This is a genomic window from Leptospira bouyouniensis, from assembly GCF_004769525.1.
Taxonomy (GTDB): domain Bacteria; phylum Spirochaetota; class Leptospiria; order Leptospirales; family Leptospiraceae; genus Leptospira_A; species Leptospira_A bouyouniensis.
The window spans coordinates 344,366-402,036 of the sequence record NZ_RQFT01000003.1; the positions used below are offsets into that span (position 1 = coordinate 344,366).

A 57,671-nucleotide genomic window follows, 5' to 3' on the forward strand; every position below is an offset into this window, starting at 1 on the left:
GGTATCGAATCCTTTTTTTCCCACAAATCCATTCTACACAATAATAATAGACCGGTCAACATAAAAATATGCAGCTAAATAGATTTAGGGAATTTGAAAAAGATTGAGACCAAAGGTAACTTGGGAATAAAACAGCGAAAAACGGAAGGAAAACAAATATGCAATGTTGAGGAAAAGAATTCAGAAGGCTTTTCGATTCTATTTTTCCTTCCGAATAAATCTCATTGTTTTTTTACGAGTTCGCCGATACAGTAAGTAGTACGGATTTCTGGACGAAGTATGATCAATAAGAAGCCATCGCTCACAGGTAGACAAAAGGCCGCCATCTTTTTGGTTGCGGTTGGAAACGAAGTGGCCTCCGAAATTTTTAAACACCTTCGTGAAGACGAGATCGAACAAATCACGTTCGAAATTGCTCGTTTAGATAAAATCACACCAGAAGACAAAGAGAAGGTGCTTGTAGAGTTCAATGAACTCATGATGGCGCAGGAATTTATCACGAATGGTGGTATTGACTTTGCTCGTGGGTTACTTGAAAAAGCTCTTGGTAACCAAAAAGCCATCGATATCATCAACCGACTCACTTCGTCCTTACAGGTAAGACCGTTTGACTTTATTCGAAGGACTGACCCGGCCCACCTCCTCAACTTTATCCAGGGGGAACACCCGCAAACCATCGCCCTCATTTTATCATATTTGGATCCTCAAAAAGCTTCCAATATCTTATCAAACTTACCACACCAGATCCAAGCGGAAGTGGCTAAGCGGATTGCGACAATGGACCGAGTGTCACCAGACGTACTCCGCGAGGTAGAACGGGTGTTAGAACGTAAACTTTCGACACTTGCATCGGAAGATTATACTTCTGCTGGGGGTATTGATTCGGTGGTTGAAATTTTGAACTTAGTAGACCGGGGAACTGAGAAAACCATTATTGAAGCCCTGGAAGAAGAAGATCCAGAACTTGCCGAAGAAATCAAAAAACGGATGTTCGTATTCGAAGATATCGTATTACTCGATGACCGTGCCATCCAAAAGGTTATGCGTGAAGTGGATAACACTGATTTGGCGAAGGCGCTAAAATCTGTGGATTCTGAAGTACAAGATAAAATTTTCAAAAACATGTCGAAACGTGCGGCAAACCTACTCCGAGAAGATATGGACTTTATGGGTCCGGTTCGTTTGAAAGATGTGGAAGATGCTCAGCAAAAGATTGTAAATATCATCCGTAAACTGGAAGAAGCGGGCGAGATCGTTGTGGCTCGTGCGGGAGAAGACGAACTTGTTGTATAATCCACAAGTGGTTTTTAATTGCAGCGGTTACTAAACTTGCCCCATTTTGGCGGAAATTCGACAAGAGCATCTTTTGTGCTGATTTCACCTCGTTCTAATTTTTGATTGAGTGTGATCAGTTTGTGCAAATTTCCCATTGAAAAAGAAAGTTCTGTCACATCAAAATCATCCAAACGCACTTTGGCATTGCGGCAAAACAATTTGAGTTCTGATAAAATGAGTGTGACTCGTGCGTTAGCATAACGTGCGACAATTTCTTCAAATTCCTCTTCATTAAAAAATTCTCGTTCCAAATCATAATCAAATTCATTCCGAATGAGATCAATAAGAGAGAGCCCAAGTTCTTTTGCTACCAAAACGACATAATCAAATTTAGAACGGAGCCAGTCTTCAGATTCTAATAACTCTATCGCGGAACGAGGAATATTCAATTTTTCTGATAATTGAATGCGTGTGAGGTTCCTTCGTTCCCTATAATTTCTAAAATAATTTACTTTTTCCATGTGTTCCTAAAAAAAATTTTAAATTACCGTTATTTACGTTCTGAAAAGGCTTCAAAAACGTTAAGAACGGTTTGGATGCATAAGATTCGCATGGATTTGATTGACTTAGATTAGGAAATTTTCTTTAGGCTGAAATTACGCTAAATTTCCTTTCTGGAGCCACCACCGATGTTACCGTAGGTGGTGTGCTCGTTTTTTCCATTCTTTTCCTTTTTAAGACTGGCAAAAGAATCCAAAAAGAAACGAAATGTAGTAACCTTCTTCACTCACCTCTTTTCTTTTTTTTTGTAAAATCGAAACTTTTTTCTTACTTGATGCAATAAATTCATTCGATGGAATTTTGCCAAAGCAGGTAATGTTTAATGAAATTGAATCGTTCTATTTATAAAATCTACATCTTTGTAGGTATCATAAGTTTGTTGGGTGTGAATTGTGCGAGTGTCGAAACTCCAAATCGTTTGCGTAAGGACATCGACTTACAAGGACATCGTGGTGCACGTGGATTAAAACCAGAAAATACTTGGCCAGCATTTGAAGAAGCAATCAAATACAAAATGGTTACTCTAGAACTTGATACAGTTTTAACAAAAGACAAACGTGTAGTCATTCATCACGATTCTGATACAAATCCGATCATTTGCCAAAACGCAGATGGATCTCAAATCCAAAAAAAATCATTATATGATATGACACTTTCCGAATTGCAGGCGTTAGACTGTGGTTCCAAAAAGAATCCAAATTTTCCAAAACAAATTCCAGTTCCCGGAACCAAACTTTTATCACTAGAAGAATTTTTTGAATTGGTTTTGAAACATGAAAAAAAAACCAAAGAAGTGTATGAATTCAATATCGAAACTAAATTTCCTGATGATGGTTCGGCTTCTGATGCTCTTGTCAAAGAACACACAGATAAACTAATCCAAATTATTGAAAAATACAAAGTAGTGGATCGATCAACCATTCAATCATTTGATCTAAGAACACTCTCAGTTTCGAAACTAAAGAATCCTAAAATTAAAACCAGTGCTCTTTTTGTACCTACTTATTTCCAAGGTTTTCTGATGACAATCGGATTCGGAAATGGATACAGAGAAACAATTCTTAGCTTAGCAAAAGAAAAACAAGCAGATATCATTTCTCCTTATTTCTTATATGTCACTCCGAAGTTTGTCAAAAATTCACATGACAAAGGGATGATGGTCATTCCGTGGACTGTGAATACTGAAAAGGAAATGAATCGTTTGGTTTCCTGTGGAGTGGATGGAATCATTTCTGATTATCCAGATATGTTAGACAAAGTGGTTCCTAGAAAAAACTAAATCCCCCAAACCACTGTACATAAAGTAGAATAGAGAGAGAGGTAATTCGTTGCCTCTTTTTCGATTCGAAAAATTTCTTGGATTCCTGCATTCTCAGCAGCAGAATGAATACTTCCATCTCCAGTGACATAAAAGAAACCATAACGTTTGAGACAAGCCTTGCCTTGCTTTAAGGTTTGTTTGGGAAGGGGTCTTTCGGATAAGGCAAGTGTATATGATGCATAAATTAGACCTGTAGGTCCAATACCTTGTGGTTGGCCAATGTTAGCACAGGAAATAAAAGATCCAATCGTTAATCCAAACAGAACGTTTGAAATATGTTTTAATAATTTCTGTTTCATTCGTTCCCTGAGATTTCGACACAAAGGTTCGCGTAGATTCCAAGAACCGCGAATGTGGTCCAATTGGTTTCTGTTACTGTATGGATTTTGGATCTAGATTTTAAAAATTCGAAAGATGCATTTCCAAATGATACCAGACCAAAGATAGAATGAACACAAGAAGTGACTCGCCTTTTGGAAGGTTCACCTGTTCCAAATACACCAATTTTAGTTTTGGTGAATAATAATCCTCTTGGACCAAAACCTGGTGATGCACAACTAACAAAAAATAGGTGAAATAGTAAAAACACCAAAACCAATTGAAAGATTTTTTGAACCAAAGGTTGATCCTTTATTGTAAAATAAGATCTTTATGTTTATTTTTCATTTGGATGCATCTTTTCTCAGAATCAATTTGTTTCATCAAAGTTTTTTTCACAGAAGCAGGTAATTTGGGATGGTTGTTCGTGAATTTTTTGAGGATTAACAAAGTAACATCTGTACAAAAATCAGGTGCTAAACTTTTAGCGAAAGCATCTAAATAGTTTTCATCATCTGTATGTTGGAATTTATCCAGTGCATCAAAATATGTATCTAAAAATTGGAGTTGGATGTCTTTTTGGTATTCTGGAAATAAAGAATAAGATACAACTCTTAACGTTGAAGATGAGTATTCACTTGTCTTTGGGTTGAGTAAAATTTGGATCCATTTGTTTTTTACTTTCGCATTTGGTTCCGCTGCTTCTGCAGCCAGGCTCGAATTCACACCTCGGCTGGAAGGATCTAATTTTTTTTCACGATCAATGATTGCCTGGATTTTATTTCGTTCTTTTTCCAATGAACTGAGTTTAATGATCATATTCCAACGTAGGTCTTGGTCGATTTTTAATCCTGGAAAAATGAGTTTGTTGTCTAAGACATCATACAATCGTTTTTGACTGGATACTGAATATGTAGTATCAATCAAAGATAAGAACAAATACTTTTGTTCATCACTTCCAACTTTTGCCTTTGTAAGTTCTGATAATAGAAAAGTTTGTAGAGAATCTAATTGGGAAATCCTTTTGGTTTCAGGAAACCAAAAACGACTTGAAGCATAGGATGCACCATTGTCGGAAGCAAGTTTAGAAAGTAACCAACGTTTTATTTTTGTATCAGATTCAACTTGGTAGAGTCGAGTAGCACTGTCTTTGAATTCATCAAATGTAATATTTGCTAATGTTACTTGTCTAAAATAGTCAGTCCATAGTATGAGTTTTCGCATTGGGTCAGTGTCATACTCCAATACAAATTCTAAATTCTCTTTGTTAGTATTTGTCCAGTTCCAAATGGCAAAATCATGATCTTCTGCATTCATAAAAACGTAATCGGGACAGGATTTTAAATTTAAGATAGCTTCACTTGATCGACCTGAATAAACGACTGGGAACTGTTCGTATGATATTTGTTTATTTGTTCGATCAAAAAAGTAGAGACCAAGGATAGTTTTATGGTCACGTAGTTTGTTTTCTGGACCAGGAGCCGATTGGATGATTTTTCCATACAGATGGTTTTCCGCACAAACGGTTGTAAGTTCGATTTGGTTGGTACCTTTGGTTTCCAACCAATCTTTCGACCATTTTTTCATTGAGAACCCACTGACAAATTCAAGTTCTTTTAAAAAATCTGCAAGTGTTGAATTTGAGTACGAGTATTTACGTAAATAATTCTGTACTCCTTTTTGGAAACTGTCTTCGCCTATAAAAAACACTAATTGTTTTAAAACAGATGCACCTTTTCCATAAGTAATTCCATCAAATTGAGTGAAGGCTTCTTCAGTATCATTTACTTTTGCTTCGACAGGATGGTTTGTGCTGAAACTGTCTTCCTCATAAGCCCATTGTTTCATTTTTTCAAAAAAACTAATCCAGGTTTCTTGGAATTCGGAATTTTTGGCTTGGGCTAAACTTGCCATATACGTTGCAAAACTTTCGTTTAACCAAAGTCCATTCCACCATTTCATTGTGACTAAGTTGCCAAACCACATATGTGCCATTTCGTGTAAAATTACATCCGAAAGGTTTTCCCGTTGAGAACGAGTCATGGTCGAGCGAGATACAAATCTTTCAGAAAATGTAACAGCTGCTACGTTTTCCATTGCACCAAAGTTAAATTCAGGTACAATGATTTGGTCGTATTTTTCGAAAGGATAAGGAATTCCAAAATAGGAATTAAAAAAAGCAAATCCTTCCTTTGTAAACGTAAACCAATCTTTTGGTTCTACATACTTAGCTAAAGACTTACGAACAAATAATCGTAAGGGAATGGATTCGTATTTGTCTTCCCAAACTTGGTAAGGACCTGCATGTAAGGAAAATACATAAGTAGATATTTTTTTTGATTCAGGGAACTTGTATAAAACTTCATCTGGATTTTCTGTTTTACTTTGTGAAGTAGGAAGGGTAGTAGAGATGACTTTCCAATTTTTTGGTGCGGAGACTTGGAGATGGAAAGTCGCTTTTAAGTCAGGTTGATCGAAACAAGGAAACATTTTGTTTGCGTGAAATGCTTCAAATTGAGAATAGATATAGGTTTCTTTATCATCAGGATCAACAAATTTATGTAGGCCATTTCCTGTTTTGGCAAAAGGAGTTTCGAATATAACTGATACTTTGTTGTTTCCAATCATCAATCGATTTGACGGTAATTGAATTTGTCCGTTTTTGTATTCGAATTGAGAAAGAGCTTCATCATTGAAGACGATGGACTTAATTTCTCCTTGGAAATAATCCAATCGTAAATCACGAATTTTTTTGCCAACAAATTGGATATCAACTTTTCCCGTAAAACTATCCTTAGATGTCAATCGAATGTCTAAATTATATTTTATATTTTCAATGGTTTCGTATCGGTATTCGGCTTCTTGTAATGTTAGGTGGTAATTTGGAGTAGTAAAACGACAGTGTTGGAATAAAAATAAAATTCCAAAAGTAAGGATTGTAAATGTTTGTTTCATAGTATCTCCCTGATTACGGTTGAAAATTGCGGTATAAAATGGCCCAGTCCATGGAACTTCGATTTTTCCATTCTGGTTCTGGAAAGTATTTTCCACCAATCGAATTTAAGATGAGTTCCATATATTCTTCCCCTGGATCAAAATCCTTTGCATTGAGAAAGATCGATCCACCCCATTTTTTTTTGGCTTGGGTATGGCTAAATACTCCCCTTAGGTCCTCCAACTTTTCATTGGACAATGGGATTTTGTATTTGGTTGTGAGTTCTAAAACAAGGTCTTTTACTTTCTGAATTTGTTCTGGTTGCTTTAATAATTCTTCTGTGTCTTTGGCAACTATTTCGATTTGGATACAGTTATCATTTGTTCCGGTGGCTGCTGATGCTCTATCTTCAATCACATCCACCAATTGGTAGGCTTTACCATTGGTATCAACCATGATGGAAGCTGTGAGGTTTCTTGCTTCTAATGTACGAAGAGATCTAAAATAATCAGGTATAGCAGTATAATGTAATACCACACAACTTGGTTGGATTTTTCCACGGAAAGTATACTTCACACGATACTCTTCGGGGGTAAGGCCTTTGTCAGTTTTTTCTAAATGATTGAAAATCAGTTTTTCCGCTTTGGTGATACCACGGCCGTTTGTAGGATGGAAATTATCTTTTAGTAAGTCTTTGTTTTCTTTTTTTAAAACCCAACCTGTAACAAACCGGTCCTTCCATTCATCTTCTTCATAAAATTTTCCACCGATGTGTGAAAGGATTTGATTGAGTGCCAACTCACTTCCACAAGGAGAGAAGTCAACGAAACCACCAAACCTACGTTTTGCTTGGTTGTGAGTGAAAATTCCTTTTTTCGAAATGATGTCGTAATTGGTTTTAGGAATGTACAATTCCTCTGCCAAGTAGAGGATGGTTTTTTCTAAAACTTCTTTTTGTTTGTAGTTGTTATAAAGAGTTTCTTGTGTGCCTTCATACACAATGTGAATGGATTCTGTATCAATGCCAGGAGCTGCAGTCCATTCTTTTGTTAAAAAATTCGGATCTCCATAGATAACTCCAGTAGCATCTACATAAAAATGAAAGAGAAATTGGTTTTGGGAAGATAATCGAAAGAAATCTGCGAACTTATGTTTGCCACTGTTATGAAGGATGATGGCTGAGATTGAAGTTTGTTCTCTTGGTTTAGACAGTTTTTGCCATTGGTCAAGTTTCAACCCATCTACATCAGAAAATGGAATCAAATTGGGAATTTGGATGGTTGCAAAGTTTGGTGTCTTTCGAAAAAAACTACTACATCCTGTCGAAATAAGGAAAATGAGTGATATTTTTACAAGATTCTGACACAATGGGTTCAAATCTAACTGAAGGAAATGAGATTTGGAACCGCATACACCTTTCCTACTTTCACGAAATCGTTTCTTAAAATTTTCTCTCAAATGTTTTGCCTTAACTGCTGTATCCATACAGGGAGTGAATTGTGGTCCAGGAGTAAACACTCCCACACTTAGGGGAATTTCTCCAGAACAATACCATAGTTTTCGCAGTTTGCAAGAAGTCTTCTTACATGACAATCCCATTCCCAATTTTGATTTGGGGATTGCTTTAGATAATTATGTATATGGACATCCTTATCCCATTGAAACTGAAAGCATCATACAGTTGTTAGCTAGTGTTCCTTCTTCGATTTTAGCAGCGATGGCACTTGATTTCTCATTCACACCAATTGTCAAACTCCCTCCTGAAGAACGTATCAAACGATTACTTGAATGGAAACATTCCTCACTTGGAATCAAACGTGGTGTCTATGCGATCTTAAGACAAATATCATTTTTTCTTCTCAGTTCTGACAAAGAATACCAAAAATTTGTCGGTTATACCCAATAAGGCGGACATCATGGGAATTCCTATTTTTAACGATAAAATCATCACTCCAAAAAAACACGCAGAAACAATTAACACCTACCAAATCCAAAATGGAAAATGGGAACTCACAGCAGACGTTGTGATTATAGGATCTGGTGCAGGTGGCGCGGTAGCAGCAAGAGAACTATCTAAAAACGGATGGAAAGTAGTCCTTATCGAAGAAGGAAGTTATTTTACACCAGCCCAATTCAATTCAGATGAATTTTTATCACAAGCAAGACTTTACCGTGATGCTGGGTTTATCGTCACCGAAGAACAAACGTTATCGATATTACAAGGTAAGTCAATCGGTGGTTCCACCACAGTCAATTGGCAAACATCATTGTATCCACCAGACTACGTAACCAACGAATGGAGTGAACGATTTGGATGGCAAGGGTATTCAAGAGAAGAAATGGATGTTTACGTATCGGAAGTTCATGAAAGATTAGGTGTACACGAAGTTCCAGATAACTTAATCAATGCAAATAATAATGTATTACGTGTTGGTGGAAAAAAGTTAGGTCTCACACCACTAGTTTTACGTAATAATAACAGAGGTTGTATTGGCCTTGGTCGTTGTGGTCTTGGATGTCCGATCAACGCAAAACAATCAACTTTCTTAACGTGGATTCCTGATGCCATAGAAGCTGGAGCCACTGTTGTTTCCAATATGCGCGCAGTGAAAATCCGTGATGGCAAAATCAAAACTGTCGTGGCAGAGTTTACCCCTGATGCATACGAAAAAGCTCCATCTGTCATAATAGAAACCATGGAAATCAAAGCTCCAGTTGTGATTGTGAGCGCTGGTGCCATTGAGGGTCCTGCCCTTTTACAAAGGAGTGGGATCGGAAATGGTTGGGTCGGCAGGAATTTAAAAGTTCATCCTACATCGACGATCTTTGGTAAATTTGATACTGAAATCAAAATGTTCCAAGGCCCACCTCAATCCATAGTGATCAAAGATGGTCATAACCAAAATGGAACTGGTTACGGGTATTGGTTAGAGGCAGCTCCTTACAGACCAACTCTAGCTTCTTCTTTGGTTCCCTTTTACGGCAAACAACAGTTTGATGTGATGAAAGATTACACCAATTACAATGCTGGTATTGTTCTTGTTCGTGATGGAGCAGATGGCGAAGCCAATGCCAGTGTGAAGTACAGTCTTGGTAGAAGAAAAGTGTACTTTGAACTCACTCCCACTGACGGTATGAATATGTTAAAAGGATTAAAAGCTTTAGCGGAAGTCACAGTGGCAGCAGGGGCGAAAGAACTCATCTTTCCGTTCACCAGGTTCACAGAGCCTTATAAAGTTACAGGGAACGATAACTTTGATTGGATCTTAAAAGAAAGTACAAGACCAGGCGATTTGACTGTTGGTTCTGCACACCCACATGGTTCCATCCAGTCGGCAAATGATCCTGAAAAGGGTGCAGTTGATTTAAATTTGGAAATTTATGGTCATAAAAACATATTTGTCATGGATGCCTCAGTTTACCCTACAGGACTTTCGGTGAACCCACAAATAACGACGATGAGTATCGTTCTCAGAGCATCGCGTAATTTGGCTTCGCAAAAAGAAGAAAGAACGAAGATCTAACTTTTTTCCAAAAATCCCTTTCATTCCCATGGGTTCCAACTAGTTTGGAATCCGTGCGGAAATATCTTTCCTTAGTATTCAGTTTTGTCATCTTTCAAACTACAGTCTTCGCCATTGACAGCGATGCAATGAAGGAAGGTAAAAAGGCTTTTTCTAAAAAATCATATGGCGAAGCCATAAAAAAATTTACCAAACATGCCGACTCACACCCGCAAGACGGTGAAGCTTATATGTATTTAGGATATATCTATGAGTATAAAAAAGATTATCCAAAATCCATTCAAAACTTTAGAAGAGCCGCCGATTTGGACTTGGACAAAGACCAAAGAAAAACCGTATTATTGAAATTAGCTTTATTTTTTAATTACCACCAAGACTGGAATTTATCTGCTACATATTCTTCCCGTTATTTAAAGTATGATCCGAAAAACGAAGAAGTACAAAAGATTTATAATCGAGCAGTCGGTAACAAAGGGAATCCTTCTTCCACAACTCACACATATACACAACCTACAAAAGTAGAACCAAAACAAGAATCAAAACAAACTGATCACAAAAAAGATCCAATTAAAAAAATAGATGAGCCTGTAGAAGACAAAGAAACCACAAAACCAAGTGAATCTTACGAACAGATATTGGCAAACCAACCCAATTTGGAAGATGTTCGTTGGGATTATGTTCTCGCACTTTTTGATGAGAAAAAATACGATAAAGCAGAAGCCAACTTAAACTTACTTATCGAAAAAAATCCAACACGTTCGAGATATCATTATAAATTGGGAATCATTAAGCTCAGATTAGATGATCCTAAATCTGCTATCGAGTCGTTTGAGAGAGCCAAAAAAAATCCGTTTTCAAAAGATACAAACGTGTTTTTGTATTACGTATATTTAAATGAAGGGATTGCTTACCAAAAATTAGCTGAAATTGACAAGGCTGAATTATCCTTCCAAGAAGCGTTCAAACAAGTCCCTAAGGACACACCACTTCTTGCACTCGCAAGGTTATACGAACAAAAATCGGATTGGGAAAAATGTATACAATCTTCAGATAAAGCGCTTACATTCAATCCAAACCAAGTTGAATCCCATATGTTTCGATTTGTATGTTTGTTTGAAGCCGGAAACAAAACAAAAAAATTTGAAACTAGTTTTGCTAAGTATTCTGAATTCATTAAAACCAAATTCCCTGACCTCATACAAACTCCCGAAAAGTTTCAGATTGGATTTCTGAAATTAGCCCGTAAATATACAGAAAACAATGCCTTTGATACAGCTGACTTGTACTTTACCGTTTTGGAAAAAGACCAAACCATTTCTAATGGTCGTGAGTATTTGTTCTATCGAGGTAGAAATTACTTTTATGGTGGAAAAATTGATTTAGCAATACCTTATTTGCAAAAAACAAGTGGGTCTTCTGCCGCCCATTATTTACTTGCTCGTTGTTATGCGAAAAAAAATGACATAGCCAAAACCAAAGAAGAGTTCCAATTGGCAGCGGAATTAAAGCCAGAATATTGGACATCTGCCAATTTAGAGAAGGACTTTAAAGAAGTTTGGAAAGACCAATCTTTCCGTGAATTTATCAATTCGAATGCGGCAAAAGTTCCTGGATCGAATCAATCAAATCAATCACAAAATCTAAAACCTTCTACACAAACCAATGATACAAACCAAAGTCCAAAATCTAAGTGAAAGGTGAGATCAGTTAGGTTACAAAAAGTATGTGTAAAAATTCATTCTAAGACAACCTATTTTCTAACTAAGTTTATACGATTAATCTTCTTTTGAATCTTTTGTCGAATGTGGACTTTTGAATAGGTCTGCCCTGAGTTTTTTAAATGTATCTACTGAGATTTGGCCAGGGGCTTTCGGCTCACCGAGTGTCATGTATGTAAAAGAAGAGTTGAATTTGTCACCAAATACGCGTGATATGATGCCTAGTTCTCCCATACAAATTCCTATCATCGTTTGTGTCTTAGAGAGTAATTTGATATCGTTCAAAAAGTCTGCAGTTTCTTCGATGTTTTCAGGTGTAATGGCAAATTTATAAATAGGATTTTTCTTTTTTACTGGTTTTGATTTGGCAATGAATTGATTCATTTCATTGGCTAAAATTGACTTTTTGAATGAATGATAAGAGTAGATGATGCGATAGTTTAAGGTCTCATAATTTCGAAAGATTGTATCTTCACGATTCAATTCGATATCCAAATAATTTGCATTGTCATTAAAATCTTTGATGATACCTTCTACATCTTCTGGGAAAAGTTTTACATAAGAACGAACGCTACTATCTTCAGCCCTTCGGTAAGTAAAAAGAACGGGTAAACCAAGTGCTTTGATCTTTTTTTTCATCTCTTTTTGGATATAATTTCTAGAAAATAAATCCAGACGGACTTCAATGACATCCACATCTTTGACATCTTTTTTTTGTAGGTGGCGAAGATCGTCTTCGCCGACAGAAGCAACAATTTTATAAGAATCTGGCATCGTGTTTATAATCCTTTTTGTAATAAATCGTGAAGTGAAATCATCCCAACAAAAGTTCCCTTTTCATCAACTACTGGAGCCACAGAAATTGGTCTTTCTCTTCCTTCCATTTTAATGAGAACATCATAAGCTTTTTCATTTGGTTGGAAACTATTGGGATTTGGATTCATCATTTCTTTTGCAGTCACATTCGGAGATAATGTGTGTTTGGTGAGATATTTTCGGATGTCGTAGTCTGTGATGAGACCAACAAGTTTAAAATTTCCATCCACAACACCTGTCGCACCAATTCCTTTTTCCGTGATTTCTTTTAAGATCACCTCAAGGTTAGCATCGATGGAAATGGAGGCATTTCGGTCTCCTTTTCTCATCACATCAGATAAATATAACGAAAGTCTCTTGCCTAATCGACCAGCAGGGTGGTACAAAGCGAAGTCATCGGCTTTAAATTCTTTTAATTCCATAAGAGCGACAGCAATGGCATCACCTAAAACAAGAGCAATGGTTGTACTGGAAGTAGGTGCAAGGTCTAAGGGACATGCTTCTTTTAATACAGGTGTGATAATAACCACATCCGATAGTTCCGCTAACTTTGATTTGGGGTTTGCTGTGATGCCAACAATCTTAGCTCCAATTTTTCGAAGAGTAGGTAGAATGTAATTGAGTTCTTCCGATTCACCACTTTTTCCTATGGCAAGGACAACATCGTCAGGGCCAACAATTCCAGAATCTCCGTGGGATGCATCTGTTGGGTGTAAAAAATAAGCAGATGTCCCGGTAGAAGAGAGAGTGTGGGAAATCTTTTTTGCTATATCACCTGATTTACCAACACCTGTGACAATTACCTTTCCATTTGATTTTAATATCAAATCGATACAATCCTTAATAGAAGGATCCAATTGCTCTCGGAAGTGAACAAGTGATGATATTTCATCATCTAAAGCTTGTTTGACGATTGATAACGTATCTTTTTTGATCATGTGATTAATTCCTCCCATGCCAAGTGATCGATGTTAATTTCATATGAGAAAATTGTCTCTACACCTGGAATTCGTAGTACAACAAGCGTTTTGTTTTTTACTTTTAGGATTTCCATTGTTTTGCCTCTAAATGAGCCTTCTATGATGCGAACCAATTTGCCTTTTTGTAATAATAATTCTGGGTTCATTTTTAATGATTCCGCATACTCTTGGAGCCCTTTTTCCAAGACATCCAAATCGTTTTGCTCCACAATTGCTGGTTGGCCTTTATGATAAACAAATTGTAGTGAACCAGGCAATTGTAGGACTTTATTTTTATCCTGCCAAAACACAATCTTCACAAAAATATATGAAGGCAAAATTGGAACATGGACCCATTTAAATCGATCTGTCCATTTTTTCCTTTCTTTTCGAATTGGTAAGTAGTTTTCAATATTGTACTTACGAAGGTGTTCACTTAGTTTTTTTTCTGCCCGAGGTTTGGTATAAACGATATACCAAGCACTTTCTTCGGAATGTGGATTAGTCTCGGACATCTAAACGGAACCTAATGGGTAAAACAAATTCTTTGCCTTTGGTGTATTGGAACTTCCATTCGGAAAGTTGTCGTCGCACCTGTTGATCAAAAACCGCATACCTACATGCCGTGACCACTGCAATTTTTTCCAAACTGCCATCTTCTTTCACGGAAAGTTGATACACACAATGATCTTCCAATTTTTGTTCCAATGCTAAACTGGGGTAACTGAGACAATTTTGGAATTCCGATATTTCATCTTCTGTGGTTTTGGTTCCATCGTTTGGAGAATGATTTGTTGGATTAGATTCCTTACTTTCTCCTATCCCGGTAGAAAATTGGAGTTGGAAAGTGGAAAAACTTCCACCTTCCTTGAGTTTGATGTGAGTCGAATCTATGTCACTTCGGTTGCCCAAAGCCAAATAAGATAAAATGATGAGGAGATGCACCCCAATGCTAAGGATGATCGCCTTATATTTGGGTCCTTCAAAGAGTAAATGCATTCCAAGTTCATGAAAAACTTTATTGGAGAGAATGCAATCTCCATTTTCATTGTCCGTATATGCCATCAAGTTGGGGAAAAATTTTTCGAGTATCGACCTATGGAGAGTCTCACGGAACATCCGTTGGAGTTGTAGTGGATGGAGTACCTGCTGGGCTTCCATTTCCTGAAGAAGAAATCCAAAAAGATCTAACACGCCGAAGACCTGGCCAAAATGATCTGACAACTCCGAGAGATGAAAAGGATCGAATGGTGGTTGAGTCTGGGGTGTTTGAAGGGAAAACCACAGGTAGTCCCATCCTCATGAAGGTGAACAACCAAAATACGATTGGCAGTGATTATGATGAGATGGCTCATGTATTCCGACCTTCTCATGCCGATTATACATATTCAGAAAAATATGGCCACAGAGCCCACGTAGGTGGTGGACGTTCGTCTGTTCGTGAAACCATTGGCAGAGTTGCAGCAGCTGGACTTGCCCGAGTGATTTTAGAAAACGAATTAGGAATTTCAACTGTAGGATTTGTAGACTCGATTGGACCAATTGACTCGAATATCACAGAAGATGAATACCCAATCTCTCGAGACATCGTGGACCAATTTCCTACACGTTGTCCAAAACCATCCACCAATGAGGAAATGGAAACACTCATCCGTAAACTTCGAGATGAAGGAGATTCCGTTGGTGGAGTTGTAAAAGTTGTGGTACGCAATCTTCCACCAGGACTAGGTGATCCCGTATACGACAAGTTAGACGCTGATTTAGCAAAAGCCATTTTATCGATTTCAGCTTGCAAAGGTTTTGAAGTTGGATCTGGATTCTCAGGTACTCGCCAAACTGGCAGTAAACACAACGATGAATTTTACATTGAAGAAGGAACTGGCAAAGTAAAAACGCGGACCAATCGTTCGGGAGGGATCCAAGGAGGAATTTCCAATGGGATGGATCTTGTGATCCGTGCTGCTTTTAAGCCAACCTCTACCATCAAAAAAGAACAAAAAACAGTTAACGACCAGAATAAAGAAACCATACTCAAAGCCAAAGGCCGTCACGATCCTTGTGTATTACCTAGAGCAGTTCCTATTGTGGAAGCAGTCGTGAACTTAGTGTTAGTTGATGCATACCTATACCAAAGAGCCCTTCAACCTAAATGGTTCATGAAGTATGCAAATTTAAACGCAATACCAAACCAATAGAGGAACTTGAAACGAATGAATACTCCCAAAGTTTATAAAGTTTTACTTTTAGAAGATGATGAGAGTAGCGCCAAACTTTTATTACATACATTAGAGAGATATAACTTTGATGTGACTCATGTTGTGGATGGGATGTCAGGACTTACCAAAGTTCGAAACAACAGTTATGATTTGGTGATTAGTGATGTGAATATGCCTTATTTGGATGGGATTAGTTTTCTCGAAAAAGGGAAGGACATGATAAAAATGACCCCTGTCATCATGTTAACAGCGGTCGGAGAAAAAGACCAAGTGAAACGTGCAGCCTTAAGCCATGTCACTGCCTATTTATTAAAGCCGATTGCGAACCAAGCGCTACTTGAAAAAATCGCTCAGGTTCTACAGCTAAGACCCGAAAACATCATCGATAAAAAGGCATTCCCTTTGCAGGTAAATGTCACTGAACTTTCCATTTCCCAGATGAAACTCGACATCAAAGGATGCCCGGGGAAAAAATCGACCGAAGAAATATACGACCGCTTTATGTTGACTCTGGCAGGTCGAGCTTCCTTTACCAATTTGAGAATCAATCTCGATAACACATTTTTTTATGAAGGACGAGCGTTACAAATTTTAGATGATTTGATCGCCAAAATTCTAAAACAGACCAATATCCGAGCCAGTTCCCTATTTGTAGATTCCGAATTTTTCTCCAATCATGTTGTGGACTTACAACCCTATACGTATCTATCCGAGGTAAATATAATTTCCAAATGAAGGTTTGACAAAATCAAAAGACCTAAGTCTAATCAAACCTAGGGGGTCTGTTCTTTGGTTAAGATAAAGATAGACGGAGTCGAATACGAAGTCGACGAAAAGAAAAACCTCATTGATGCAACAAAAGAAGTAGGAGTCGAAATTCCTTACTTCTGTTACCACCCAGCTCTGAGCATTGTCGGTATGTGCCGTATGTGCCTTATTGAGATTGAAGGGGTGCCGCGTTTACAAGCCGCATGTAATACTCCTGTAAAAGAGGGAATGGGTATCATTACAAAATCCGATCGTGTGAAAGAAGCACGAGCTGGTACAATGGAATTCCTTCTCGCCAATCATCCGTTAGACTGTCCCGTTTGTGATAAAGCTGGGGAATGTCGTTTGCAAGACAACGCCTTTGGATCAGGTACAGGTCATTCGCGTTTTGAATTCGAAAAACGAAATATCCCACAAGAAGAAATTGGAACCAATCTTATCATCAACCACAATCGATGTATTGTTTGTTATCGATGTGTTCGCTTTGAAGAAGAAAAAGTGGGAGAATCAAACCTTGGTCTTTTTGAAAGAGGAAATCATTCCATCATTGGCCTTGCAAAATCAGAACCGATAGCTCACAACTACCAAGGAGCACTTGCAGACATTTGTCCAGTAGGTGCTTTACTCAATAACAAAACACTTTTTAAATCACGTGTTTGGTGGTACAAATCACACAAATCCGTTTGTCACGGTTGTTCTACAGGTTGTAATGTAACAACGAATGTGCGAGATAACAAAATGTATCGTTACATGGTGCGTGAAAACTTTGAACAAGGAATGTTTTTTCTTTGTGACAAAGGTCGATTTGATATTGATTGGATGAATGAAAATCGTTTGTTTAGTTATTTGGAAAATGGTAAAAATTCCACATCACAAGTTGTGGTTTCCAAAATCGTTGATCGATTGAAAGAAGCCAAATCAATCGCAGTTCTCGGTGGTGCTCACGAATCCAACGAAACCTTGGAAGCACTCAAACAAAATTTGCAAACGCTCTCACGTGAGTTAGGTGGGAAATCTATCCAATGGGAAACACGTGTGACGGATGCACAAAATAAAGAAACCGAACAAGTAGACTTTTTACTTACAAAAGACAATCACCCGAATACAATGGGTGCTATTGACTTAGGGCTTACCACACCATCTGGGATTTCAGGGATTGTTTCTGCGGTAAAACAAGGATCAATTGATTTGGTGATCCTTTTAAAAGAAGCTATTCCTGATGGCATAGATCCAAACAAAGTCATCTGTTTCGATACAAATTTGACGGTTGCTGCGAAGAGCGCAAGTTTGGCGGCTCCTATTCAAATTTTTTGTGAAACAGAAGGAAGTTTTACCAATAAAAACGGCCTCAAACAAAACTTTGAAAAATCAATGAATCCGATCCAAGGGTTGTTAACTTCTGCCGGAGTAGTCGAACTCATTCTAAGCACGATGGCAAAAAAAATGGAGGCATCCGTTGGGAACCGTTAATGTCGTCAACGTAGCCAAAAAACACCAGTTTTCTTGGTATGAAAAATTTTACTTTTGGTCAATCGGCAAAGGCCTTTGGATCACTCTCAAACATTTTGTGAAGGTTGCGTTCTTTAACAAACAAGTCACAATTGAATATCCAGACAAAAAACGTAAGTATTCCACACGGTTTCGTGGGATGCACTCAATGAAACGTGATGAACAAGGCCGTGAAAGGTGTACAGCATGTTTTTGTTGTATGTGGATTTGCCCTGCGAACGCAATTCACATCGAAGCAGCAGAAGTTCCATCAGAACGCCAACACCTTCACCCTGAAGATAAGTTTGCTAAAAAATTTGAAATCAATTTGCTACGTTGCATCTTTTGTGGGTTATGCGAAGAAGCTTGTCCAAAAGGAGCCATTTATTTGGATGGAACTGGTGAGATGGCAGCTGACAACCGGGAAGATTTGTTTTTAACCAAAGAAAGGATGATGGAAAAAACAGGTGGTCCCATCCTCGGGCAAAGGAATTAAAATTCTTAGCTCCAAACAAATCAATAACCCGGCTTTGTATTTTCGAAATACATCCGGGTTTTTTATTTAAGTATTTCATTCTAGTATTGTGTTCTCTAAATTTTTCCCTTACCTAGCGAAACGAGTTCGTATCCATTTAACTTCAAATGAATTGAATCGCTCTTTTTCCTTCATACAGGACCGATGGAACTCCAAAAGTTTTTTTCAGATTAGTAGGAACTTAATCCTTCTGATCTTTGGTTCTGTTATGAATTTGTTGTTTCGAAGTGAAGGAAGTAAACGGATAAATGTTTTGTTTGCTTTAAAGTTTCCGTTCTCTTGGAGAGTTTTGATCTTTATATTTTTCTTTATGTCATACTTTGGAATGAGTATTGGGTTTGTATCTACTTTGGAAGCAGAAACAACCATCATTGAAAATGAAGAGGATGAAAAACGTGTTTTAGAAAACCATGCGTTTGAAAAATTACGTTTCGGTCTTGCCAATCACATCCATTATTATAAAGTCAAAAAAACAAAAAATACCGTCGTAGAACAGAGGTCAGGTCGTAAACGTTTGTATGATCATAATTTGATTTTACGATCGATTTTTCGGAATCGCATTTTACACCACAAGTATGGATCCATCGGACGCCTGCTAGATGGTGCTAGTTTTATTGATTTTGGAAGCGCAATCCTTTATGAAGAAGGTGCCGTCACTGTCAGAGATTTGTATGAAGACCAGTTCCTCACTCGATACATCAAAAAAATTGTCGCAACCGATATCAATGATCCTGAATACGATCACACTCGTTATATCGAAATTCATTTCACAGAACGAGATCCCTTTCCTTTTGCCTTTAATGAAATTCCTTACCGATTGGATGACCCTTCATACATTCGTATTTTAACAAAACTTTATACACCAAGTGAATTTTCGCCTGTGATCTTTCGGAGCACCAATTCTGGACCTGATTTATTTTACACTGTCGAAGAAATGAAGGAACATTTTCGATCAGTTTTGGATGCAAATCCTCATAGAACCATTTTGTATTTTTTCAATCGTTACATTTTCTTCCGAACACCTTGCGAATCCAAATTCCAACTGATAGGAACCATCGACGAGAAGGTAGGGGTGAACCATAGTTTTAGCGCCTGGCGGTATGTGGACTGGAACAAAAGGGAATTTTCGGAAGCAATTGAACCTAATTTTCGGTACATTCGAATTGCGGATGAACGGAATGAGAGCAAAGCAGATAAGTTTGATGCGATGATTTCGGGGTATTCTTGCCAATTCCAAGCGAAATTGAAGTACTACCGTCACAAATTCACAAAAACTATGACGAAATGATGATTTTTTTACTTTTCTTGTGAGGCGAACTCTGTACGTTTTTCCTAGAACACCCAGAGAGAGGTAAACCCATGGGGAATTCCTATATTATTGATGCTGTCCGAACTCCGAGAGGAAAGGGCAAAAAACGCGGGACACTTGCATCCGTCCACCCACAAGAATTAGCTGCTGCCACATTAAAAGCCATCCAAACCCGAACAGGAATCGATCCAAAAACGGTTGAAGAAGTTGTAATGGGTTGTGTTTCCCAAGTTGCTGACCAAGCTGCTTGTATCGCACGTTATGCGGTTATGGCGGCACATTGGCCAAAAGATGTTCCTGGTTATACAGTTAACCGTTTTTGCGGATCTGGATTACAAGCCCTTAACAACGTAGCAAACCATGTTGCTTCTGGAGCAATGGAAATTGGCGTTGGTGGTGGAGTTGAATCCATGAGCCGTGTGAAAATGGGTGATGATATGATCGGTCGTGATTTTAACGTTGGTAACGATAAAATTGCTGCCCATTACAATCTAGTTCCACAAGGGATCTCTGCTGACTTAATCGCAACAAAGTATGATATTTCTCGTGAAGAAGCAGATCGTTTTGCAGAATCTTCTCAACAAAAAGCACATGCTGCGATCCAAAACGGATATTTCAAAAAATCTGTGATCCCAATTACTTTGGATGATGGAACTGTTGTTACGGAAGAAGAAAATCCAAGGATTGAATCTGATTATGCTTTCCTTTCAAGTCTTGGTCCTGTATTCAAAACGATCGGAGAAAAAGAACTCGATGCAATTGCACTTCGTTCTTACCCAGAAGTGAAAAAAATCAATCATATCCATACACTTGGTAACTCATCTGGTATCGTGGATGGTGCTGCTGCGATTTTAGTAACCAATGATGATGGATTAAAAAAATACGGTTTAAAACCCCGTGCAAAAATCCTTGCAACAGTAGCAACTGGTGAAGACCCAACCATCATGTTAACTGGTCCTGTTTCTGCTTCACAAAAAGCATTGAAACAAGCAGGACTTAGTGTAAAAGACATTGACCTTTGGGAAATCAACGAAGCATTCGCCTCTGTTGTGTTATACGTAAAGAAAACACTCGGAATCGATGAATCCAAAATCAATGTGAACGGTGGAGCGATTGCTCTTGGACACCCACTCGGAGCAACAGGTGCAATCCTGACAGGAACTGTACTTGACGAGTTGGAAAGAAGAGACCTTCGTTACGGCCTCATCACTCTTTGTATTGGTGGTGGTATGGGAATTGCGACAATCATTGAAAGATTGAAGTAAGTTAAGACCAAAAATTCTTATAAAAGCGCGTTTAGATTCCCAGGGGGATGTAAACGCGCTTCGTTTATTATCCATCCTTAGAATTACATTTCTTAATTCCATCCATTGCCTGAAGCGATTTGACGTGTTGCGTTTAACACTCAAATGTCGACATGCATAAATTGAAGCCATGGACAGAGCTTTAATTCAATGCTGATTTAATAGTAATGCCTATAAATCGCACTCGATGGTGGGCTTATCGTTTACCTACAAACGGCGATTTTAACCCGGTTCGGTTTTTTTACGTATTGCATTTATTTCACAAAAAAATGAGTAATGTCCTATGAACGTAACAGAGACTTTGCCTGGCACTCACTGCAAACAATGTAACTTTAAGGTGGCAGAGGTAGTACAAAGTTGTCCTTCCTGCGGAAGTGAATCCGTAGAAATGATAGATTTAAAGCACAATGGAATCATTCATTCTTTTACTGTAGTTTATGTTGGTTTTGGGCATATGGCCGACCGTGCCCCTTATGTGTTAGCGATAGTCCAAACGGAAGAACATGTAAAACTCACTACTGTGATTGAAGATGTAACGGACTTTAGTACGGTAAAAATTGGTGATAAAGTTCGATTCAAAAACGTGGATCCAAAGATCGGCCCTGTATTTCACTATTAGAGTTTTGTATCCAGGTCGACTCTCCATGACTTATCTTAATTGATTATTTGGACTCGGAATTTTGCAGTGAAAAGTCATTAGATAAAGCACAAGTAAACACTTCTTCCTATGAAACCAAATTCAAAAGCCAAACAAAAATTTCCCATCCCTTCAGAACCTCTTACCTCTTATTACTTTAATTTAACGCCCGTAATGTTAGATAATGTTATGGAAATTCGCAATTGGATTTACGAAATCTCACAGTCGAATGATCAAATTGGTGAGATCGAAGAGTGTTTGAAGTGGGGCCAACCCAGTTTTCTAACACCGAAAACAAAATCGGGTTCCACCATACGAATTGGTAAGGTGAGTGATTCGGAATATGCGCTCTACTTTAATTGTAAAACTACCATTGCCCAGGAAATTGCAAATGAATTTCCGGAATTAAAATGTGATGGAAAAAGGGCTTTGTACTTTGCAATAGACCAAAAACTGTCCAAAACTAAAGTTATTGTTTGTTTGAAAAAAGCCTTGTTGTATCATAAAAGATAATTAATGGAGAATTTCTAAAAACTTATCAATAAGATTATTCTTAGTTACTGGCTTAGATAAAAAACCATTAAACCCAGCCTCTGAAATTTCATATTGTTCTTCTATAGTAACGTTCGCAGTGAAAGCAACAATGGGCGTAAAATGAAGTCGATTCGAATCTATTTTTCTGAAAATTTTAATCAAATCAAATCCATTCAAGTTGGGCATTTGGATATCCATAAGAACTATATCAAATACTTCAGCGTCAAATATTGATATTGCATCATATCCGCCGGAAGAAAGAACAATATTTGGAATCTGTTTTTCTAAGAATTTTTTTACAATCATTAGATTTTCTTGAACATCATCGATAATAAGGAGCTTCAATTCTTGAAATTGAATTTTAGGTTGGATCGATGCAGGACTGCCATTAAGAGTTGGATTTACCAATTCGAGAGGAATATTGAAAGTAAATTTTGATCCTACTCCTAATTGGCTTTCAACGGATATTTTTCCATTCATTAGTTCGACAAGTTTCTTAGATATTGCTAATCCTAAACCAGTACCTCTTTGAAATAATTGATTTGATTCATGAGCTTGGTAGAATCGAACAAACAGATTACTCATCTTTTCTTCAGTCATTCCAATTCCAGAATCAGTAACTTCAAAAACGAAAATATGGTTTGGTTCATAAGTTACTTTTAAAGAAATATTTCCTTCTAATGTAAATTTGAAAGAATTACTCAGTAGGTTAAAGAGTATTTGAGAAATTCGATTCGAATCTCCTTTTACGTTGAGTGGAACGTTATCTTCGATCTTTACTTCAAATTTCAAAGACGTACCTTTTGTTTTGAATTGAAAGATTTTATTTAAATCATTGATTAAGTCATCAATTCGAAATTCTATAGAATCAATCGATAGGTAACCTTGTTCCAATTTTGACAGATCTAAAACGTCGTTCAATACATTGAGCAATGTTTTATTAGCGATATTGAATATGGTCACATATTCTTTTTGATCTGGAGTTAGAGTTGATTCGTCTAAAAGCTGAGCCATACCTGATATTATATTCATAGGTGTTCGAATTTCGTGACTCATATTTGCTAAAAATTCATTTCGTGCTTTTACTGATTTTTCCATTCTAATAATAGCTAGATTAAGTTCTTCTGTTCTTTCGAGAACTTTTGATTCCAGCTTTTCATTGAATAATGTTAATTCATTCGTCAGTTTTTCGTTTATTTTATAGGATTCGGAATGACGGATGGCAAGAATGATACCTTGAGTGAAGATCATAAATATCAAACCGTATGAAGCAGTGAATGGAAGATGGATTTTCTCTTGAATGATCATCATGTCAATAATTATTGTAAATAAAGCGACAAACATACTTCCGAGCGAAATCCAAGAATGTTTTATTTTTTTATAAATCGCAAAAATATTCAATGCTATCGTGATAAAACTAAAAAGCAAAACAATATATTGAAAATGTAATACAGTCAGACTGATTCCTATCGTATCTGAAAATAGCGCATAGATAAAATAAATCGAAGAAACTATATAGCCGATTAGTATCAGATATTTTTTATAAAGATATTGTATTGGGATAGAGAAAAAATGAAGAGCTATGCTTGGTGCAAAATACATTGCAGTATATTCCAACAATAAAAAGAATTTATAATCTCCATCAGGATAAATTTCTCTTAAAATTTGTTCATTCTGGACGAATGCTCTTGAAAGCAAAATAAAGCAAAGAATAGAGAAGACCAAACTAGAACGGTCAGATTTTCTAATTAAAAAATAAAAAAAATAATAAAGACCAATAATAAACAATACACTAATAGAGAATAGGTCTGAATTTCGTCTTTGATTGGAAATGGAATCGATCGCACTTGGTAGTCCTAAATAGATTGGCCTACCGATTCCACCGACTCTATGTTCGAAATTCGATTCGTGAATTACTATGTTTAGAATGTCTGAATTTGGATAAATATATCCGATAGATGGTGCATGAACATTTTTTGATGTTTCTTTCGTGGTTCCGAATTTTCCTACGGATTGAGTTAAAATACCATTAACAAAAATATCATAAGCACCTGCGTGATAATCTGCTCGAAGTGATAGTATTCGATTGGTCCATTGACTTGGTAACTTTACTTGAAGAAAATATGTTCCAAATCCAGTACTTCCAATTTTTTTTTCTTTAATGACTTTTTGATTCCAGGATCCAGGGACTTGAATCATTTCAAAATCGACATTATTGTTTAATAGGTCTTTTTCATTTTTATATTCATTCCAAATGAAAGCCCACTCTCCCTTTAAAGTTACTAAATCATTTTTTTTTTCTAAATTTTGTATTTTCGATAAATCGATATATCCTTTTTTGGCAACTGTCAAATTGGAATGATCATTTGAAATCTTACACTGACATAAGAAGAAAAAAGAAACGAAAATTGTAAACAAAACAGCGATAGTTCGTTTTTGACTGAGCACTTCTCTTATTAATTTACCTACGAATAATTTTATGTCTAGTCGAAATATTTACATTCCTTGAAAGTTCAACAAATCAATGTTTGGTAATTGCTTAAAATTGAAGAAAGTTAATTAAAAACTTTAATTTCCAAAAATGACTGCTTCGTTCGGCATCAAAATTAAATCACCTGTATCCAGTTCCTTATTTAGTTCAAAGGAAGCACTTCGATTTTTGGAACTAAATAAAATTTGGTTGAGTGTCCATTTCCTTGGATACGAAACACTAACTGGTTTAGACGAAAAGTTCAAAAAGATATAGGTTTCTTCTTTACCTTCTCTCCTTCTGTAGTATAAGGCTTGTTTGTCGGCACTTAATAAGATTTTCAATTTTCCTTTTCGCAAGGATTTGCGATCTTTACGAATTTGGATTAGTTTTTTATAAGTATAAAAAAGAGAATCTGGATTTTGTTTTTGTGATTCCACATTGACTGTCTTTGCCTCAGCATACAGAGGTAGCCATGGAGTTCCATTGGTAAATCCCGTGGACTCTGACCCATCCCAAGGCATCGGGATTCTTTCTGGATCACGGCCGGGATGGAATGGCCAATATCGTTTTCCCACAGGGTCTTGAATTTTGTTAAACGGAACTTTTTGGCGTTTCATTCCGATTTCTTCACCATAATACAGAAAAGGTGTTCCTCTTAAAGTTAACATCATACAGGCGGCAAGCCTTGCACGATCTAAAGTATGTTCGCCTTTTTCGTAGCGAGTGATATGACGAGGGAAGTCATGGTTGGATAATGTATAATTGGGCCAGTTATCTTCCCCTAATGCTGATTCAAAATCTTTGACAATTTGGAAAAATCGTTCTGCTTTCCAAGATGAAAATAAAAACATAAAATTAAATGCAAGATGGAGTTCATCATTGCGGCCACAATACGTGGCAGGAAGCAAAACATTTCCAGGGAAATCCTGCATGATTTCACCAACAAACATTCGTTTTTCGGAATATGAGTCCAAAAGTTTTCGCATTCGTCGTAAGATACCATGCATTTCCGGTCGGTCACGGTCGTAAGTATGTACTTGTTTGTCGTAAGGCCTAGGACCTTTCATAAAATAAGAAGCATTGTTTCGAAAGAATTCATCTTTCACATATAAATTAACAACATCCAATCGAAACCCATCAACTCCCATATCAAGCCAATACTTCATCATACGAAAAATGGCGTCTTCCACATCCGGGTTACGCCAATTGAGATCAGGTTGTTCTTTTAAAAAAGAATGGAAATAATATTCACCAGTTCGTTTGTCATATTCCCATCCAGAACCCCCAAAAGCACCCAACCAATTGTTAGGTGGACCATTATTGCTTGGTTCTTTCCAAATGTACCAATCACGTTTAGGACTGTTAACGGATGATCTGGATTCAACGAACCATGGATGTAAGTGTGATGTATGGTTGACGACCAAATCCATAATAATACGGATTCCTCGTTTGTGTGCTTCCTTTAACAAACGTTTAAACGATTGAATGGTTCCGAATACTGGATCAATTTCTTCGTAATCCGAAATGTCATATCCAAAATCAAACATTGGAGACGGATAAACAGGAGATAACCAAATCGCATCAATGCCAAGAGAATCTTTGGAACCAGCTAAATAATCTAATCGTTCGGTAATTCCATCTAAATCACCAATTCCATCACCATTAGAATCTTGGAAACTACGTGGATAAATTTGATAGATGACTGCTTCTTTCCACCATGCCATATTAAAAACTAATCTCCATGATACCTTGGTTTTCTTTCACTCTTGCAACTGAAAGAATTTTTTCTTTGATTGCAAGAAGTAGGCCTGTATCTTCTATTTTTTTACCATTTTTAGTTTGGATGTGAAATGAGTCATATGCAAAATCAGCACTGGTTGAGATTCTAACAAAGATTACTTCCAATTCAAAATCGATTAATGTTTTTAAAATTCGATACACTAACCCGATAGAGTCGGGAACTCTCACTTCTAAAACAGAATACGTATCCGATAAGTCATTTGCAAACTTTACTAATTCTTCCACCATTCCATCTGGAATTTGAGGTAATGTTTTCCAGATATTGGTAGTGGAAGCTAAGTCTTCAATGTTTACAGCACCTTCGATACACTGGCCAAGAGTGGTTTCAATTTCGTTTATTTGTGGTTCGGCGATTTCCCCACTTCCAAATTCATCTGTGATTTGTGCCTGCAAAATTAGATGTTCGTTGTTTGTGCGAAAAAGTCTAAGTCCCACCAAACTGAGCCCAAGTGAGGAAATAATTCCTGATAAATACAATAACATCCGTTTGTCAGCATTCGCAAAAATTGATAAAGTTACAAAAGCAGGTTCTTTTTCCCAGATCAATCGAAAAGGTGAGCCTGACCGAATCCATTCATGTAATAGAATAAAATGTTTGTACACTCTTCGTGGAGTATTGTAATTCAAATAAGAACTTGGTCGAATTTGCATCCCAAAGTTTACGATTTGTTCCGTTTGTTCAGATGTGAGACCTTCTTTTTCAACTAAGTATGTTTCTAAAGTTGTTTCGATCCTTTCCTGAGTATCAGAAACATTGGTTTTGTTTTGTAAGTAAGTGAGTGTTGAAGTGAATAAGAAATGTAAAATTTCTTTTTTCCAATTGGTGAGGATGGATTGACCAACCGATTTTGTATCTATAATAGTCAGAACATATAATAAACGTAATGTGTTTTGGTTCGAAAATTGTTTTGCAAACGATGAAATGAGGTTTGGATCGTAGATATCTCGTTTGGAAGAAAGTTCAGACATGATGATATGTTCTGCGACTAAAAAACGTAAAAGTTCTGTATCTTCTTCTGATAAACGGAATCTTTCTGCAATGATGAGAGCAAGTTCTGCTCCGTATTGTGAATGGTCCCCTTCTTTTACTTTCCCTGCATCGTGAATGAGGATGGCAAGTGCCAGAATTTCAATCTTTTCACAGAGATTAAATACTTCTTGGACTTGAGGGTCTTCCCATAAATCAGCAATCAAAACATCTAATTCTCGTAAGATGAGCAATGTATGTTCGTCGACTGTGTATTGGTGGTGGTAACTAAACAATGGAAAGTTGGTACATGCGCCAAATTCAGGAATCAGTTTCCCTAACACATTACATTCATGCATTAAGGTAAGAGTATGGCCTATTCGTTTTTTATGGCGAAGCATTCCTAAAAAACAATCTAGTACAGACTTTTGATTTTTAAAATCATCATCCAAAAAATGAGAAGCAAAACGAATTTCGTTTAAATCGATTCGCGATGGTTCTTCTTCGTTCTTTTGGGACTCTGCAAAAAAATGGATGATGTCATCATAAAGTGTATCTGGATTGGAAAGTTCTTTGTGGATACGTTTTTTGTTGAGATTGGTTTTTTCATCTAAATAGGTTCCAATATAAAAGTAAACATCCTTTTGTGCTTTGTAAAATTGGCTCATAAATCGTTCTAAGGTTTTGATTTCGTTTTTTGGACCAAATCCTAAGAACTCGGCCACTTCCGCTTGTAATCCCAAATCCAATCTGTCATTTTTGCGTCCGCTTATGATGTGTAAGGCGGATCTTGTTAAGAGCAAAAAATCATAAGCTGACAAAAGGGTTAAACTGTCCCCGATCAAATAAAAATCAAAAATTCCTCCATCAGCACTGTCAGCAAGTGGATTTGTTTTTTCGATCCAATACATTTGTTGGATGTCACGTAAACCTAAAGGATCGTTTTTAATATTGGGTTCAGATAAAAGAATAGGATTGTAGGAGTTGATGATTCTTTCTCTGAGATAAGAGAGTTTCCATTCATTGTATTCCTTAATGGTTTTTTCAGGAATTTTTCCAAGAAAATCTGTTTTGAATTTTTGAAACAAAACTTCGGACCCAACTAAAAATCGTGCGTCAAGAACTGCATGGTAGGTTTCAATTTGGTTTAAGTATAAAAATGATTCTTTGATAGTGCGGCAACTATGTCCCACTTCCTTATCATTGTTATAGAGGAAGGTATTGATTTTGGAAATGATTTCACTTAAAACTTTGTCAGAAAGTTTCCCATCATGAAGGTACAATATATCAATATCAGAATAAGGGGCAAGTTCCCGCCTTCCATAACCTCCAACGGCGATGAGGCAGAGATGGTCTTTGGTGGGATTTCCATTGGACACTTCCATAAAAACTTGTCGTAAGGAATCATCTACAAGGTTACTCAGCTGGCGGGTAAATAACCTACCTGAAGATACAGTTTTGGCTTTTGGAAAGGTACGTTGCAGTTTTGCCTTGAGTTCTGATTTCAACATGTAAAGATAACCTTATTGGACAACTTTAACATGAATCCGAAGATTAAAATCACAATTCAGTTTATTTTCAGCCATCTTTTGGCTTATCTCTTGGTCTCCATCCCTTACTTTCAATTGGTGATGAAAGGGTATTATGAAGGTGATTCTGCTGTCTTCCCTTTATTTTTAGTCACTTCAGTTGATGGTGCAGCCTGGACACGGGCAATGACTTGGCTTTTACCAGCGTTAATTTTCCAAGCCTTGTTAATGGTTAGTTTTATCCATATCATTTGGGATTGGTTCCAAACACAAAGTTTCAGCAAACAAATGTTTGTACTCGTATGGATGCGCACTGTCATAGGTGGCCTTGCAGCAATTTCACCGGCTGTAGGGAGTTTGGAAGGAATGGTATTTATGATTTCTGAAATTACATTTTCCATCCATCTTTACGTGTTATTTGAAATATTTTTGCAATCATTGGTTCAGGCAGGAATTTTTCTTTGGTTTGTGAGAAGGGCATCAGAGCAGAAGTAGATGTTCATGATATCAATCTAGGAAAGGACCTTTGAAGCAAAACCAAATGCAAATACTAATTCAAGACAAAATAGATTTTAAACCGGATTCGATTGGAAATCGGAATTTGATTTGGATATCCAATTCTAAATTTTTTTCAGAGATACAATCTTTTTTTAAACTGATCTTTATCGGTATATTCTTTCTAAGTATCACCTTACAAATATATGCTGATGGTTGGGAATCAACCATTTGGAAAGATAAATCTTATCAAAACAAACGTATATCAAGTTCAGATCCAACAGATGGGAATGATGATTTTATCAAAATACCTAAAAAGTCGACTGTGACGATTGCTGAAATCAAAGGTCGAGGTGTGATCAAACACATTTGGATGACCTTGGCTAGTAAAGATCCAATGGCACGTAAAAATGCTGTAATACGTATGGTGTGGGATAACCATTCTCATCCTTCCGTTGAAGTTCCGTTAGGTGAATTTTTTGGCCAAGGGTGGGGGGAAGAGTACATCCTGAATTCTTTGCCACTAGTTGCGGCTCCCAAAAAAGGGAAGTCTATGAATTCTTATTTTCCTATGCCATTTGAATCCGGTGCGAAAATAGAAATAGAAAATGAATCAGAAGAAGACATTAGCAATTTTTATTTTTACATTGATTATGAAGAATGGAAATCACCCCTCGAATCAACCTTACGATTCCATGCACAGTGGAATAGGAGTATCACCAAACCGAATACTACGAACCAGAGAGAAAATGAGTGGGGAATATTAGGACAAACAGAAAAAACAATATTCAAAAAAGCGAATTATTTCTCCGTTCTCGAAACAGAAGGAAAAGGCCAATTTATTGGACTGAATTTGTATGTGGATTCTCCTACACCTTTGTGGTATGGCGAAGGAGATGATTTAATTTTTATTGATGGCAACCAAACGTCCGCTACACTAAAAGGAACAGGAACCGAAGATGTATTTAATACAGCTTGGTCACCAAAAGAAGTGTTTATGCATCCATACTTTGGTTATCCACGAGTTTCAGATTCAATTGGTTGGTTGGGTAGAACGCATTTATATCGATTTTGGGTAGAATCCCCTATCCGTTTTGAAAAAAATTTCCTATTCTTACTAGAACACGGTCATGCAAATTCCTTGACCTTAGATTTAATCTCTGTTGCTTATTGGTATCAGAGTCTGAATCCAAAACCAATGAAGGTTTTACCGAAAAAAGAGTTCAGGGTGAACCAACCTGAGATCAATTTTCGTCACATCCATAAGTGGAGGGATTCATTCCGAAGTGAAAAAGGAAATGGGGAAATTTGGGGAAATGAATGATATTAATACGAGTGTACTGTCAAAGGAAATAGTTTCCCAATCGATCGATTCGATTGTTGTTTTAGATACGAATCAAAAGATTTTATTCAGTAATTTAGCATTACAAACGTTAACTGGATACACTGAGGACGAATTAAAAGGAAAAACATTTTCCTTTTTGTTTCCACCCAATGAAAAAGGAGAACAATCTTCTATTGAATCCTTTGTGAGTTCGAATGAAGCTCATTATATTGCTGGTTTTTTAAAAGAATTAGAACTCATCACCAAACCAAAAGGTACGATTCCTGTAGAAATTCGTGCGTTTACCATCCAAAACGAAAATATAGAATACTATGCAGCCATCATTCGCGACGTTAGAGAACGTAGGCGCTTAGAGGAACAAAAGAATGTTCTCATCAATAGTTTGAAACGTTTGGCCTATATGGACGAGCTGACGATGTTACCAAACCGTCGTTCTTTTGCAGACACCTTACAAAAAACAATCGCCACAGTGAAACGTCGTAACCGTGAATCGGTACTGGCTGTTATGGACATCGACCATTTCAAAGTCATCAATGATACATACGGGCACGACATTGGTGATCTGGTTCTCAAAAAAATGGCAAATATCTTTGTCGATTGCCTACGAGAGGAAGACACAGTGGGCAGGCTTGGCGGGGAAGAGTTTGGTTGTATCTTACCCGATACAACCACGGAAGGAGCCACGATTGTACTTGATCGGCTCCGTGAATCTGTCGAAACGCATCGGTTTTTTATCTTTGATAATTATTATTTGAACATCACTCTAAGCATTGGGTTCACGAAGGTCCATCCCATCCAAAAACCAGAAGAGATTCTGAAATTTGCTGACATTGCCCTCTACCAGGCAAAAAACAACGGCAGAAACCGAATCCAAGTTTACCCTGTTTGAAAAAAATTGGCAGTTTCCCAGAAAGTCTGCTAAATTTCGCAACTCAGTGTGACATCTTGCTTGACGAAAAAAATGGAAATCCGTAAACTTTAAGCATAGATTAGCACTCTAATCATCAGAGTGCTAAAGGAAGTGCTTGGAGGCTATGGACCTTTCCCCTAGACATCGTTCCATTTTGAAAGCTTTGGTTGAGGAGTTTGTTTCAGACAACAAACCTGTCGGCTCTAAAACCCTTTCTGAAAAATACGATATCGGCCTTTCACCAGCCACCATACGTTCCTGTCTTGCGGAACTCGAGGATATGGGCTTCATCGTCGCCCGACATACCTCTGGGGGCCGTGTACCAACGGAACGAGGGTATCGGTTGTATGTGGATAGCCTTGTGACTCTATTTGAGCTCACAATGCGTGAAAAACAGAGGATCCAGGAAGAGTATCTACGGATGCAATTTCGATTGGACCAAGTCCTCATTGCAACCTCTAAGGTTTTGGCTTCACTTTCGCAATCTGCGAGTGTCGTACTTGGTCCAGAAGGATCTTTGGATACACTCAAACATATTGAACTCATCCATGTAAACGGTGGTGAGGTTCTTATGATTCTTGTTATGCGGTCTGGGACTGTGCTCAATCGAAATATATTTTTCGATTTTCACATTTCACAAGAGACCTTATATCAAATTTCAAGGTACTTGAATGATAACGTCAAAGGATTTGATGTACATGAAATTCAAAGTAATTTGATTCCACAGATGATGTTGAAAAAGGAAGGTCCGGAAGGATTCAGTCAGTTTGCACCATCAATTGCAAGAGCAATGGGATCAGACAGTTTGTCCGTTGATAATTTATATATTGATGGATTGAAAAACTTATATGAAAACTTTAAGGATGAAGAGGAACAACTAGAAAACATCCTGCATCTATTTGATGAAAAACAGTTCCTCAAAGAATTTTTCAGCGATTATGTTCCGATGGATGGTGTTTACACGATTATCGGAAAAGACGGCAATGAGAAGTTAGGTGGTGTTACCATCATCACTACGAATTACCGTATGGGTGAAAAAAGGATCGGTTCCATGGGAATCATTGGTCCTCAGAGGATGAATTACAACAAAGCATTACCTTTGATTGAATTCACTTCAAAGTTAGTTTCAGAAATGATAACGAAATTGAGCAGGTAGTAGGAGGCGAAATGGCAGAAGAAACGAACCAATCCCTAGAAGATCAAAATGTGCAAGTCGAAGAAGGGCAGACCATTTCCGATGAAGCCATTGAACAAGCGGTAGAGGGTGCTGAAAAAGAACTCGATAACGCCAAAAAGGAAATCGAAACTTTAAAAGATTCGTGGCTTAGAGAACGTGCGGAGTTTCAAAACTACAAACGTAGAACCGCTAACGACTTGTTAAATGCTAGGAAAGAATCCATCAAAAAGTTTGCGGAAGGACTCACGAGTGCTTTGGACAACTTGGAACGTGTATCAAATGTTCCGAACCAAACACCAGAAGTGGTCGCCTTTGTTGAAGGGATCAAGATGGTACAAAAGGAATTTTATTCCGTATTGGAAAAAGAGGGAATCAAACGTTTGGACCCAAAAGGAATGCCGTTTGATCCAATGCTCATGGAAGCAATTGCTTCTGAAGAAAGTGCAGAGTATACAGAAGAGACAGTTGTCGAAACCTACCAAGCTGGTTATTACCATGAAGAAGGTGAAAACAAACAATCAATTCGTCCTGCACGTGTGAAAGTGGGAAAACCACAAAGTTAATATAAGTAAGAAGGAGAAAGACTATGTCTAAGGAAAAAATCATAGGTATCGATTTAGGAACCACTAACTCTTGTGTAGCGGTTATGGAAGGTGGAGATCCCGTTGTCATTCAAAACTCTGAAGGGGCAAGAACAACTCCTTCGATCGTTGCTTTTACAGCAAAGGGTGAAACCATTGTTGGTCAGTTTGCAAAAAACCAAGCGATCACAAATGCTGTGAATACAATTCGTTCGGCGAAACGATTTATCGGTCGTCGATTTAACGAAGCTGGTGATGAAGCGAAGATGGTATCATACAAAGTGATCCGTGCTGGAAATGACGGTGTAAAATTTGAAACCGTTTCTGGTGAGTTCACTCCACAAGAAATTGCGGCTCGTGTACTTCAAAAAATGAAGAAAACGGCAGAAGACTTTCTTGGCCATGAAGTAAAAAAGGCAGTGGTAACAGTTCCTGCTTACTTCAATGACGAACAAAGACAAGCAACAAAAGATGCAGGTCGCATTGCGGGACTTGAAGTAGAACGAATCATCAATGAACCAACTGCTGCAGCGCTTGCTTACGGTTTTGATAAGAAAAAAACAAATGCTAAGATCGCCGTATATGACTTAGGTGGTGGAACGTTTGACGTTTCGATCCTAGAGCTTGGAGACGGAGTATTCGAAGTAAAATCTACAAACGGTGACACTCACCTTGGTGGTGACGACTTTGATAACGTGGTCATGCAATGGATGATCGATGAATTCAAAAAACAAACGGGAATTGATATTTCTGGAGATAAAAACACAGTACAACGTTTGAAAGAAGCTGCTGAAAAAGCTAAAATCGAGTTGTCTGGAACATCTTCCACTCAAATCAACCTTCCGTTCATCACAGCAGATGCGTCTGGTCCAAAACATTTGGATATGACACTTACCAAGGCAAAGTTTGACGAAATCACAAGATCTCTTGTGGAAAGAACTCGTATTCCTTGCCAAAATGCATTAAAAGATGCAGGATTGTCTGCGAGTGAAATCGATGAAGTCATCCTTGTGGGTGGATCGACTCGTATCCCAGCGGTACAAGCTCTTGTAAAAGAGATTTTCGCAAAAGAACCAAACAAATCGGTAAACCCTGATGAAGTAGTAGCAATTGGTGCTGCGATCCAAGGGGGAGTTCTTGCAGGTGATGTTACAGATGTTTTATTACTCGATGTAACTCCACTTTCTCTAGGAATTGAAACTCTCGGTGGTGTGATGACAAAACTCATCGAAAGAAACACAACCATTCCTACAAGAAAGTCTCAAGTGTTCTCAACGGCAGCTGACAACCAAACAACTGTTTCCGTTCACGTATTACAAGGGGAACGAGAAATGGCAAGTGCGAATAGAACACTTGGCCGTTTTGACTTAGTAGGAATTCCTTCGGCTCCACGTGGAGTTCCTCAAATCGAAGTCACATTTGATATTGATGCGAACGGTATCGTTCATGTGTCTGCAAAAGATTTGGGAACAGGTAAAGAGCAAAAGATTCGTATTGAATCATCTTCCGGACTCTCTGAAGAAGAAATCAAAAAGATGGTAAAGGATGCAGAAGCTCACGCAGAGGAAGATAAAAAACTTCGTGAAGCAGCTGATACTAAAAACGAATTGGAAGCGATTGTTTACCAATTGGAAAAAACCATTGGGGAATCAGCAGACAAACTCGACGAATCAGAAAAACAAAAAGCTCAGGACGAAATCAAACGCGGTCGTGAAGCAATGGAATCTGGTGACCTCGAACGTATGAAAGCATCAAGAGACTCAATCCAACAAGTTGCAATGCAAATTGGACAAAAAATCTATAGCCAAGCAGGTCCTGAAGCAGGAGCTCCTGGCGCAGAAGCTGGTGCAGGTGCAAACCAAGGCGCAAGTGGTTCCAATGCAGGTGGCGAGAAGGTAGTCGATGCTGATTACACTGTCGTTGACGAAGACAAAAAATAAATAGAGATAAAGAAGTAAAACAATGAGCGACCGTGGTTACTACGAAGTATTAGGCGTTTCGAAAGGTGCCTCTGATGATGAGATCAAGAGCGCCTATCGTAAGTTAGCCATCAAATATCACCCTGATAAAAATAAAGGTGATAAAGAAGCGGAAGAAAAATTCAAAGAGGCTACTGAAGCCTATGAAGTGTTACGTGATCCGCAAAAACGCCAAGCCTATGACCAATTTGGGAAAGCTGGTGTGAATGCAGGTGCAGGAGGTGGGTATGGAGCAGGTGCTTATACTGACTTCTCTGATATCTTTGGAGACTTCGGTGATATCTTCAGTGAATTTTTCGGCGGCGGTGGTGGTGGCGGTAGCCGCGGTGGTGGAAGAAGGTCTGGTCCTCAAAGGGGATCAGATCTCCGTTATAATTTAGAAGTTAGTTTAGAAGATGCTGCTCTTGGCAAAGAGTATAAAATTGAAATCCCAAGATTGGAAACATGTGCCGATTGTTCGGGATCTGGTGCATCGAAAGGATCTTCACCTACGGTTTGTCCTGATTGTTCGGGAACAGGCCAAGTGAGAAGGACCCAAGGATTTTTTAGTGTCACAACTACTTGTCCTCGTTGTAAAGGAAAAGGAAAAGTTATATCCAATCCTTGTAAAACTTGTAAAGGCGAAGGCCTAACAGAGAAAAGACGAACTATACATATCAAAATCCCTGCTGGTGTTGAATCGGGAAGCCGACTTAAAGTTTCTGGTGAAGGCGAGTCTGGTCCAAACGGTGGTCCAAGTGGTGATTTGTATGTGGTTACCCATATCAAAAAACACCCAACCTTTGAACGACAAGGGAATGACTTAATCGTTCAAAAATCGATTTCTTTATCTATGGCTTGTCTCGGTGGAGAGATTGAAGTACCTTCGATTGATGGAAAAACCATCCAATTGAAAATCCCGGAAGGGACGGAAAGTGGACAAATTTTCCGTTTAAAAGGGCATGGAATCCCATACCTCGGTTCTTATGGCAAGGGAGACCAACATGTCATTATCAAAGTAGAAATTCCTAAGAAACTTTCTAAAAAACAGAGAGAATTGATGGAAGAATTTGCCCGTGAGTCCGGCGAAAAGGTAGGCAGCGGGGGAAAATCGAAGTTGTTTTTCCGCTAAACCTTAAAAATATTGAGAGCATCTATGGATAAAAAAGTCCGACTTGGAGTCATTGGTACGGGCCATATGGGCCAATACCACGTAAACGTTGCCAAACAATTATCCGATGCAGAACTCATCGGGATATTTGATGCCAATGCAGAACGTGCCACTCAAATTGCTGAGAAACACAAAACAAAGGCATTTGGAACGATTGAAGAATTACTGAAAGAAACCGATGCAATCATCATTGCGGCGCCAACTTTCTTACATCATAAGATCGCCAAACAGGCGCTTACCGAAAAAAAGCATGTATTGGTTGAAAAACCAATTTCCCAAACAGTGGAAGAAGCGAAAGAACTTGTAAACTTAGCAAAACAAAACAATTTGATTTTGCAAGTGGGTCATGTCGAGCGATTCAATGGTGCGGTTTTGGAACTTGGTAAAATTGCCGAGCACCCAATCCTCATTGAATCTCGAAGGATTGCTCCGTATAACAGCCGTATCACTGATGTTGGTGTGGTTCTTGATATGATGATCCATGATATCGACATCGTTCTAAATCTTGTGAAATCAGAAGTTACGGAAGTGAAAGCAGTTGGATCTTCGATAGTATCCAATCATGAGGATGTTGCAACTGTTGTTTTGAAATTTGCAAATGGTTGTGTTGCATCACTTAATGCTTCTCGTTCTTCTCAGGCAAAAATTAGAACTCTTAACATTTCACAAAAAGATTCTTATGTTTTTTTAGATTTTACAAACCAAGAGATTGAACTTCATAGACAAGCAAGTTCAACCACACAACTTGGAAGTGGAGAAATCAAATATAGACAAGAATCCATTGTGGAAAAAATCTTTGTTCATAAAGATAACCCACTCAAACAAGAACACGAACACTTTGTAAAATGTATCAAAGGAGAATCCGAACCAATGGTGAAAGGTGATTCTGATATTAAAACATTAGAAGTGGCGTATAAAATTTTAGAAGAAATTCACGGCAAAAAATAATGACAAATCATCCTGATTCAACGCGCGGGAAGTTACTCATTTCCAATTCAAGTGTGATTCAGGATTTTTTTCATAAATCCGTTGTCCTCATGGTTGACCATGATGATGACGGAGCCTTTGGTTTGGTTTTAAACAAACCAACTGACCAAACTATGGAATCTCTTATTAAAAATCTGCCAGATACCATACATTCCAACAAACCAGTGTATGCTGGCGGTCCAGTTGACAATCTATTTGTGTCTATTTTGCATAATGGAAAACAAACGGCCGATCCCGGTGTGGAAGTTGTTCCAGGAATTTATATGGCACGAAGTTTTGATACGATGTTAGAAGTATTATCTTCCGACCAAATCAAATTCCGAGTATTGCAAGGTTATGCAGGTTGGTCGTCAGGCCAGTTGGAAAGTGAATTTGATAGATTGTCTTGGGTGGTATCAGATTTGGTAGATGATTCAATTGTTTTCAAAGAAGATGATTCAGAATCGATTTGGCGAGAAGCTCTACGAAGTAAAGGTGGAATTTACAAATACTTTGTAGACCATACTAAGGATCCTTCTCTCAACTAACCAATACGAACTAATACTTTTATGAAACTGGCTTCTAAAAAAATCGTATTGACCAATGGTTCTTCCCCTTTAGGAAAAGAACTATTATCATTGTTACTCGGTGAAGGAGCTTTGGTTGTTGTTGGCGACATCAATCCAGAAGAAATTCCCAGTCATGGAAATTTACATAAATATAAAATTGATCCCTGTAAACCTGATCAAATCGAAAGGTTAATCGAATCTGCTATCGAAACATTGGATAAAATTGATGTGTTCGTTATCAATTCAGAACAATTTATTTATGCAGAAGATGAAAAGGAAAATTGGGCTGGTCTCAAATACTTATTCCAATCAAATTCCCTCGCACCTATTTTTGCGATTCAAAAATTAACAAAATTGATCTCTGTTGGGCTTCACATAATCTACGTTAGTTCAGAAATTTCCCTGTATCCAACTCCTGGATATGCGTTGTATGGTTCCTCCAAACTCGCTTTTGATTATTTTTGGGATTCCTACCGCAAACAAGTTGGGAAAAATTTTCAATTCTCTAAGATAGTCGCGAACGTTCCTTCCGACCAAAATCCAAAACGATTAGCGAAGAAAGTGTTTCGATCCATCTTACGTCCCAAACAGTCTCGGTTTGAAGTATGGACCCAGGGGATGCAAAAAAAATTCTTCGAAATTTTACCTTTTTTGCTCTTTTTTCGATCTCTCCTCTACGGTTTTCGTTTAAAAGAAGAGAAAATGAAGAAAAATTCCTCCCCACAAACGATCCCAACTAACGAAATATAAACATTCTGTTTGATATTCGTACACCAACTTTGTTAGTATTGTGGTGGTGTGTATAATTTAAGCAAAATTTAGCTAACGAATCGCTGACTTATGTCGGATGAACTGCAAAGCCCTGGTTTCCCGGCAAATTATCCATTTGGTACAAATATTGCTAATTAATTTAGCAGAGGCCACCCCATGTTTATCGCAGACTATAGTGCAAAGAATATCTATGATGAGATGTTTTCAAATGAAGGATTCCCACGTAAAAGTTACGATTTTGTGAAAACAAAAATGGAAAGTTTGGGAGGGATTGAATTAATCAAACGCAGTAGTTCCGCCGAACGCGCATTAATGTCACTTGGGATCACTTTTACATTGTATGGTGATGGTGGTGAACAAGAGAGGATCATGCCATTTGATGTGATTCCAAGAATTGTTCCGAGTGAAGAGTGGATAAGTATCGAAAAAGGATTAAAACAAAGAATACTTGCCCTTAATTTATTTTTGAATGACATATATAGTGAAAGAAAGATCTTAAAAGACAAAGTCATTCCTTCAGAAATCATAGATTCAAGCACTGGATATTTAAAACAGTGTATGGGTTTAAAACCACCGAAAGACATTTGGATACATATTACAGGTACTGACCTAGTAAGAGATGGCGCAGGTGCATTTCACGTACTCGAAGACAATTTACGTTGTCCTTCTGGAGTGTCATATGTTCTTGAAAATCGGGAAGTGATGAAACGAACTTTTCCTGAACTCTTTGAAAAATTAAACATACGACAGGTTTATGATTATCCTTATCATTTAAGGTCTATGTTAGAAAACCTAACAGATGTAAGTGATCCTGTGATTGCTGTTTGGACACCTGGTGTATATAATTCAGCTTATTATGAGCATAGCTTTTTAGCCCAAAAGATGGGCGTCTATTTAGTTGAAGGGACCGACTTGGTGGTCGAGAATCATAAGGTTTATATGAAAACTACAAAGGGATTACGAAAAGTCGATGTAATCTATCGTAGAATTGATGATACTTTTATGGATCCATCTAGTTTCCGAGAAGATTCTTTACTGGGAGTGAAGGGAATTTTTGAAGCATATAAAAGGGGAAATGTGGCTCTTGCAAATGCTCCTGGGACAGGAGTTGCTGATGACAAAGTAATTTACTCTTATGTTCCAAAGATCATTAAATATTACTTAGGTGAAGATCCAATCATTCCCAATGTCCCAACATATCTTTGTTCCGAAGAATCTGACTTAAAATATGTTTTGGATAATATCCATAATTTAGTTGTGAAAGCAGCTAATGGTGCAGGTGGATACGGAATGATCATTGGTCCAAAATCAACTAAACAAGAACAAGAAGATTTTAAGGAGCTAATTAAAGCGGATCCGAGAAACTATATCGCACAACCAGTGTTAAATCTTTCAACAGTTCCAACGTTGATATCTGACAAAATTGAATCCAGACATGTTGATTTACGTCCGTTCATTTTATACGGTAAAGATGTGTATGTAATGCCTGGTGGATTAACCCGTGTAGCTTTACGAAAAGGATCTTTAGTTGTGAATTCATCCCAGGGAGGCGGTTCAAAAGACACCTGGGTTTTAGGATAAGGTGTATATATGTTAAGCCGAGTTGCCGAGTCTGTTTTTTGGATGAATCGGTACATTGAAAGAGCGGAGAACTATTCCCGTTTTATCGATGTTAACCATCAGTTGTCGTTGGATTTGAATGAAGAAGTTCCAAACCAGTGGTTACCCTTAGTTCACACAACTGGGGATTATGAATTATTTGCAAAAAAATATTCAGAACCTACCCCAGTGAATGTGATTCGATTTATGACATTTGATGAAGAGAATCCTAATTCAATTTTTCAATGTTTATCGAAAGCGCGTGAAAATGCTCGAACCATTCGTGAAAATATTTCAACATCAATGTGGGAAGTTTTGAATGAGTTTTATCTCTATGTAAAAAACTATCGTAAACTCTATATGGAATCCACAGAGGAGCATGGAGATACACTCTCTATTGATCTTTCTGACTTCCTCAGTACTGTAAGGAAAAGTTGCCAAAGTTTTTACGGTTGTACTGATGCAACAATTTCACATGATGAAGTTTGGAATTTTGCATTGCTTGGTAGATTCTTGGAACGTGCAGATAAAACAACGCGTATCTTAGATATGAAATATTTTATCTTACTTCCTTCAGTACATGACATAGGATCTACTTTAGATTTATTACAATGGTTATCACTTCTAAAGTCAGCAAGTGCACATGAGATGTACAATCGAAAGTATAAAAAAATTGATCCAACAGATATTGCAGAGTTTTTAATTCTGAATGATACGTTTCCAAGATCGATTATCTTTTGTATCCAAGAAATGCAAGAAGCATTGGAAAAAATATCAGGATTAAAAGAAGGATTACCACGGAATTCCGCACAAGATGCGACAACGGTATACTTAAATCGACTACGATCTGAAAATATCAAATCCATTTTCGATAAAGGATTACACGAATATCTAGATGATATTCAAATTGAATTAAACCAAATCGGTGCAAAGATCGTAGAGCGATTTTTTACAAACTAATTATGAGCATAAGAGTAGCGCTAACACATATCACAACGTATCAATATGATAAATCAATTTCACTTTCTCCTCATGTAATTCGTTTACGACCTGCACCTCATACTAAAAATCATATTGTATCTTATTCTTTAAACATTCTTCCTGAACAAAAATTTCTGAATTGGCAACAAGATCCATTTGGTAATTACCTTGCTCGATTAGTTTTCCCCGAGAAAACAAATATATTACAAGTAGCAGTTGATTTGGTTACAGACTTAAAAGTAATCAATCCCTTTGATTTTTTTGTCGAAGAATATGCGGAGAATTTCCCTTTCCAATATGATAAAATATTAAAGAAAGAACTCACTCCCTACTTAAAACCAAAAAAACCTGGCAAATTTTTATCTTCTTATTTAAAAACTATCAATCTAGATAAAAAACGAATTGTTGAATTCCTTGTCGCACTAAATGCAAAGGTATACAGTGACATCGGTTATGTGATTCGAATGGAACCTGGTGTTCAGTCCACAGAAGTCACTCTTTCGAAAAGAATGGGATCATGTCGAGACTCTGCATACCTTCTTGTTCAAATCCTTCGACATCTTGGACTTGCAGCACGTTTTGTTTCAGGTTATCTTATCCAATTAAAGGCGGATGTAAAATCTCTCGAAGGCCCTTCTGGAACAGAAGTTGATTTTACTGATTTACATGCTTGGGCCGAAGTTTATTTGCCTGGTGCTGGTTGGGTAGGTCTCGATCCTACTTCAGGATTATTCACTGGTGAAGGCCATATTCCACTAGCAGCTACACCTGAACCAGAATCTGCAGGTCCCATCTATGGATTTGCTGAAAAAGCTAAAATGGAATTTTCCTTTTCCATGCATGTGGAAAGAGTCTTGGAAACGCCAAGGGTCACTCTACCGTATTTAGAAGAAGACTGGAATCGTATAATAAAGTTAGGTGATGCGATCCATAAACGGATTAAAAAAAATGATATTCGATTAACAATTGGTGGTGAACCAACATTTGTTTCTACGGAAAACAGAGAAGCACCTGAATGGAATTTTGATGCACTTGGGTTTGAAAAATACTCAAAATCTGAACAACTCATCAAACGATTGGGGAAACACTTTGCACCTGGAGGATTATTGCAATACGGACAAGGAAAATGGTACCCTGGTGAGCCAATTCCAAGATGGGCAATGATTTCTTATTGGCGTAAAGACAATGAACCATTATGGTCAAACCCTCATTTGCTTGCAGATGATAGATATACAGGATCAGCAAACACTAATGATGCGAGAAATTTTATTTCCAGTTTGGTAAAATATTTAAAAATACCATCCACTTCAGTTCTTCCCGCTTATGAAGATAATCTTTATTATCTATGGCAAGAATCGAATTTACCAGAAGAAACAGAATTATTATTAGATGGATTAAATTCATATGATGCTTTGGAAAGAAAACGGATTTTAAAAGTTTTAGACCAAGGAATACATAAAGAAGTAGGATATGTTCTTCCTTTAGATTTTGATCCATTCCAGAAAGTTTGGATATCAGATGAATGGAAATTTCGTCGGAAAAAAATGTATTTGATACCTGGTGATTCACCCATTGGATTACGGTTACCATTGCAATCGTTAGGTGGAAAAGTACAATACAGAAATCCAGAGGATCCATTTAATTCAAAAGCTCCTCTTCCTAAAGTGAAAGAGTTAAGCCAATATCCATTGTCAATGGCAAATGTTAGTTATCAATTGGGAGGGATTCATACTCGCACAGCACTCTGTGTAGAACCAAGGAATGGAAATTTAAGGGTATTTTTGCCGCCGATCCAATCCTTAGAAGGTTGGTTGCATTTGGTATATGCCATTGAACAAACAGCGATAGAGACTGATTTACCAATTGTAATTGAAGGTTATGAAGCACCAAACGATCCAAGATTAAATCGATTTAAAATAACACCGGATCCAGGTGTTATTGAAGTTAATTTTCATCCCTCTAGTCATTTTGAAGAAATTGTAGAAAAAACTAAAATTCTCTACGAAGAAGCATATCAATTAAAGCTGACTGCTGAAAAATTTTTGATCGATGGAAGACATTCAGGAACTGGTGGTGGGAATCACATTACGTTAGGTGGTGAAACAGTTGGTGATAGTCCTTTCTTAAGAAAACCATCATTACTTCGAAGTTTAGTTTCCTATTGGCAAAACCATCCAGGTCTTTCATATTTATTCTCTGGTATGTTTATTGGTCCCACATCGCAATCGCCAAGGATCGATGAAGCTAGAATTGATTCTCTTCATGAATTAAAAATAGCTTTCCAACAAATTGATTCCAGTCGGAATACTCCACCTTGGTTATTGGATAGGTTGTTACGAAATATTTTAATTGATGTTACGGGAAACACACATCGAACTGAGATTTCCATTGATAAATTATTTGATCCAGGTTCACCAACTGGTCGACTTGGATTGATCGAAATGCGTGCCTTTGAAATGCCTCCTCATTACCAAATGAGTGTTGTACAACAAGCATTGATGATGGCAATTATTTGTAAATTTTGGGAAGAACCATATTATGGAAATCCTATCAATTGGAATACGGAACTTCATGATCGATATATGTTACCTTATTTTGTATATCGTGATTTTAAAGAAGTGATCATTGATTTACAGAACCAAGGATTTTCTTTCCTATCAAAAGATTTTGATCCATTTTTTGAGTTTCGTTTTCCTCAATATGGGATTTGTTATTTGGATGGAATGGAAATTGAACTGAGAATGGCATTGGAACCTTGGAATGTGTTAGGTGAAGAAAATACTTCTCAAGGAACGTCAAGAGGTGTGGATTCAGCTACAGAACGCGTGCAAGTAAAAATTAAAGGATTTCATCCTGAGCGATATAAACTGAGTTGTAATGGTTATGAAGTACCTTTACAAGCAACTTCCGTTCAAAATGAATTTGTAGCCGGTGTCCGTTTTAAGGCATGGTCACCTGTATTTACTTTACACCCTCAACTTCCAGCACAACAATCTTTGGTTTTTGATGTATATGATACTTGGAACCATCGTTCGCTTGGGGGATGTACGTACCATGTTTCGCATCCAGGAGGGCTATCTTATGAAACCATTCCAATTAATTCATATGAAGCAGAGTCAAGAAGGATCTCTCGATTTTGGACACATGGACACAAAATTGGAAAAAGTTTACCTCCCATCCGATTAGAAAATAAAGCCTTTCCTTGTACCTTGGATTTGAGAATGGTTACTTCTAAGTAAATGATGACAAAAGATCCATATCATTTGATTGACAATTATAAAACCATTCCTGGTGTTTATGATGAGTTATATGATGCAGACGGTCAAATCCGTAACAAATATAAGTTTTTAGTAAAATCATTCCAAGAACTTGGACCTGCAGAATTAATCAATCGTAGGCGAGATACAGATAGAATACTTAGGGAAAATGGAGTTACTTACAATCTTTACCAATCGGAGCAAAGAGAAGCAAAAGAGAGACCTTGGGAATTAGATCTTTTTCCTCTTGTGATGGAAAGTGAAGAATGGAGGATTTTAGAGAGAGGTTTGAATCAAAGAGCCGATCTTTTAGACGCACTGATACGTGATGTTTATTCGAAAAGAAGATTGTTATATGAGAAAAAAATTCCTCCGGAAATTTTATTCAATGAATCTTCGTTTTTGCGCGCTTGTGACGGGATGTATGAATCGAACCATTTTTTAGCAAAGAACCCTGCATTAATGTTTTTTGTTTGTGATTTGATTCGCGCTGCAGACGGAAATTTTTACGTACTCAACGATCGAGTACAAGCTCCATCTGGATCAGGTTATTCACTAGAAAATAGAATTGTTTTATCTAGAATTTTTCCAAGTATGTATAGAGATGCAATGGTGCATCGAGTTGCTGTTTATTTTCGATCGTTACGAAAGTCACTTACTCAATTATCAGGTGTTAGTGGAAGAGAACCATTAATTGTTTTATTAACTCCTGGTCCCTCCAATGAAACCTACTTTGAACATGCATACCTTGCAGGATATTTGGGATATACTTTAGTGCAAGGTGAAGACTTAACAGTTAGAAAAAATAAAGTTTACATGAAAACTGTCGAAGGTTTACAACAAGTAGATTTAATTTTACGCAGAGTTGATGATGATTTTATGGATCCTCTCGAATTAAGAGGAGATTCTTTATTGGGAGTTCCTGGTCTTTTGGAATCTGTTAGGTCAGGTAATGTAAAAATTGCAAATCCAATTGGGACTGGATTTTTAGAAAATCGTGCGTTATTACCTTTTTATTCAGAATTATGTAAGTTCTATTTAGGTGAAGAATTAATTTTACCTATGGCTCCTACACATTGGTTAGGAAACAATCAGCAATTTCAAATGGTATTAGAAAATCCAGAAAAGTATGTTTTTAAAACCGTTTCTCGAACAGACGAAGAAACTCCTGTTACTTTTGTAGAATTAAGTGGTCAAAGAAAGGATTTATTTCTAGAAAAACTGAAACATGCACCTAAACGATTCATCGCTCAGGAAATGATAGAATCAGCCACTGTACCCGTATTAGGTGACAATGGTTTTCGTCCAGGCAGAGCAATTATGAGAACGTTTGTGTCTTCTTCTGGATCGGGTTACCAAACGATGGCTGGTGGTTTAGTTAGAGTTTCACCTTCACTCGATGAATTTTTTATTACGAGCCAACGTGGTGCGTGGAGTAAAGATTTATGGGTATTGTCTACTGAAACACAGAAAGAAGAATCTTTACTTGTTCCAAAATCAGATCAAATATTGATTTCGCGTAAAAGTTCAGGTGTGCCAAGTAGGGTGGCTGATAATCTTTTTTGGCTAGCGAGATATTTGGAAAGGTCTGAAAACCAGACACGTGTTATACGTGAAGCAGTGTACAAAATTTTACAAGTAGAAGATGGATATGAAAAGGAATCTTTAGAAAACATATTGAAACTTGTTACTCATGTAACAAATAGTAATCCAGGATTTTTGGGTGATGATTCAGGCGATCTTTTTGCAAATCCATTTCCTGAATTACAACGATTGACGATCGATAAAAATATTGTAGGAAGTTTGGGATTCCACTTAAAAAGTTTGGTAGTTGCATCCAAGTCAGTTCGAGACCGACTTTCAGATGATATGAAAAAAATCCTTCTTCATTTAGAAGATCAATCCACATCCGGCATCGAATCATATGATCAGATCATAGATTTTCTTCAAAAGATAATTGTAAACTTATCATCACTTACTGGTTTATCATTTGAAAACATGAGTAGGGAATCTGGATGGTATTTCCTTAATTTAGGAAGAAGAATTGAAAGATCGATAAATATGATCTTGATGTTGCAAGGAATGATCCAATGGAAAAGTTTTGAAGATAAATCATCTTTTGAAACTTTCTTAAGAATTAGTGATATTCGATTAACATATAATCGCCGTTATTCTGGAAAAATTGATCAAGAATCCGTATTAGACATCTTACTTTTTGATATAACGAATCCAAGATCATTGGCATATCAATTAGAACAAATCAACGCAGATTTACAATTTTTACCTGGAAAAGATAAGAAATCTGTTTATTCCGAAGATAGAGCCGCCCTTCAGTTATATACTCATTTTAAAATGAAAGATATAACAATCTTTTTTCAATCTGAAACTCCGTTGACTTCGGTTGCGATTTGGTTAGAAGAGTTACATGACTATTTGAGATTATTATCTGATGCATTGTCTTCTCGTTATTTCAATTATACAGAAGAACAAACTAGAATTGGTGATTCAAATGGCTGATTTTAAAGTGATTCATAAAACCAAATATAGTTATGATGATTTTGTAGCGTACTGTCATAATATGGCACATATGTATCCATTAACTACGATTCATCAAGATTGTTATCGTACTCATGTAACAGTGAATCCAAAACCTGTTGTATCTTCTTTTCGTAGAGATTACTTTGGAAATCAGGTATTTTTATTTTCTGTTGAGGATCCACACCGATTTTTAGAGGTCGTAGTAGAATCAACAGTTAGAACCCATCAAAGCTTTGACTTCGATTTATCGAAGTCAACTTCATGGGAGTTAATTAATAATATTATCCATGAATCAACATTGGATACTGATTTACAAGCTATCGAATTCATTCAACCATCTCCATATATTCCATCAAAACAAATGTATTTTGATTTTGCACATTTCATATTTACCAATAACAAACCTGTTTTTATTGGTGCGATGGAGTTGACAAAGTATATTTTTGAAAATTTTCAATATGATCCAAAAGCAACAAATATAAATACTCCTTTAGAACAGGTGTTAAGTGAAAGAAAGGGTGTATGCCAAGATTTTTCACATTTGATGATTGCCGCCTTACGTTCGTTAAAAATACCTTGCCGATATGTGAGCGGATATTTGGAAACATTTCCTCCTCCAGGGACACCCAAACTCCAAGGTAGCGATGCCACACACGCTTGGGTTTCTGTGTATTGTCCGACGTTGGGTTGGTTAGATTTTGATCCTACAAATGGAAAATTAATTTCAGAAGAATATATCATCACTGCGATTGGCAGAGATTACTCGGACGTATCACCATTGAAGGGAATTTTGTTTGGTGGTGGAAAACATAAATTGAAAGTAGAAGTTGATGTGATTCGAGAACAAATATGAACTTTTTAAAAATAAAAACAGAAATTTTCCGAATGGAAGTGCTTTTGAATGTGGTTTGTGATACAGAGGACGTATTGGGTGGCGGGTCCAGTTCCCCACCCTAATCAGGGCGGGGATATTGTATTCGCACTTTCCCGACCCTTAAATCTTCTCACCCCACTCAGCTTCCTTAAACCCCACCAAATACCAACCATCGCCCACCACAAAAGGTCTCTTAACCAAATTCCCGTTTGCTGCTAACTCTTTATAAATTTGATCCTCGTTCAATTTCGATAATTTTTCTTTCCAATTTCCTTCTCGGTAATCCTTTCCTGACGTATTAAAGAGTTTTTTGATATCACCTAAGTATTGTTTTGCTTTTTTTAATTCGGACACGGAAGGGGGAGTTTCGCGAATTGGTAATTGTTCAAATTGAATTTTTTTGGAATTTAAATATTTGAGCGCATTTCTGCATGTGCTACAGCCAGAATATTCGTAAACTTTCAGTTTGGATCGACTCATAAGACAGATTTTCTTACTTACTATTTTTGCGGAAACTTTTTATTGGAACTATGTTGGTCCAAAATAATGTCCCCTTGGCTCCGCTGACAACATTTCAATTAGGTGGAAATGCAAAATATTTTATATCAATCAAAACAACAGAAGACCTAAAAGGAGCATTGGTTTTTTGTAAGGAACAAAAACTCACGTATGCCATCTTGGGAGGAGGTTCAAATACAATCTTTCGAGACAATGGATTTGATGGTGTAATTTTATTAATCCAAATTCCAGGTATCAGATGTTTGGATGCAAATGAATCGACTGTTTTGTACGAAGTAGGTGCAGGTGTTGTTTGGGATCATTTTGTGGAATTTGTCGTCAAACAAGGATTAAGTGGAATAGAGTGTTTGTCTGGAATTCCTGGGTCAGTTGGGGCTTCACCAATCCAAAACATCGGAGCCTATGGCCAAGAAGTGAAAGATTCTATCGTTAGTGTTCAATGCATTGATGAAAACGGCAATCAGCGAACGTTTTCCAATGACGAGTGTCAATTCGCTTACCGTAATAGTAATTTTAAATCTGGAAATTTTCAAAATTATATTATAACTTCAGTGACATTTAAACTCTCTAAAAATTTGGAAGCTTGCATCGTGTATCCTGAAGTCAAAAAACAATGGGAATTGTTCCTCTCCGAAAAAAAAGAAAATGATAAAAAATTGGAAGATCGTTATTTTTATTTAGAATCCCTTCGCGAAATGATCATCAAATTACGTAAGAAAAAATCAATGGTTGTTGATGACAAAGACCCAAATACACGTTCGGCGGGATCTTTTTTTACAAACCCAATCGTTTCGCTAGAGGATGTGGAAAGGTTTTTAAACCAAACAAAAAAAATGGGTTATTTGGACCCGCCTATCTACGATGCTCCTTCTGGTTTGAAAAAACTTTCGGCCGCTTGGCTTATCGAACACTCAGGCATTAAAAAAGGGGACATTTATCCAGGTGGAGTCGGAATCTCTACCAACCATTGTTTAGGTCTAATCAATATAGATGGGACAACTACGGCATTGCTAGCAATGGCAGAATCGATTCAAAAACGTGTCTTTGATACTTTTTCAATCCATTTGGAGATGGAACCAGTGCTCAGGTCCTAAAAAAGATTTGGTAATTGTCGATAGTTGCAGAAGGATGGGGAAGGAATGAACTCAAAAGTTAAAAAATACCTGATACTTTCAGGATTAGGTGCTGCATTACTCTTAGTTTTGGCGCTCATCAGTTTTTTTGTCGTAGATGAAATCAAAGGTGGAGCCGTTGGTGATGGACAAAACAAATACGAACTCATCATTGATTCTGGTGAACCTTCATCCAGTGTGGTACGTGAGTTAGCTGCCGCTGGAATGATCAAATCCAGTGTATATTTTAATTATTTAATTAAATTTACAAGAGCTGGTAACAAAATCAAACAAGGAGTTTATGACATCAATGATGGAATGAGTTCACGAAAAATTCTTGATGTTATCATCTCTGGAAAAGTCAAACTCGTAACATTCACAGTTCCAGAAGGGTATAATAATCGTCAAATTGGTGATCTTTTGGTCACAAAAAAACTTTCTCCATCTAGAGAAGAATTTCTAAAAGTAACTCAAAGTCTTGCATTACTTACAAAATACAATATTCCAGCAAAGACGTTAGAAGGTTACTTATTTCCCGAAACGTATTCTGTTCCATTGAACTACCCGCTTGAACGAATCACAGAAATGATGATCAAACGATTTTATAAAAAACTAGAAACCATTCCGGAAGCAAAAGGAATAAAACCAGCTGATCTTCATTTTCGAGTTGTCCTAGCATCTATCGTAGAAAGGGAAGCTGTTCGGAAAGAGGAACGACCTATGATGGCGGGAGTATTCCTCACTAGAATCGAAAAAAATATCAATTTAGAATCTTGTGCTACTATCCAATATTTGTTTGATAAACCAAAAAAAAGACTCTTTGAATCAGATTTAAAAATTGTATCACCTTACAATACATATATCAATGGCGGTTGGCCTCCAGGTCCTATTTCAAATCCCGGATTACCAGCGTTAGAAGCTTCGTTTAGGCCAATGAAATCGGATAAATTGTTTTTCCTTTTGAAACCAGATGGTTCTCATTATTTTTCTTCTACCTTTAAAGAACATTTAGAAGCAAAAAAGAAATTCATAGATGTATTATATCAATAGGTGTTGCATAAAAGGTTAATTATACTAAGTCGATTTATTTCCAAGGATTTCCTACATGGATGAAAACATCGTTGAACTCAATATAACAATTGGAGGGATTTCCAAGGAACTTTTGGATGTGCAAAAAGCTTTGGATGCCTACCGTGAAAAACAGGCGCACAAAGAAGCTATCGATGAAGAAGCGATCACCTTTGTGACCAAAGCTGAACGTGTCATCGAAAAAGCAGAAAATGGAGAGTTACAGCTGACTCCAGACCAAGTCCGTAGGATCAAAAGTAATCTCGTTAAGATTCTCAGCCGCTTAAATCCATAATCATACTTTCACGAATCCTTTACCAAACCTTCACCAGCTTGTCATACCCTTGTAACAAATTAAGAACATAGTTTCCATAGCTAGAGGGAGAATTTTAACGAACCCCTTCCGGGAAGACCCGCTAGCAAAACAAATTCGAATTTTTTCGAAAGAGGATTAAAATGAAAAATTCATTCAAAAAAAGCATGGTGGTTCTTTTCATCGCGATGATGGGATTCACAATGATCAATTGCCCAGGAAAAAAGAAAGACGATACCGCTCTGTTAGCAGCTCTTTTGTTTTCTAACCAAGGTATTGCAGGATCTGACCTTTGTGATGGAGTTGGTGTTCCTAACCCAACTCAAATTTTAGAGGGCACGATTTCAACAGCAGTTACTGTCAGCGGTTCTGCATTATTAAGAGGAACAGTATCTGTAACAAATGGTGGATCGATCACCGTATTACCAAAATCTGTAATTTATGGAGAAAGAGGATCATCTTTATTTGTATACGAAGGTGGATCGATATCTGCTATTGGAACGGCAAGTAACCCTATCTGTTTTACTTCTGCTGCAACGGTAGGATCACGCGCACCAGGAGATTGGGGTGGTATTGTAATTATTGGTAATAGTAGTGTGCATGCTCATACAGCTCCAAACAACTCGGAAGGAACAAATCCTAGACCTTACCCAGGAACCCAAAATGGAATAGCAAATTTTAAATACGTTGTCGTAGAATTTGTTGGCAACGAGGTGGCACCTGGTAACGAATTGAATGGAATTTCAAGTTATACAGTAACACAAGACAGTAATTACGATTATGTGCAAATTCATAGACCGTTAGATGATGGATTTGAATGGTGGGGTGGAAACGTAAATGGTTCACACTTACTGGTATCTGGTGGTATGGATGATGATTTTGATGTGGATGAAGGGTTTACAGGAACACTCAATCACATTATCAGCGTAAAATACCCTGAGTCTTGCGGAGGAACAAAATCTACTGACCCGCATGGATTTGAAATGGATGGAACAGAAGGTGGTGCTGCCATTGCAGGACCTTCAAACCCTACTGTGACAAACTTCACTACAATTGGTCAATCCTACACTGGTGGCGTTGGTATGCGTATCAGAGAAAGACACACTGGTAACTTTTCGAAAGGTTTAGTATATGGTTACGTTACAAACAACTTTCAATGCGATGTTGATACAAACCCTACAACTTGGACCAATGTAAAAGGTCAAAGTGGAAAAGGTGCTAACATTAACGGATCTTGCACCAATGTGACTAACAATACTGAAATCACTTCCCTTCCAATCGTTACATTAGGAAACATCGAAACATGCGGAACTGGTGCAACGAAGCCAGATTTCACAACTACATTTGGTGATGGTTCCCTTGGTGGCGGATCAGTAGCTGAAGGTAAATGGTGGGATGGATGGGCTGTCTTTAGAAGCAAATAAACAAAATTTAAGAAATTGCAAAAAAGGCTTCGGAATTTCCGGAGCCTTTTTTATTTTAAAACAATGAAACAGAAAAAAGTCATATTTTTTATTATTATTTGTCTATGGGTCAATTGTAAGAAGGAAAATATTGAAAAAAATTCTTCTAATGAAATTCAAAATTTAAAATTAGAAGAGTCAAAAAAAATCCTAATGGAAAGAAGCTCGTCAAACTTTCCTCTGCAAGGTTATGCTTCTGTGAACGAAGCAGTGAAACAATTTCTTATTGAGGTTCGAAATTCAAATCAAGTTGATTCTGTAGAATTAAAATCTTTGGTGAACCAAAAGGAAAAAGATTATATTCTTTATCCGAATATTCTTGGTTACGGAACATCTTTAGATGTCACACCAATTGATGATTACAATAAAATGATTCGGTCATTTGAAGTTTTAGCCTTAACTAAATTGAAAGAGAAACAATATAAGGAAGTCGATCTAAAATCGCTTAAGATTTTAGTTAAGTCTGTACAAGATTATGGTAAATCAAAATTCCATAAAATTGGAATGGTAATAGTTACCACACCGAAAGGTAGAGTAGAGATTACTGAGATAAGGAGTGTTATACAATTAGGAAATCGTTACAAAGTTGCAATTTTATCCCCCTGAATTATTACAATTTTGTAACATAAAATTAAACTCACTGTAACGATCCAAAATCACTTATCGTTTACCTAGAGGGTAGATTCGAAAATCTACCCTTAGAGATCTAAACGTATGAAAAATCTGAAAATCCTATTGCTGGTTGCTATCTTAACTCCAATTTCGCTTTTTGCACAAGCAAATGGGTCAATCAGCGGTGTTATCATCGATTCTGAAAATGGAGAAGCTGTCTTTGGAGCCACCATTGTAGTTCGCTCTGAAAAGAAGTTTGCAAAAACTGACTTTGATGGGAAATATTCCTTATCTCTTGCTCCTGGTTCTTATGATGTAGAATTCCAAATGTATGGTTATGGTCCGCAGAAAAGAACTGTAAACATAGTAGCAGGTAAAAATCAAGCTATCAATGTAACTTTCGGAGCTCAAACATTAGAGACAGTCGAAGTAAAAGACAGAGCTTCGAATAATACCGAATCTGCATTATTAGCTCTCCAAAGAAAATCTGCTTCAGTTTCAGATGGTATTTCTCAAGAAGCCATTAAAAAAAGTCCTGATTCGAACGCAGGTGATGTGGTTCGTCGTGTGACAGGAATCACTCTTATCGGAGGAAAATATGTTTTTGTGAGGGGTTTAGGCGAAAGATATTCCAATACTTTATTAAACGAAGTTTTGATTCCGACAACTGAACCTGATAAACGTGTTGTTCCTTTAGATATTTTTCCTGCATCCATTATCAAAAATATTCGAGTAATTAAAACATTTGTTCCTGAAGATCCAGCGGAGTTTTCTGGTGGTCTAGTAAAAGTAGAAACGCAAGAGTATCCTGACAAATTTCTATTGAATGTCGGTTTGGGTATTGGAAGAAACATGAATTCAACAGGATATGAATTCAAATCATTTGATGCTGTAGATATTTTAGGAAGACCGAATTCTTCATATCAAATGCCTGGGATAGTAAATTCTTTGCCTGGGTTTTTGCCGCTTGAACCAGGTAACAGATTTGGGGGACTGCCTCCAAATTTTGTTAACTTAAGTACCTTAACGTTCAATCAACAATGGACACCCGATTCAGGTAAAGGTGGTTATGATAAAAACATCAATTTTACAGTGGGAAATACATTCAAACTTACAGAGTCTGGACAACGATTAGGTGTATTACTTGGTGTTGTTAGAAGTGAGGAATATAGAATACGTGATGAAAAGTCTGCAAGATACATTCCAAATTATGCAGGTGGTATCATTACACCTGATACAACATATTTAATTCCAATCCAAAAACAAGATACGAAAGTATATAACAAAGATACAAACTTTGCTGCAAACCTAAACTTATCTTACGAACTTACAAAAGGTCAGCAGATATATTTAAAGAATCTATATACGGTAGCTTCTGATACGACTGTGCGGGATGCTTTTGGTCAGAATTTTATTGATAACTTTGATTTTATTTCTCAAACTGGAATCGTTACTTCAAGAGGATTATTGAATACAGTATTAGGTGGAGATCATGCTTTGCAATTCGGAAGTATGAATCGTCCTCATAAACTGGAATGGAATGTTGCTTACTCATTAGCCAACCGAGAAGAGCCTAATTTAATCCAACAAGTTTGGCGAAGACCAAATCCATCTACATTAACTGATGGATATTTTCGATTAGGTAATAACCCTGATGGAACAAGATTCTTTTCCTCAACTGCTGATACAGTAAGACAAGCGAATGTTAAATACTCAATTCCGTTCGAACAGTGGAATGGATTAAAGTCTGAATTGAAATTCGGTGGAATGGCACTAGATCGTTTCAAAAGTTTCACCTTTAGAGAATTTGGAAATAAATCAAATGTTGGTACTCAATTTCCAGTCGATTATTACCCTGTACCTGGCGAGGTTGTATACAATCCAACTGAATACATTCAAAGATCAACTGGAGTAGCTAATAAAACTTTTTCAGAGCGACAAATTGAACCTAACGCATATGATGCAGAACAAAAATTGCATGCGCAATTCGCACAAGTTGATATGCCTCTAATCCCAAAGCTAAGATTTATTGGTGGTGTTCGATTTGAAGATTCCTTTCAAAAGGTGAAAACTTTTAGAACTAGAGATACTAGTTCTTTAAGAAACGTTGATTATGGATGTACTGTAAATAACGAAGATGTAAGGGTGGCTTTAGTTAGATCGAATATTTGCGATGTAGATAATAATGGTATCGGTACATTACGAAACCAAGATAAGCTGCCGTCTGCAAATATGGTTTGGGAGATGAACAAAGACATGAATCTTAGATTTGGTCTTACTCAATCTGTCACGCGTCCTGATTTAAGAGAATTATCACCATTCGGATTCACTCCTTATTTTGGAGCGGATAGGATTTTCGGTAACCCAAACTTAAAAAGAACTTATATACATAACTATGATGTAAGATATGAATACTATATCACGAATTCGGACTTTTTTGGAATTGGTGCTTTTTATAAAAACTTATCCAATCCAATTGAGATGGTAGGTTTACCACAATCTGGAGGAATTTCCTTTAATTTCTCTTATACAAATGCCAAGGAAGCTACGATCAAAGGGGTGGAGCTCGATTATCGAAAAGAATTTTTTGATCGATTCCGTGTAGAAACAAACTTATTCTTTATTAAATCACAAGTCCAAGTTCTGTCTTGGGAAGACAATGCTTTAATTAAAGCAGGTGTTATTGATAAAATAAATAGAATTGCGTCTTTCGATCCAACGAATATTTCCAGACCACTCCAAGGACAATCTGAATATGTATACAACTTAAAATTTGATTATTTTCTTACTTCAAAGAAAAATCAAACTTTAGGTGTTTATTATAACTTCTTTGGAGATAGGATTTATGCCGTTGGAGCAAATGGAACTCCTGATGCCATTGAACGAGGCGTAGGTATCACTGACGTAGTTTATAGTTATAAACATGACGACAGACTTGATTTCAAAGCAGCTGCTAAAAACATCATGGACACACGTTTTAAAGTTTACCAAAGAAGTGAAGTCACTGGTGAAGATTTACTTTTTTATTCCTACAGAATGGGTGTAACTTTTACTGTTGCTGCCACTTATAAATTTTTCTAGATCGAAACAAGCCCTAATCTCTTTCTAATGGGATTAGGGTGATTTAAATCTAACTTTCCCTAGCAATACAATATCTTTGAGTTTTATCCGAACTATATATTTTAAACTAGAGGAAGGACTAAATGACAAACATGGAAATCATCGCTCTTGCTTTTATCGAGAAATTAATTCTTTCTCTATTTATTTAGGTAATTTATTGAAATTAAATAATGAAATTACACTATTTTGGTTTTATATTTACGTTTTCATTATTCAATTTATAAAGAAATATAATTATGAATAAAAATTAAATCAGATAAGAAGGCAAATTTTTACAATTCACCTTCTGTATTTATTTGATCTAAAAAACTTACATTTTGATTTAGAAAATTAATCTTATAATTTTTTAATATCAAGTCTTATTCGTACTTTCGAATCCAACTCCTTTGACCGTTTGATAGAATGGTATACGGATTTGATCCAATAAATGAAAAATCAAAATCAGCACTATTCGCAAAAGAATTTGAATAGTCTATTCTCAAGTTTGAACCCACAAAATGACCTAAGTATTGAATTGCTGTATTTGATCCAGAAGGAAACTCTGACCAACCTAAGTAAATCGTACCCATTGGATTCATTTCAATTGTTGATCTAATTACATTAGAAGTTGGAAAAAAGTTAAGATTAGTAGAACCGAAAGAAATCCAATTTGTTCCATCAAAGGTCTTCATATTTAATTTTCCATCTGAATTAAAGGAAAGAAATAGGAAACCATTGAAAATTCTGAAATCATGGAGATATGCATAAGTCGTTGGATTTAAGTTCAATTCACCTCCAATTTGTATCCAATTAGATCCATTCCAACGTTTTACATACAGTTTAGTGATCCCAGAAGCATCTATCTCCGAGAATGCAACATAAGGAACTAATCCGTCAAATTGTATGTTAAGATTTAAAGATGGATTATTTGTTAAACTCGAACCAACTTGAACCCAATTTGTGCCATCAAATCTTTTTACGATTATAGAATAATCTATACCAGGCATTCCCGTACCATTTGCTGTGTATGCTACCCATGGATCTGTTCCATTCGTTGCAATTGAATAATTAAAATTTAATCCATTTAATTCAGAATTGATGATCGATCCAACTGATAACCATGTATTTGAAATCGAATCATATTTTTTAACATAAAGTTTGATATCGCCATTGCTAAATTCCCAGTCTCCACTGTAGGTTGGCGCCGTACTATATAAAACAAATGGAATAGAACCTGCCATAGCCATAGAAAGATACGGAACAGATCGTAACTGCCATTGACCAGTAAATGATACAACTGGCGGTA

Annotated in this window: 48 protein-coding genes and 1 pseudogene (2 of these 49 running past the window's edge); 34 read left to right on the forward strand and 15 right to left on the reverse strand. The window is 37.0% G+C overall.

Annotation, left to right across the window (positions count from 1 at the left end; translation table 11 throughout):
• Positions 1-24 carry the 5' portion of a TetR/AcrR family transcriptional regulator gene (locus tag EHQ43_RS03270; RefSeq protein WP_135740150.1) on the reverse strand. Its footprint begins 552 nt before the window's first position, so 24 of the gene's 576 nt are visible here — the first part of the coding sequence; the start codon lies at positions 22-24; its stop codon lies off the left edge, out of view.
• Between the two features lie 255 nt (positions 25-279).
• On the opposite strand from EHQ43_RS03270, the gene fliG reads away from it, so the two are divergent.
• The gene (gene fliG / locus EHQ43_RS03275) at positions 280-1,293 is read left to right on the forward strand and encodes a flagellar motor switch protein FliG (RefSeq protein WP_004785217.1); all 1,014 of its coding nucleotides are present in this window, start codon (positions 280-282) and stop codon (positions 1,291-1,293) included.
• A gap of 14 nt (positions 1,294-1,307) precedes the next feature.
• Here the strand turns inward: fliG and EHQ43_RS03280 are convergent, their stop codons facing one another.
• Positions 1,308-1,796 (reverse strand): helix-turn-helix domain-containing protein, encoded by a 489-nt coding sequence (locus EHQ43_RS03280; RefSeq protein WP_135740149.1) that lies wholly within the window; start codon positions 1,794-1,796, stop codon positions 1,308-1,310.
• 362 nt (positions 1,797-2,158) lie between these two features.
• On the opposite strand from EHQ43_RS03280, the gene EHQ43_RS03285 reads away from it, so the two are divergent.
• Positions 2,159-3,115 (forward strand): glycerophosphodiester phosphodiesterase, encoded by a 957-nt coding sequence (locus EHQ43_RS03285; RefSeq protein ID WP_135753950.1) that lies wholly within the window; start codon positions 2,159-2,161, stop codon positions 3,113-3,115.
• Here the strand turns inward: EHQ43_RS03285 and EHQ43_RS03290 are convergent.
• The 4 genes and pseudogenes from EHQ43_RS03290 to EHQ43_RS03305 all read right to left on the reverse strand — a co-directional run.
• Positions 3,112-3,456, reverse strand: a complete 345-nt coding sequence (locus EHQ43_RS03290) for a TRL domain-containing protein (protein ID WP_135740147.1) — start codon at positions 3,454-3,456, stop codon at positions 3,112-3,114. The two genes, EHQ43_RS03285 and EHQ43_RS03290, sit on opposite strands and share 4 nt — an antisense overlap.
• On the reverse strand, positions 3,453-3,776 hold the full coding sequence (locus EHQ43_RS03295) for a TRL-like family protein (RefSeq protein WP_208730875.1): 324 nt from the start codon (positions 3,774-3,776) through the stop codon (positions 3,453-3,455). The genes EHQ43_RS03290 and EHQ43_RS03295 overlap by 4 nt, the downstream gene beginning before the upstream one ends.
• Before the next feature lie 11 nt (positions 3,777-3,787).
• Positions 3,788-6,430 (reverse strand): aminopeptidase N, encoded by a 2,643-nt coding sequence (gene pepN, locus EHQ43_RS03300; protein ID WP_135770133.1) that lies wholly within the window; start codon positions 6,428-6,430, stop codon positions 3,788-3,790.
• Between the two features lie 13 nt (positions 6,431-6,443).
• Positions 6,444-7,631: pseudogene (locus EHQ43_RS03305) on the reverse strand (peptidoglycan recognition protein family protein); the annotation flags it as partial.
• Between the two features lie 178 nt (positions 7,632-7,809).
• Here EHQ43_RS03305 and EHQ43_RS03310 point away from each other — a divergent pair.
• From EHQ43_RS03310 to EHQ43_RS03320, 3 genes are read left to right on the forward strand one after another with little or no spacing between them, the layout of a single operon-like run.
• Positions 7,810-8,316 (forward strand): hypothetical protein, encoded by a 507-nt coding sequence (locus tag EHQ43_RS03310; protein WP_208730878.1) that lies wholly within the window; start codon positions 7,810-7,812, stop codon positions 8,314-8,316.
• Positions 8,317-8,323: 7 nt separating this feature from the next.
• Positions 8,324-9,934 carry an FAD-dependent oxidoreductase gene (locus tag EHQ43_RS03315; RefSeq protein ID WP_208730907.1) on the forward strand — a complete coding sequence of 537 codons (1,611 nt, stop codon included), beginning with the start codon at positions 8,324-8,326 and terminating at the stop codon, positions 9,932-9,934.
• Positions 9,935-9,978: 44 nt separating this feature from the next.
• Entirely contained in the window at positions 9,979-11,628 is a 1,650-nt protein-coding gene (locus EHQ43_RS03320) for a tetratricopeptide repeat protein (protein WP_244242622.1), read from the forward strand.
• A gap of 81 nt (positions 11,629-11,709) precedes the next feature.
• Here the strand turns inward: EHQ43_RS03320 and EHQ43_RS03325 are convergent, their stop codons facing one another.
• The 4 genes from EHQ43_RS03325 to EHQ43_RS03340 are packed head-to-tail and all read right to left on the reverse strand — an operon-like array spanning position 11,710 to position 14,426.
• Positions 11,710-12,426, reverse strand: coding sequence for a type I 3-dehydroquinate dehydratase (locus EHQ43_RS03325; protein ID WP_135770136.1), 717 nt, complete (start codon positions 12,424-12,426; stop codon positions 11,710-11,712).
• A gap of 5 nt (positions 12,427-12,431) precedes the next feature.
• Positions 12,432-13,406: a KpsF/GutQ family sugar-phosphate isomerase gene (locus tag EHQ43_RS03330; RefSeq protein ID WP_135753954.1), complete on the reverse strand. Its 975-nt coding sequence runs from the start codon at positions 13,404-13,406 to the stop codon at positions 12,432-12,434.
• Positions 13,403-13,942 carry a UpxY family transcription antiterminator gene (locus tag EHQ43_RS03335; protein ID WP_135740141.1) on the reverse strand — a complete coding sequence of 180 codons (540 nt, stop codon included), beginning with the start codon at positions 13,940-13,942 and terminating at the stop codon, positions 13,403-13,405. Before EHQ43_RS03335 ends, EHQ43_RS03330 begins: the two co-directional genes overlap by 4 nt.
• Positions 13,929-14,426: an LIC_10042 family TonB-like protein gene (locus tag EHQ43_RS03340; RefSeq protein ID WP_244242623.1), complete on the reverse strand. Its 498-nt coding sequence runs from the start codon at positions 14,424-14,426 to the stop codon at positions 13,929-13,931. Before EHQ43_RS03340 ends, EHQ43_RS03335 begins: the two co-directional genes overlap by 14 nt.
• Before the next feature lie 59 nt (positions 14,427-14,485).
• Between EHQ43_RS03340 and aroC the strand changes: the two genes are divergently transcribed.
• From aroC to EHQ43_RS03380, 8 genes are all read left to right on the forward strand, one after another.
• Positions 14,486-15,622, forward strand: a complete 1,137-nt coding sequence (gene aroC, locus EHQ43_RS03345; RefSeq protein ID WP_135740139.1) for a chorismate synthase — start codon at positions 14,486-14,488, stop codon at positions 15,620-15,622.
• Positions 15,623-15,637: 15 nt separating this feature from the next.
• Positions 15,638-16,378, forward strand: coding sequence for a response regulator (locus EHQ43_RS03350; protein ID WP_135740138.1), 741 nt, complete (start codon positions 15,638-15,640; stop codon positions 16,376-16,378).
• Between the two features lie 54 nt (positions 16,379-16,432).
• Positions 16,433-17,881 (forward strand): NADH-quinone oxidoreductase subunit G, encoded by a 1,449-nt coding sequence (locus EHQ43_RS03355; protein ID WP_135770138.1) that lies wholly within the window; start codon positions 16,433-16,435, stop codon positions 17,879-17,881.
• Entirely contained in the window at positions 17,868-18,395 is a 528-nt protein-coding gene (locus EHQ43_RS03360) for a NuoI/complex I 23 kDa subunit family protein (protein ID WP_135770139.1), read from the forward strand. The genes EHQ43_RS03355 and EHQ43_RS03360 overlap by 14 nt, the downstream gene beginning before the upstream one ends.
• Before the next feature lie 349 nt (positions 18,396-18,744).
• Positions 18,745-19,722 (forward strand): hypothetical protein, encoded by a 978-nt coding sequence (locus EHQ43_RS03365; protein WP_244242664.1) that lies wholly within the window; start codon positions 18,745-18,747, stop codon positions 19,720-19,722.
• A 71-nt stretch (positions 19,723-19,793) separates the two neighbouring features.
• Positions 19,794-21,008 (forward strand): acetyl-CoA C-acetyltransferase, encoded by a 1,215-nt coding sequence (locus tag EHQ43_RS03370; protein WP_135740135.1) that lies wholly within the window; start codon positions 19,794-19,796, stop codon positions 21,006-21,008.
• Positions 21,009-21,330: 322 nt separating this feature from the next.
• On the forward strand, positions 21,331-21,666 hold the full coding sequence (locus EHQ43_RS03375; RefSeq protein ID WP_135740134.1) for a Zn-ribbon domain-containing OB-fold protein: 336 nt from the start codon (positions 21,331-21,333) through the stop codon (positions 21,664-21,666).
• Between the two features lie 108 nt (positions 21,667-21,774).
• Positions 21,775-22,197, forward strand: a complete 423-nt coding sequence (locus EHQ43_RS03380) for a DUF1801 domain-containing protein (RefSeq protein WP_135770140.1) — start codon at positions 21,775-21,777, stop codon at positions 22,195-22,197.
• Here EHQ43_RS03380 and EHQ43_RS03385 read toward each other — a convergent pair whose 3' ends face one another.
• From EHQ43_RS03385 to EHQ43_RS03395, 3 genes are all read right to left on the reverse strand, one after another.
• A complete protein-coding gene (locus EHQ43_RS03385) occupies positions 22,198-24,417 on the reverse strand; it encodes an ATP-binding protein (protein ID WP_279631073.1) in 2,220 nt (739 codons plus the stop codon).
• A gap of 369 nt (positions 24,418-24,786) precedes the next feature.
• The gene (locus tag EHQ43_RS03390) at positions 24,787-26,415 is read right to left on the reverse strand and encodes an alpha-glucosidase (RefSeq protein ID WP_135740131.1); all 1,629 of its coding nucleotides are present in this window, start codon (positions 26,413-26,415) and stop codon (positions 24,787-24,789) included.
• 1 nt (position 26,416) lies between these two features.
• Entirely contained in the window at positions 26,417-28,969 is a 2,553-nt protein-coding gene (locus EHQ43_RS03395; protein WP_135770142.1) for a [protein-PII] uridylyltransferase family protein, read from the reverse strand.
• 30 nt (positions 28,970-28,999) lie between these two features.
• Between EHQ43_RS03395 and EHQ43_RS03400 the strand changes: the two genes are divergently transcribed.
• The 15 genes from EHQ43_RS03400 to EHQ43_RS03470 all read left to right on the forward strand — a co-directional run bounded on the left by EHQ43_RS03400 (position 29,000) and on the right by EHQ43_RS03470 (position 48,158).
• Positions 29,000-29,482, forward strand: coding sequence for a hypothetical protein (locus tag EHQ43_RS03400; RefSeq protein ID WP_135753960.1), 483 nt, complete (start codon positions 29,000-29,002; stop codon positions 29,480-29,482).
• A 46-nt stretch (positions 29,483-29,528) separates the two neighbouring features.
• The gene (locus EHQ43_RS03405) at positions 29,529-30,806 is read left to right on the forward strand and encodes a glycoside hydrolase family 172 protein (protein ID WP_244242624.1); all 1,278 of its coding nucleotides are present in this window, start codon (positions 29,529-29,531) and stop codon (positions 30,804-30,806) included.
• A complete protein-coding gene (locus tag EHQ43_RS03410) occupies positions 30,799-31,716 on the forward strand; it encodes a sensor domain-containing diguanylate cyclase (RefSeq protein ID WP_135740128.1) in 918 nt (305 codons plus the stop codon). Before EHQ43_RS03405 ends, EHQ43_RS03410 begins: the two co-directional genes overlap by 8 nt.
• Before the next feature lie 145 nt (positions 31,717-31,861).
• Positions 31,862-32,893: a heat-inducible transcriptional repressor HrcA gene (hrcA, locus tag EHQ43_RS03415; RefSeq protein WP_135740127.1), complete on the forward strand. Its 1,032-nt coding sequence runs from the start codon at positions 31,862-31,864 to the stop codon at positions 32,891-32,893.
• 11 nt (positions 32,894-32,904) lie between these two features.
• Positions 32,905-33,477 carry a nucleotide exchange factor GrpE gene (gene grpE, locus EHQ43_RS03420; RefSeq protein ID WP_015677279.1) on the forward strand — a complete coding sequence of 191 codons (573 nt, stop codon included), beginning with the start codon at positions 32,905-32,907 and terminating at the stop codon, positions 33,475-33,477.
• Between the two features lie 23 nt (positions 33,478-33,500).
• Entirely contained in the window at positions 33,501-35,435 is a 1,935-nt protein-coding gene (gene dnaK / locus EHQ43_RS03425) for a molecular chaperone DnaK (protein ID WP_135740126.1), read from the forward strand.
• Between the two features lie 22 nt (positions 35,436-35,457).
• On the forward strand, positions 35,458-36,585 hold the full coding sequence (gene dnaJ / locus EHQ43_RS03430) for a molecular chaperone DnaJ (RefSeq protein ID WP_015677133.1): 1,128 nt from the start codon (positions 35,458-35,460) through the stop codon (positions 36,583-36,585).
• A 24-nt stretch (positions 36,586-36,609) separates the two neighbouring features.
• A complete protein-coding gene (locus EHQ43_RS03435; protein ID WP_135740125.1) occupies positions 36,610-37,572 on the forward strand; it encodes a Gfo/Idh/MocA family protein in 963 nt (320 codons plus the stop codon).
• A complete protein-coding gene (locus EHQ43_RS03440) occupies positions 37,572-38,138 on the forward strand; it encodes a YqgE/AlgH family protein (RefSeq protein WP_135753962.1) in 567 nt (188 codons plus the stop codon). The genes EHQ43_RS03435 and EHQ43_RS03440 overlap by 1 nt, the downstream gene beginning before the upstream one ends.
• Before the next feature lie 21 nt (positions 38,139-38,159).
• Entirely contained in the window at positions 38,160-38,909 is a 750-nt protein-coding gene (locus EHQ43_RS03445; RefSeq protein WP_135770143.1) for an SDR family NAD(P)-dependent oxidoreductase, read from the forward strand.
• Positions 38,910-39,086: 177 nt separating this feature from the next.
• Complete coding sequence (locus EHQ43_RS03450; RefSeq protein ID WP_135740122.1) at positions 39,087-40,511, forward strand: circularly permuted type 2 ATP-grasp protein; 1,425 nt, start codon at positions 39,087-39,089, stop codon at positions 40,509-40,511.
• Between the two features lie 9 nt (positions 40,512-40,520).
• On the forward strand, positions 40,521-41,489 hold the full coding sequence (locus EHQ43_RS03455; protein WP_135740121.1) for an alpha-E domain-containing protein: 969 nt from the start codon (positions 40,521-40,523) through the stop codon (positions 41,487-41,489).
• A 2-nt stretch (positions 41,490-41,491) separates the two neighbouring features.
• A complete protein-coding gene (locus EHQ43_RS03460; protein WP_135770144.1) occupies positions 41,492-44,749 on the forward strand; it encodes a transglutaminase family protein in 3,258 nt (1,085 codons plus the stop codon).
• Positions 44,750-47,284 (forward strand): circularly permuted type 2 ATP-grasp protein, encoded by a 2,535-nt coding sequence (locus EHQ43_RS03465; RefSeq protein WP_135753965.1) that lies wholly within the window; start codon positions 44,750-44,752, stop codon positions 47,282-47,284.
• Positions 47,277-48,158 (forward strand): transglutaminase family protein, encoded by an 882-nt coding sequence (locus EHQ43_RS03470; RefSeq protein WP_135740118.1) that lies wholly within the window; start codon positions 47,277-47,279, stop codon positions 48,156-48,158. The genes EHQ43_RS03465 and EHQ43_RS03470 overlap by 8 nt, the downstream gene beginning before the upstream one ends.
• 141 nt (positions 48,159-48,299) lie before the next feature.
• Here EHQ43_RS03470 and EHQ43_RS03475 read toward each other — a convergent pair whose 3' ends face one another.
• The gene (locus EHQ43_RS03475; RefSeq protein WP_135753966.1) at positions 48,300-48,659 is read right to left on the reverse strand and encodes a Spx/MgsR family RNA polymerase-binding regulatory protein; all 360 of its coding nucleotides are present in this window, start codon (positions 48,657-48,659) and stop codon (positions 48,300-48,302) included.
• 50 nt (positions 48,660-48,709) lie between these two features.
• On the opposite strand from EHQ43_RS03475, the gene EHQ43_RS03480 reads away from it, so the two are divergent.
• The 6 genes from EHQ43_RS03480 (at position 48,710) to EHQ43_RS03505 (ending at position 56,347) form a co-directional block, all read left to right on the forward strand.
• Positions 48,710-49,792: a UDP-N-acetylmuramate dehydrogenase gene (locus EHQ43_RS03480; protein ID WP_135770145.1), complete on the forward strand. Its 1,083-nt coding sequence runs from the start codon at positions 48,710-48,712 to the stop codon at positions 49,790-49,792.
• Between the two features lie 45 nt (positions 49,793-49,837).
• Entirely contained in the window at positions 49,838-50,860 is a 1,023-nt protein-coding gene (mltG, locus tag EHQ43_RS03485) for an endolytic transglycosylase MltG (protein ID WP_135753968.1), read from the forward strand.
• A gap of 55 nt (positions 50,861-50,915) precedes the next feature.
• Positions 50,916-51,173: a hypothetical protein gene (locus EHQ43_RS03490; RefSeq protein WP_135770146.1), complete on the forward strand. Its 258-nt coding sequence runs from the start codon at positions 50,916-50,918 to the stop codon at positions 51,171-51,173.
• Between the two features lie 161 nt (positions 51,174-51,334).
• A complete protein-coding gene (locus EHQ43_RS03495) occupies positions 51,335-52,615 on the forward strand; it encodes a hypothetical protein (RefSeq protein ID WP_135770147.1) in 1,281 nt (426 codons plus the stop codon).
• 192 nt (positions 52,616-52,807) lie between these two features.
• On the forward strand, positions 52,808-53,260 hold the full coding sequence (locus EHQ43_RS03500) for a hypothetical protein (RefSeq protein WP_244242625.1): 453 nt from the start codon (positions 52,808-52,810) through the stop codon (positions 53,258-53,260).
• 108 nt (positions 53,261-53,368) lie between these two features.
• Entirely contained in the window at positions 53,369-56,347 is a 2,979-nt protein-coding gene (locus EHQ43_RS03505; protein WP_135770149.1) for a TonB-dependent receptor, read from the forward strand.
• Positions 56,348-56,745: 398 nt separating this feature from the next.
• Here the strand turns inward: EHQ43_RS03505 and EHQ43_RS03510 are convergent, their stop codons facing one another.
• Positions 56,746-57,671, reverse strand: the 3' portion of a protein-coding gene (locus EHQ43_RS03510; protein WP_167481747.1) for a hypothetical protein. Its footprint extends 1,750 nt past the window's final position; only the last 926 of its 2,676 coding nucleotides appear in the window; its start codon lies beyond the right edge, outside the window — the gene reads right to left on this strand; it ends in the stop codon at positions 56,746-56,748.

What these genes read in the sequence shown, in the direction of transcription:
- EHQ43_RS03365 (WP_244242664.1), top strand. Translation starts at nt 18,745, where the DNA reads ATGTCATACTTTGGAATGAGTATTGGGTTTGTATCTACTTTGGAAGCA.
- EHQ43_RS03400 (WP_135753960.1), top strand. Translation starts at nt 29,000, where the DNA reads ATGAATCCGAAGATTAAAATCACAATTCAGTTTATTTTCAGCCATCTT.
- EHQ43_RS03470 (WP_135740118.1), top strand. Translation starts at nt 47,277, where the DNA reads ATGGCTGATTTTAAAGTGATTCATAAAACCAAATATAGTTATGATGAT.
- EHQ43_RS03460 (WP_135770144.1), top strand. Translation starts at nt 41,492, where the DNA reads ATGAGCATAAGAGTAGCGCTAACACATATCACAACGTATCAATATGAT.
- EHQ43_RS03380 (WP_135770140.1), top strand. Translation starts at nt 21,775, where the DNA reads ATGAAACCAAATTCAAAAGCCAAACAAAAATTTCCCATCCCTTCAGAA.
- grpE (WP_015677279.1), top strand. Translation starts at nt 32,905, where the DNA reads ATGGCAGAAGAAACGAACCAATCCCTAGAAGATCAAAATGTGCAAGTC.
- pepN (WP_135770133.1), bottom strand. Translation starts at nt 6,430, where the DNA reads ATGAAACAAACATTTACAATCCTTACTTTTGGAATTTTATTTTTATTC.
- EHQ43_RS03440 (WP_135753962.1), top strand. Translation starts at nt 37,572, where the DNA reads ATGACAAATCATCCTGATTCAACGCGCGGGAAGTTACTCATTTCCAAT.
- EHQ43_RS03465 (WP_135753965.1), top strand. Translation starts at nt 44,750, where the DNA reads ATGATGACAAAAGATCCATATCATTTGATTGACAATTATAAAACCATT.
- EHQ43_RS03475 (WP_135753966.1), bottom strand. Translation starts at nt 48,659, where the DNA reads ATGAGTCGATCCAAACTGAAAGTTTACGAATATTCTGGCTGTAGCACA.
- EHQ43_RS03435 (WP_135740125.1), top strand. Translation starts at nt 36,610, where the DNA reads ATGGATAAAAAAGTCCGACTTGGAGTCATTGGTACGGGCCATATGGGC.
- EHQ43_RS03395 (WP_135770142.1), bottom strand. Translation starts at nt 28,969, where the DNA reads ATGTTGAAATCAGAACTCAAGGCAAAACTGCAACGTACCTTTCCAAAA.
- EHQ43_RS03455 (WP_135740121.1), top strand. Translation starts at nt 40,521, where the DNA reads ATGTTAAGCCGAGTTGCCGAGTCTGTTTTTTGGATGAATCGGTACATT.
- EHQ43_RS03505 (WP_135770149.1), top strand. Translation starts at nt 53,369, where the DNA reads ATGAAAAATCTGAAAATCCTATTGCTGGTTGCTATCTTAACTCCAATT.
- EHQ43_RS03340 (WP_244242623.1), bottom strand. Translation starts at nt 14,426, where the DNA reads ATGCATTTACTCTTTGAAGGACCCAAATATAAGGCGATCATCCTTAGC.
- EHQ43_RS03375 (WP_135740134.1), top strand. Translation starts at nt 21,331, where the DNA reads ATGAACGTAACAGAGACTTTGCCTGGCACTCACTGCAAACAATGTAAC.
- EHQ43_RS03350 (WP_135740138.1), top strand. Translation starts at nt 15,638, where the DNA reads ATGAATACTCCCAAAGTTTATAAAGTTTTACTTTTAGAAGATGATGAG.
- EHQ43_RS03405 (WP_244242624.1), top strand. Translation starts at nt 29,529, where the DNA reads ATGCAAATACTAATTCAAGACAAAATAGATTTTAAACCGGATTCGATT.
- EHQ43_RS03370 (WP_135740135.1), top strand. Translation starts at nt 19,794, where the DNA reads ATGGGGAATTCCTATATTATTGATGCTGTCCGAACTCCGAGAGGAAAG.
- dnaK (WP_135740126.1), top strand. Translation starts at nt 33,501, where the DNA reads ATGTCTAAGGAAAAAATCATAGGTATCGATTTAGGAACCACTAACTCT.
- EHQ43_RS03385 (WP_279631073.1), bottom strand. Translation starts at nt 24,417, where the DNA reads ATGATTCAAGTCCCTGGATCCTGGAATCAAAAAGTCATTAAAGAAAAA.
- fliG (WP_004785217.1), top strand. Translation starts at nt 280, where the DNA reads ATGATCAATAAGAAGCCATCGCTCACAGGTAGACAAAAGGCCGCCATC.
- EHQ43_RS03495 (WP_135770147.1), top strand. Translation starts at nt 51,335, where the DNA reads ATGAAAAATTCATTCAAAAAAAGCATGGTGGTTCTTTTCATCGCGATG.
- hrcA (WP_135740127.1), top strand. Translation starts at nt 31,862, where the DNA reads ATGGACCTTTCCCCTAGACATCGTTCCATTTTGAAAGCTTTGGTTGAG.
- EHQ43_RS03445 (WP_135770143.1), top strand. Translation starts at nt 38,160, where the DNA reads ATGAAACTGGCTTCTAAAAAAATCGTATTGACCAATGGTTCTTCCCCT.
- EHQ43_RS03500 (WP_244242625.1), top strand. Translation starts at nt 52,808, where the DNA reads ATGGAAAGAAGCTCGTCAAACTTTCCTCTGCAAGGTTATGCTTCTGTG.
- mltG (WP_135753968.1), top strand. Translation starts at nt 49,838, where the DNA reads ATGAACTCAAAAGTTAAAAAATACCTGATACTTTCAGGATTAGGTGCT.
- EHQ43_RS03450 (WP_135740122.1), top strand. Translation starts at nt 39,087, where the DNA reads ATGTTTATCGCAGACTATAGTGCAAAGAATATCTATGATGAGATGTTT.
- EHQ43_RS03480 (WP_135770145.1), top strand. Translation starts at nt 48,710, where the DNA reads ATGTTGGTCCAAAATAATGTCCCCTTGGCTCCGCTGACAACATTTCAA.
- EHQ43_RS03330 (WP_135753954.1), bottom strand. Translation starts at nt 13,406, where the DNA reads ATGATCAAAAAAGATACGTTATCAATCGTCAAACAAGCTTTAGATGAT.
- EHQ43_RS03335 (WP_135740141.1), bottom strand. Translation starts at nt 13,942, where the DNA reads ATGTCCGAGACTAATCCACATTCCGAAGAAAGTGCTTGGTATATCGTT.
- aroC (WP_135740139.1), top strand. Translation starts at nt 14,486, where the DNA reads ATGCCATCAAGTTGGGGAAAAATTTTTCGAGTATCGACCTATGGAGAG.
- EHQ43_RS03280 (WP_135740149.1), bottom strand. Translation starts at nt 1,796, where the DNA reads ATGGAAAAAGTAAATTATTTTAGAAATTATAGGGAACGAAGGAACCTC.
- EHQ43_RS03285 (WP_135753950.1), top strand. Translation starts at nt 2,159, where the DNA reads ATGAAATTGAATCGTTCTATTTATAAAATCTACATCTTTGTAGGTATC.
- EHQ43_RS03490 (WP_135770146.1), top strand. Translation starts at nt 50,916, where the DNA reads ATGGATGAAAACATCGTTGAACTCAATATAACAATTGGAGGGATTTCC.
- EHQ43_RS03325 (WP_135770136.1), bottom strand. Translation starts at nt 12,426, where the DNA reads ATGCCAGATTCTTATAAAATTGTTGCTTCTGTCGGCGAAGACGATCTT.
- EHQ43_RS03290 (WP_135740147.1), bottom strand. Translation starts at nt 3,456, where the DNA reads ATGAAACAGAAATTATTAAAACATATTTCAAACGTTCTGTTTGGATTA.
- dnaJ (WP_015677133.1), top strand. Translation starts at nt 35,458, where the DNA reads ATGAGCGACCGTGGTTACTACGAAGTATTAGGCGTTTCGAAAGGTGCC.
- EHQ43_RS03410 (WP_135740128.1), top strand. Translation starts at nt 30,799, where the DNA reads ATGAATGATATTAATACGAGTGTACTGTCAAAGGAAATAGTTTCCCAA.
- EHQ43_RS03390 (WP_135740131.1), bottom strand. Translation starts at nt 26,415, where the DNA reads ATGGCATGGTGGAAAGAAGCAGTCATCTATCAAATTTATCCACGTAGT.